This is a genomic window from Streptomyces sp. M92 (assembly GCF_028473745.1).
Lineage (GTDB): Bacteria > Actinomycetota > Actinomycetes > Streptomycetales > Streptomycetaceae > Streptomyces.
Genome location: NZ_CP101137.1, coordinates 2163841 through 2221511, shown reverse-complemented (window position 1 = coordinate 2221511; position 57671 = coordinate 2163841). Strand labels below are relative to the sequence as shown.

42 protein-coding genes (2 of these 42 only partly in view) are annotated in these 57671 nt (G+C 72.3%); 15 read left to right on the top strand and 27 right to left on the bottom strand.

All coding sequences use genetic code 11. The features are described 5' to 3' along the window. A protein-coding gene (locus M6G08_RS10070) for a threonine/serine exporter family protein (protein WP_272586830.1) crosses the window boundary here: on the top strand, nt 1–1351 show its 3' portion. The gene continues 356 nt to the left of window position 1, outside the view; the window shows 1351 of its 1707 coding nt (coding positions 357–1707); its start codon lies off the left edge, out of view; its stop codon occupies nt 1349–1351. A 119-nt stretch (nt 1352–1470) separates the two neighbouring features. Here the strand turns inward: M6G08_RS10070 and M6G08_RS10065 are convergent, their stop codons facing one another. The 10 genes from M6G08_RS10065 to M6G08_RS10020 all read right to left on the bottom strand — a co-directional run bounded on the left by M6G08_RS10065 (nt 1471) and on the right by M6G08_RS10020 (nt 11312). Next, the gene (locus M6G08_RS10065) at nt 1471–2313 is read right to left on the bottom strand and encodes a DedA family protein (protein WP_272586829.1); all 843 of its coding nucleotides are present in this window, start codon (nt 2311–2313) and stop codon (nt 1471–1473) included. A gap of 205 nt (nt 2314–2518) precedes the next feature. Beyond that, nucleotides 2519–3373, bottom strand: coding sequence for an HTTM domain-containing protein (locus M6G08_RS10060; protein ID WP_272586828.1), 855 nt, complete (start codon nt 3371–3373; stop codon nt 2519–2521). Nucleotides 3374–3520: 147 nt separating this feature from the next. Next, entirely contained in the window at nt 3521–3703 is a 183-nt protein-coding gene (locus M6G08_RS10055; RefSeq protein WP_107063874.1) for a linaridin family RiPP, read from the bottom strand. Between the two features lie 141 nt (nt 3704–3844). Then, the gene (locus tag M6G08_RS10050; protein WP_272586827.1) at nt 3845–4423 is read right to left on the bottom strand and encodes a hypothetical protein; all 579 of its coding nucleotides are present in this window, start codon (nt 4421–4423) and stop codon (nt 3845–3847) included. Next, nucleotides 4420–5331: an alpha/beta fold hydrolase gene (locus M6G08_RS10045; protein ID WP_272586826.1), complete on the bottom strand. Its 912-nt coding sequence runs from the start codon at nt 5329–5331 to the stop codon at nt 4420–4422. Before M6G08_RS10045 ends, M6G08_RS10050 begins: the two co-directional genes overlap by 4 nt. A gap of 187 nt (nt 5332–5518) precedes the next feature. Beyond that, complete coding sequence (locus M6G08_RS10040) at nt 5519–5866, bottom strand: helix-turn-helix domain-containing protein (RefSeq protein WP_272586825.1); 348 nt, start codon at nt 5864–5866, stop codon at nt 5519–5521. A 42-nt stretch (nt 5867–5908) separates the two neighbouring features. Continuing rightward, on the bottom strand, nt 5909–6667 hold the full coding sequence (locus M6G08_RS10035) for a class I SAM-dependent methyltransferase (RefSeq protein ID WP_272586824.1): 759 nt from the start codon (nt 6665–6667) through the stop codon (nt 5909–5911). Between the two features lie 295 nt (nt 6668–6962). Continuing rightward, entirely contained in the window at nt 6963–8447 is a 1485-nt protein-coding gene (locus M6G08_RS10030; RefSeq protein ID WP_272586823.1) for a phytoene desaturase family protein, read from the bottom strand. Then, on the bottom strand, nt 8444–10294 hold the full coding sequence (locus M6G08_RS10025) for an ABC transporter ATP-binding protein (protein WP_272586822.1): 1851 nt from the start codon (nt 10292–10294) through the stop codon (nt 8444–8446). The genes M6G08_RS10030 and M6G08_RS10025 overlap by 4 nt, the downstream gene beginning before the upstream one ends. Nucleotides 10295–10550: 256 nt before the next feature. Further along, nucleotides 10551–11312, bottom strand: coding sequence for a MerR family transcriptional regulator (locus M6G08_RS10020; RefSeq protein ID WP_272586821.1), 762 nt, complete (start codon nt 11310–11312; stop codon nt 10551–10553). A gap of 99 nt (nt 11313–11411) precedes the next feature. On the opposite strand from M6G08_RS10020, the gene gad reads away from it, so the two are divergent. Next, a complete protein-coding gene (gad, locus tag M6G08_RS10015; protein ID WP_272586820.1) occupies nt 11412–12839 on the top strand; it encodes a glutamate decarboxylase in 1428 nt (475 codons plus the stop codon). A gap of 66 nt (nt 12840–12905) precedes the next feature. Here gad and M6G08_RS10010 read toward each other — a convergent pair whose 3' ends face one another. From M6G08_RS10010 to M6G08_RS09990, 5 genes are all read right to left on the bottom strand, one after another. After that, on the bottom strand, nt 12906–13667 hold the full coding sequence (locus M6G08_RS10010) for an ABC transporter permease (protein WP_272586819.1): 762 nt from the start codon (nt 13665–13667) through the stop codon (nt 12906–12908). Next, on the bottom strand, nt 13664–14614 hold the full coding sequence (locus tag M6G08_RS10005; protein WP_272586818.1) for an efflux ABC transporter ATPase subunit, DrrA-related: 951 nt from the start codon (nt 14612–14614) through the stop codon (nt 13664–13666). Before M6G08_RS10005 ends, M6G08_RS10010 begins: the two co-directional genes overlap by 4 nt. Before the next feature lie 102 nt (nt 14615–14716). Beyond that, nucleotides 14717–15358 carry a PadR family transcriptional regulator gene (locus M6G08_RS10000; protein ID WP_272586817.1) on the bottom strand — a complete coding sequence of 214 codons (642 nt, stop codon included), beginning with the start codon at nt 15356–15358 and terminating at the stop codon, nt 14717–14719. A 31-nt stretch (nt 15359–15389) separates the two neighbouring features. Continuing rightward, nucleotides 15390–16850, bottom strand: coding sequence for an aldehyde dehydrogenase family protein (locus M6G08_RS09995; RefSeq protein WP_272586816.1), 1461 nt, complete (start codon nt 16848–16850; stop codon nt 15390–15392). A gap of 82 nt (nt 16851–16932) precedes the next feature. After that, the gene (locus M6G08_RS09990) at nt 16933–17769 is read right to left on the bottom strand and encodes a Sco1979 family transcriptional regulator (protein WP_524540352.1); all 837 of its coding nucleotides are present in this window, start codon (nt 17767–17769) and stop codon (nt 16933–16935) included. 365 nt (nt 17770–18134) lie between these two features. Between M6G08_RS09990 and M6G08_RS09985 the strand changes: the two genes are divergently transcribed. Next, nucleotides 18135–18614 carry an ATP-binding protein gene (locus M6G08_RS09985; protein ID WP_272586815.1) on the top strand — a complete coding sequence of 160 codons (480 nt, stop codon included), beginning with the start codon at nt 18135–18137 and terminating at the stop codon, nt 18612–18614. A 78-nt stretch (nt 18615–18692) separates the two neighbouring features. On the opposite strand, the gene M6G08_RS09980 is transcribed toward M6G08_RS09985, so the two are convergent. The 5 genes from M6G08_RS09980 to rpmG form a co-directional block, all read right to left on the bottom strand. Further along, complete coding sequence (locus M6G08_RS09980) at nt 18693–18971, bottom strand: DUF397 domain-containing protein (RefSeq protein WP_383139596.1); 279 nt, start codon at nt 18969–18971, stop codon at nt 18693–18695. Nucleotides 18972–19277: 306 nt separating this feature from the next. Then, nucleotides 19278–19511: a 30S ribosomal protein S18 gene (rpsR, locus tag M6G08_RS09975; protein ID WP_272586814.1), complete on the bottom strand. Its 234-nt coding sequence runs from the start codon at nt 19509–19511 to the stop codon at nt 19278–19280. A gap of 6 nt (nt 19512–19517) precedes the next feature. Then, nucleotides 19518–20705, bottom strand: a complete 1188-nt coding sequence (locus M6G08_RS09970) for a CobW family GTP-binding protein (protein WP_272586813.1) — start codon at nt 20703–20705, stop codon at nt 19518–19520. Then, nucleotides 20702–20956 carry a type B 50S ribosomal protein L31 gene (locus M6G08_RS09965; RefSeq protein ID WP_272586812.1) on the bottom strand — a complete coding sequence of 85 codons (255 nt, stop codon included), beginning with the start codon at nt 20954–20956 and terminating at the stop codon, nt 20702–20704. The genes M6G08_RS09970 and M6G08_RS09965 overlap by 4 nt, the downstream gene beginning before the upstream one ends. A 6-nt stretch (nt 20957–20962) precedes the next feature. Next, nucleotides 20963–21127 (bottom strand): 50S ribosomal protein L33, encoded by a 165-nt coding sequence (gene rpmG / locus M6G08_RS09960; protein ID WP_019329852.1) that lies wholly within the window; start codon nt 21125–21127, stop codon nt 20963–20965. Between the two features lie 73 nt (nt 21128–21200). Between rpmG and rpmB the strand changes: the two genes are divergently transcribed. The 3 genes from rpmB to M6G08_RS09945 all read left to right on the top strand — a co-directional run bounded on the left by rpmB (nt 21201) and on the right by M6G08_RS09945 (nt 22491). Continuing rightward, on the top strand, nt 21201–21437 hold the full coding sequence (gene rpmB / locus M6G08_RS09955; protein ID WP_073726658.1) for a 50S ribosomal protein L28: 237 nt from the start codon (nt 21201–21203) through the stop codon (nt 21435–21437). After that, nucleotides 21437–21742 carry a 30S ribosomal protein S14 gene (gene rpsN, locus M6G08_RS09950; RefSeq protein ID WP_272586811.1) on the top strand — a complete coding sequence of 102 codons (306 nt, stop codon included), beginning with the start codon at nt 21437–21439 and terminating at the stop codon, nt 21740–21742. Before rpmB ends, rpsN begins: the two co-directional genes overlap by 1 nt. A 284-nt stretch (nt 21743–22026) precedes the next feature. Continuing rightward, the gene (locus M6G08_RS09945; protein ID WP_272591298.1) at nt 22027–22491 is read left to right on the top strand and encodes a hypothetical protein; all 465 of its coding nucleotides are present in this window, start codon (nt 22027–22029) and stop codon (nt 22489–22491) included. Nucleotides 22492–22515: 24 nt separating this feature from the next. Here the strand turns inward: M6G08_RS09945 and M6G08_RS09940 are convergent, their stop codons facing one another. Beyond that, nucleotides 22516–23655, bottom strand: a complete 1140-nt coding sequence (locus tag M6G08_RS09940; protein WP_272586810.1) for a DUF2786 domain-containing protein — start codon at nt 23653–23655, stop codon at nt 22516–22518. A gap of 83 nt (nt 23656–23738) precedes the next feature. Here M6G08_RS09940 and M6G08_RS09935 point away from each other — a divergent pair, with 83 nt between their 5' ends. Both M6G08_RS09935 and M6G08_RS09930 read left to right on the top strand, forming a co-directional pair. Next, entirely contained in the window at nt 23739–24500 is a 762-nt protein-coding gene (locus M6G08_RS09935; RefSeq protein WP_272586809.1) for a Clp protease N-terminal domain-containing protein, read from the top strand. 61 nt (nt 24501–24561) lie between these two features. Continuing rightward, nucleotides 24562–26256, top strand: coding sequence for a bifunctional 3'-5' exonuclease/DNA polymerase (locus tag M6G08_RS09930; protein WP_272586808.1), 1695 nt, complete (start codon nt 24562–24564; stop codon nt 26254–26256). A gap of 26 nt (nt 26257–26282) precedes the next feature. Here the strand turns inward: M6G08_RS09930 and M6G08_RS09925 are convergent, their stop codons facing one another. After that, entirely contained in the window at nt 26283–27200 is a 918-nt protein-coding gene (locus M6G08_RS09925) for a glycosyltransferase family 2 protein (RefSeq protein WP_272586807.1), read from the bottom strand. Between the two features lie 579 nt (nt 27201–27779). Between M6G08_RS09925 and M6G08_RS09920 the strand changes: the two genes are divergently transcribed. Both M6G08_RS09920 and M6G08_RS09915 read left to right on the top strand, forming a co-directional pair. Then, nucleotides 27780–30827, top strand: a complete 3048-nt coding sequence (locus M6G08_RS09920; RefSeq protein WP_272586806.1) for an AfsR/SARP family transcriptional regulator — start codon at nt 27780–27782, stop codon at nt 30825–30827. Between the two features lie 56 nt (nt 30828–30883). After that, on the top strand, nt 30884–31933 hold the full coding sequence (locus tag M6G08_RS09915) for a DUF1015 family protein (protein ID WP_272586805.1): 1050 nt from the start codon (nt 30884–30886) through the stop codon (nt 31931–31933). Between the two features lie 58 nt (nt 31934–31991). Here the strand turns inward: M6G08_RS09915 and M6G08_RS09910 are convergent, their stop codons facing one another. From M6G08_RS09910 to M6G08_RS09890, 5 genes are all read right to left on the bottom strand, one after another. Next, nucleotides 31992–33806, bottom strand: coding sequence for a fatty acyl-AMP ligase (locus M6G08_RS09910; protein ID WP_272586804.1), 1815 nt, complete (start codon nt 33804–33806; stop codon nt 31992–31994). 71 nt (nt 33807–33877) lie between these two features. Continuing rightward, complete coding sequence (locus tag M6G08_RS09905; protein ID WP_272586803.1) at nt 33878–35269, bottom strand: condensation domain-containing protein; 1392 nt, start codon at nt 35267–35269, stop codon at nt 33878–33880. Further along, on the bottom strand, nt 35266–35556 hold the full coding sequence (locus tag M6G08_RS09900; RefSeq protein WP_272586802.1) for an acyl carrier protein: 291 nt from the start codon (nt 35554–35556) through the stop codon (nt 35266–35268). The genes M6G08_RS09905 and M6G08_RS09900 overlap by 4 nt, the downstream gene beginning before the upstream one ends. Before the next feature lie 77 nt (nt 35557–35633). Next, entirely contained in the window at nt 35634–37328 is a 1695-nt protein-coding gene (locus tag M6G08_RS09895; RefSeq protein ID WP_272586801.1) for an acyl-CoA dehydrogenase family protein, read from the bottom strand. Next, entirely contained in the window at nt 37325–39160 is a 1836-nt protein-coding gene (locus tag M6G08_RS09890) for an acyl-CoA dehydrogenase family protein (RefSeq protein WP_272586800.1), read from the bottom strand. The genes M6G08_RS09895 and M6G08_RS09890 overlap by 4 nt, the downstream gene beginning before the upstream one ends. 289 nt (nt 39161–39449) lie before the next feature. Between M6G08_RS09890 and sbnA the strand changes: the two genes are divergently transcribed. From sbnA to M6G08_RS09865, 5 genes are all read left to right on the top strand, one after another. Next, the gene (sbnA, locus tag M6G08_RS09885) at nt 39450–40433 is read left to right on the top strand and encodes a 2,3-diaminopropionate biosynthesis protein SbnA (protein WP_272586799.1); all 984 of its coding nucleotides are present in this window, start codon (nt 39450–39452) and stop codon (nt 40431–40433) included. 6 nt (nt 40434–40439) lie between these two features. Then, entirely contained in the window at nt 40440–41429 is a 990-nt protein-coding gene (sbnB, locus tag M6G08_RS09880; protein ID WP_272586798.1) for a 2,3-diaminopropionate biosynthesis protein SbnB, read from the top strand. A gap of 85 nt (nt 41430–41514) precedes the next feature. Then, the gene (locus tag M6G08_RS09875; protein WP_272586797.1) at nt 41515–41712 is read left to right on the top strand and encodes an MbtH family protein; all 198 of its coding nucleotides are present in this window, start codon (nt 41515–41517) and stop codon (nt 41710–41712) included. A gap of 90 nt (nt 41713–41802) precedes the next feature. Then, nucleotides 41803–46842 carry a non-ribosomal peptide synthetase gene (locus M6G08_RS09870; protein ID WP_272586796.1) on the top strand — a complete coding sequence of 1680 codons (5040 nt, stop codon included), beginning with the start codon at nt 41803–41805 and terminating at the stop codon, nt 46840–46842. Further along, nucleotides 46839–57671, top strand: partial view of a non-ribosomal peptide synthetase gene (locus M6G08_RS09865; RefSeq protein ID WP_272586795.1) — the 5' portion only. 87 nt of this gene lie beyond the right edge of the window; the window shows 10833 of its 10920 coding nt (coding positions 1–10833); the start codon lies at nt 46839–46841; the stop codon falls past the right edge of the window. Before M6G08_RS09870 ends, M6G08_RS09865 begins: the two co-directional genes overlap by 4 nt.

Below are 57671 nucleotides of genomic sequence, written 5' to 3'. Positions count from 1 at the left end.
GCGCATGCCGGTGGCCGAGCGGCCCGCGCCCGAGCCGTCGCAGAAGCACGACGACGAGACCGGCCCCGCCGTGCCGCGCGTGCTCGACCTGACGCTGCGCATCGGGGAGCTGCTGCTGGCGGGCGGTGAGGGCGCCGAGGACGTGGAGGCGGCGATGTTCGCCGTCTGCCGCTCCTACGGCCTGGACCGCTGCGAGCCGAACGTCACCTTCACCCTGCTGTCGATCTCCCACCAGCCGTCCCTGGTCGACGACCCGGTGACGGCGTCCCGGACGGTGCGCCGCCGGGGCACCGACTACACGCGGCTGGCGGCCGTGTTCCACCTGGTGGACGATCTCAGCGACCCGGACACGCAGATCTCCCTGGAGGAGGCCTACCGGCGCCTCGCGGAGATCCGCCGCAACCGTCACCCGTACCCCACCTGGGTGCTGACCGTGGCAAGTGGCCTGCTCGCGGGCGCGGCCTCGCTGCTGGTCGGTGGCGGGCTGACCGTGTTCTTCGCGGCGATGTTCGGCTCGATGCTCGGCGACCGGCTGGCGTGGTTGTGCGCCGGGCGCGGGCTGCCGGAGTTCTACCAGTTCGCGGTGGCCGCGATGCCGCCGGCCGCGATGGGCGTCGTGCTGACGGTGACGCACGTCGACGTGAAGGCGTCGGCGGTCATCACCGGTGGCCTGTTCGCACTGCTGCCCGGGCGGGCGCTGGTCGCGGGGGTGCAGGACGGCCTGACCGGCTTCTACATCACCGCCGCCGCACGTCTGCTCGAGGTCATGTACTTCTTCGTCAGCATCGTCGCCGGGGTGCTGGTGGTGCTGTACTTCGGCGTCCAGCTGGGCGCCGAGCTCAATCCGGACGCCAAGCTGGGCACCGGTGACGAACCGTTCGTGCAGATCTTCGCCTCGATGCTGCTGTCGCTGGCCTTCGCGATCCTGCTCCAGCAGGAACGGTCCACCGTGCTGGCGGTGACTCTGAACGGGGGCGTCGCCTGGTGCGTCTACGGCGCCATGCACTTCGCCGGCGGCATCTCGCCGGTGGCCTCCACGGCCGCCGCGGCAGGGCTCGTGGGCCTGTTCGGGCAACTGATGTCCCGGTACCGGTTCGCGTCGGCGCTGCCGTACACGACGGCCGCGATCGGCCCGCTGCTGCCCGGTTCGGCGACGTACTTCGGTCTGCTGGGGATCGCGCAGAGCGAGGTCGACTCGGGGTTGCTGTCGCTGTCCAACGCGGTGGCGCTGGCGATGGCCATCGCGATCGGCGTGAACCTGGGTGGGGAGATCTCGCGGCTGTTCCTGAAGGTGCCCGGCGCGGCGAGTGCGGCGGGACGCCGGGCGGCGAAGCGGACGCGGGGGTTCTAGCGCCGGGCGCCTACGAGCTCGGGTGGTGCTGCACGTCGGCGGCTGCCGGCTCGCTGGGGCCGGTCGCGCCCACGCGGCGGAGCCGCATGTCGATGCGGCCCCGCGCCCCTGGGCGGGGTTCAGCGACCCTGGTTGTAGGGGTACTGGCCGCCCTGCTGGTCGTACGGCTGCTGGGCGTACGGCTCCTGGTACTGCTGGGGCTGCTGCGGCTGCTGGTACGGGTCCACCCTGCGGAGCTGGGTCGTGGCGTCGTCCATCACCGGGTACGCGGGCTGGGGCTGCTGCCAGCCCTGGGGCGCCGCGGGCTGGGGCGCCGCGGGCTGGGGAGCCGCCACGGGCTGCTGCTGCTTCTTCTTGCGCTCGCGCAGGTACTCGATGGCGATCGGGACGACCGAAAGAACAACGATCAGGACGAGGATCGGCTCGACGTTGGTACGGATGAACTCGATCTGGCCGAGCCAGTAGCCCGCGAGGGTGACGCCCGAGCCCCAGGCGACGCCGCCGATGACGTTGTACGTGAGGAAGGTGCGGTACTGCATGCGGCCGGCGCCGGCCACGATGGGGGCGAAGGTGCGCACGATCGGCACGAAACGGGCCAGGACGATCGCCTTGGGGCCGTACTTCTCCATGAACTCGTGCGCCTTGTCCAGGTTCTCCTGTTTGAAGAGCTTGGAGTCGGGGCGGTTGAAGAGCTTGGGGCCGAGGAACTTCCCGATCATGTAGCCCACTTGGTCGCCGATGACGGCGGCCAGCACGATCAGGGTGCACACCAGCCACAGCGGCTGGCTGATGTACTCGCCCTGGGCGACGAAGAGCCCCGCCGTGAACAGCAGCGAGTCGCCGGGCAGGAACGCGAAGAGTCCGGACTCGGCGAAGACGATGAGCAGGATGCCCGGCAGAGCGAAGGTCTCGATCAGGTAGTCCGGGCTCAGCCACTCGGGGCCGAGCGCAAGCGTGGTCACGGGATTGTGGCTCCTGCTGCTGGGGGAGGCGGGCTGGGACTGGCTGCCCTAACGTATCAACGCAGCCGTCGGGTCCCGGGTTCCACCGGGCCCCGGAGCGTGCGCTGCCCCGGTCCGGAAGACCCGGTAACCGTGGACCCAGAAGAATACGGCGGCGCACCTCCCCCTGAGGCCCCTTGGTCCCGCCCGCTCGTCACCCCCGGTGTCACCCCTGGGCGGCCGGAGAGGCCGTGGCGTGTGCGGCGGCCAGTTCCGCGCCCTTCTCCTGCTGGGCGAAGACGTAGAGGAGCGCGGGGTGGGTGGCGCCGAAGGCCAGCACGAAGCGGTTGAGGCCCATGAACTGCCCGATGCCGAGGTGGAAGAGCGTCATCGAGCCGAGGAACGCCTTGGCCGCGGGCTTGGGCAGCACGAAGACCAGCGGGAAGGACACCTCCGCGGCGATCGTGCCCCAGGTCACCAGCTTTCCCACCACCGGGTACCGGTGTACGAGCCGGTAGACACGCTGGTCACCGTAGTTGTGCGTACGGATGACCCCATTGAACGCCTCACCGCTGAGCCACACCGGGGAGACGAGCTTGACCACGCCGGAGGCGACATAGGAGATGGTCGTCTCCAGGGCCAGCGCGCGCATGGCCACGTCACGGGCCTTCTCGCCGTCCATGAAGGTGCCGGTCGAGGCGAGGACGACGTTGATCACCTGCTGCAGCTGGTCCGCTCCGTCGCCCCCGTAGGGGGAGCGCAGCCGGCCGGCCGCGCCCGTCACCGCGAGCACGGCACTGCCCGCCGTCCGGACTCCTCGCCTGTGGCCCCAGACCAGGGTGGCGGCGGAGGCACCGGCCTGTATCCCGTACAGGGCCACCGCCGCCTTCTTGGACTCGAGGGCCCGCGTCAGCCGTGGAAAGCGCTTGGCGAACTTGGGGCGCGTGTTGCCCAGCTGGCCGCTCAGCATTTCGCCGTCTTCGAACTTACGTGACTGGCTCAGCATTTCCAGTGCGGAGACCAGCGTGCCCAGCGAAGCCACTCGGCGTGCCGTGACCTCGGGTGGAGCGCTGAGGAACATGGATGGGTGCTCCCGGTGATGTGATGCGTGCGAGTACGGTGGAAACGAAAGCGGCGGCACGGTATGCGTATCGGGCGTACCGTGCCGCCGCGTCTTTCATCCGGCCCGGCCGACGATGCCGGTCAGCACCGCCCGCCGGCCGATGGTTCAGCCCGCGAGGTCGTTCGTGATCTCGTTCAGCGCGTAGGCGGTGGCGGAGGTCACGGCGACGCCCTCGGGGGTCGCGAGGGTGGCCAGCGGGGTGAGCATGGTCGGCGTCGCGTCGTTGCCCATGCGGCCCGGGGTCACGTCGGTCAGCTCGGCGTTGGCGAAGTCAGCCACGACAGACATGGTGTTCCTCTTTCTCTGCGGTTTCTCAGGAATAAACTCGTAGCGAGTTCTCCAGCCGTTCGGCGGGAGGGCGCGGACTCACGCGGCACGTGGCGTGCCGAGTGAGCTCGCAGCTTCCAGTCGAGAGGGCTGTCCGAGTCGCTATGCGGCGAGAGACGGTGCCCCGGCAGGGGTGACGTCTCCCTCCAGCGGGAATTCCAGGGACACGAAGGCGGGTTCGATGTTCCGGTCTTCGGGGCTGGTGGGATACGAGTGCAGCAGCATGAACTGGCTGTGCGAGGCGCCCGGGGAGTGCGGCAGGTGCAGCTGGATGTAGCGGGCCAGCAGCCGGTAGCCGGACGCCGTCGTCACGGGGAGCACCGCCGATCCGAAGGCGACCGCCTGCGCGAGGGTGTGCTGGGTCGCGTCGAACAGGGCCTTCGGGCTCCGGTTGCGCGCGTTCCATGCCAGCGCGTACCACGGCCGGTCCTGGACGATGGGGACCTCCGTCCATGCACCGGGCTCGCCGTCCGTGATGTCGCGGTAGAGCAGGTGGGCGTCCTTGACGCCGGGGTTGGGTCCGAAGAAGCGCCAGTTCGGGGTCGGGATCCGTAGCTTCCCGCGACGCAGCAGTCCGTCGAAGCGCTGCTCGGGGATCTGTGCCACCGCGGTCGCGACCAGCCATGCGGCGAGCGACGTGGTGACGACGGCCGTCTTCACGCGTTCCGGGTTCACTTTCATGACCGCGCCAACTGCTCCTTCCGACCGGTGACGTCCCCGTCGGCCCGGTGCTCCGTGGTGGACGGCTGCCACGCCGGTCCGAGCGGGCCGGCCGGTGGTTCACCAGCGATCAGTCCCGCCACCTCTTCGGCGTGCTTGGGCACGGCGAGGAGGGATTCGTGGTCGGAGCCGAGGACGAAGTGATGGCGGGCCCGCTGGGAGATGACCGCCAGCCTGGCCTGTACACCGGCGTGCAGCGTGTTGTCGCCGATGTTGTTCTCCGCCGTGATCACGGTCAACGGGCAGTCCAGCTCGGACAGTTCCGGATAGGTCTGGGCGTCCCGGTACTCCCGGTGGGCCGTGGCCCAGGTACCGGGGGTCGCCAGGAACGCCCGGTAGCTCCGGTTGATCTCCGGGCGATACTGCTGGTGCGCGTTCATGGCGGGGCGGAAGACCGACAGGCCGGTGGCGGCGAAGACCTGCTCCATCACCATCCGCTGGTGGGACCAGCGGTCGACGTCGGTCCGGCGGGCGTGGCGCAGGCTGACCACCTCGGTGGCGTCGATCATGACCACGTGGGACACGCCCTCCACCGCGTCCGGGTACATCGACGCGTAGGCAGCAACGAAGTACCCGCCCAGGGAGTGCCCCGCCAGGACCACGGGAAGTTGGGGCAGGTAGGTGTCGCGCAGTTCCTGGAGGAGTTCGAAGCGCGGCTCCAGGCCGTACCTGGTGTCCGGCGTGCTGAGCCCGTAGCCGGGGCGGTTGAAACGCACGTACCCCATGTCGGCGGGGAGCGCGTCGCACACCCAGTCCCAGTACTCCTGGGGTGCGCCCATTCCGTTGTCGAGCAGAACGGCCCGCCGCGCCTGCGGAGGAATGTGCACCTCGACCTCGACGAGGCTTCCGTCCGGCCGCTCGTGGAGCATGCAACGCCGCGCACGTTCACGTGTACCGGTGAACCGCGTTATCGCACCGGCCAGAAGGCTGGTGCCGGCCAATCCGGCCATGCCGGCGGCAAACTGGCGTTCCAAAGACGCCACATTCCCTCCCCCGTGATGTGAAGTGACTATCTGCCCGGAAGGCTAACACCCGCTTCCGTCATCAATTAATGAGTTAGTTGACCAGGCGCCCGGGACGCGTTCTTCCCCGAGGCTGCGGCGGCCGTACGACCGGACCGCGGCCGTACTTTCGCAGCTCCATGTACAGCTCGCCTATCGTCGCCTTCAGCATGGCATTTTCTTTGGTCAGCTCAGCCATCCGGGACTCCCCTACGGCGCTTCTTCCGCTTTCACCGGCCAATCCGTTACGCCCTCCCTCAATAAACTGCCTGCGCCAATTCGACACCGATTGTTCGGATACCCCGGCTTCCCGTGCGGCTTCGGCCGCTGTCAGTTCGCCGCTCATCACCCTGAGCACCAGGCCGAGTTTCTTGTCTGTCGGAAGTACTGGCGGACGCCCCATGTGAAACCCCTCATAGCCGACCGTTTGCCGTGTGTACCGTGTTCAGGGCTTGACGTAGCTGCACATGAACAGTGGTGCGGTCTCGCTGTAGGGCGTGCCGTCCCACCGCGACATCCGGGCCTCGGGCTCCAGTCCGGCCGCGCGGGCGTAGCCGTCGACGTCGTCCGGTGTGGTCAGACGGGTGAGTTCGCTGCCCACCCGGGTGGTCCCGTCGCTCTGGTAGAGGATGTGCGAGCACTGCCACAGGCCACCGTCGAGCAGGGTGGAGTGCGTCTGCACCCCCGTGCCCGGCTCCGGGTAGGGAACGAAGTAGGTGGTGCGGGCCCGGCCATCGTGCAGGTCCACGATCGCCGGCTTGTTGTGCGTCTCGATCACCAGCCGGCCACCGGGAACCAGCAGGTCGGCCGCGCGCCGCACGGCTCGCTGCTGATCATCGGGTGTCGTCAGGCACGAGAGGGTCGCGCACACGCAGTACACCAGCCCGTACCGGGCCGGTGAGGTGTAGGTGCGGATGTCCCCGTGCACCGGGGCGACGTCCCCGCCCTCCTTCAGCTTGACGCGCAGCGCGTCGAGCATCTCCGGGGAACTGTCCACGCCGGTCACCCGGCCGACGTCGCGGGAGAGCGGGATGGCGATCCGCCCGGTTCCCACACCGAGTTCAAGGGTCCCGGACGCGGGATCGGGGTGGCGGTCCCGCAGCCCCTTCACGGCTTCGCGGGTAACTCTTCCATCCGGGATCAACCGGTCGTACCAGCCCTCGAACTGTCGGCCGTACCCTATATCTTCAACTCCGTTTTCCATTGTTCCCCCTCATCCTGTCCCCACTGCCTAACCGGTGAGATCGCCATGAAGCCGGGGGTTGGAACCGGGCGGAACGAGGTACCTCGGCTGGATCGGTCACGATATCCGCAACCGGCCGTACGACTGGTCGAACATCGTACGGTAACGCCTCAACGAAAGCCTGTGGGGAGACTTCGTTGCCTCACCGTACCAAACGCGATCTTGCCTGTTCCATGGAAAACCGTCGTGGTTTTCGCCACCCGTCGGCGAGCCGACGGGAGTTGTCTCAGCATCAGCCCCACGGCGCTTCCCGCAACTACACGGGAGGAGCGAATGCGAGTGACGCCGGGCCGGGTCCCAAGTCGGGTTCGTCACGTATCCCGAAACAGTGCCGGAGTGCGGAGAGCGCCGCCAGGTAACCCGACATTCCGTGCACGCTGGGCCCCGGCGGAGTGGCAGAGGAACACAGGAAGACTCCGGGCAGCGGAGTGCGGTAGGGATCGAGACGCGGCACCGGTCTCGCGAGGCTCTGCCGAAGCGTCATGGCGCCGGAGCCTATGTCCCCGCCCACGTAATTGGGGTTGTACGCCTCGTAGGCGGCGGCGGGCACGGAACGGTGGGCGACCACGGTGTCGCCGAACCCGGGTGCGTAGCGCTCGATGCCGGCCCGCACAAGGTCGTAGGGATCGGTGGGGTCGCCGTTCGGGACGTGCGCGTACGCCCACAGCGGGCGTTTGCCGGGCAGGGCCCGCCCGGGATCGACCACTGCCGGGTCCACCACCAGGATGAACGGCTTCCCGGTCCGCACTCCGCGGGCGTTCGCCGTCTCCTGCCGCACCATCTCGGCGTACGTGCCGCCCAGGTGTACCGTGCCGGCGCGGCCCACCGCGGGGTCGGCCCAGGGGACCGGTTCGGACACCAGGAAGTCGACCTTGGCGGCGCCCGGACCGTAGCGGAACCGCCCCAGGGCGCGCCGGTAGGCGCTCGGCAGCCGGTCGCCCGCCAGGGCCAGCAGCCCCTTGGGGCTGGTGTCGAGCAGCACGGCGCGGGCGCCGCGCAGTTCTGCCAGGTCCATCACGTGGTGTCCGGTGTGCAGGACACCGCCGTGCGCCGTGATGTCCTCGGCCATCGCCTGGGCGATCCGGCCGCTGCCGCCGCGGGGCAACGGCCACCCCGTGCCGTGCGCGAGGTGGCCCAGCAGCATGGCCACCGCCGACGACGCGAGGCTCGGCAGCCTGCCGACCGCGTGCGTGGCGACGCCCGCGAGCAGGGCCGGCGCCTCCTCCCCCCGGAAGCTCCGCACGCCCAGTCCGCTGCCGTGTACCGCCACCCGGCTCGCCAGCAGCAGGGCCGCGGCGGGGTCCCGGGGCAGCCTGCGCTGTCCGGAGAGGACGAGATCGACGACCGCTTCACTGCGCTCGAGCAGCGGGCTCATCAACCGGTGCCAGGCCGGACCGTCGGCACCCAGACGCGCGCAGGTCTCGGCGAGCGAGCGGTAGGCGAGGGCGGCCCGGCCACCGTCCAGCGGGTGGGCGTAGCCGATCTCCGGCTGCAGAAGCTCGACCCCGCGGGCCGCCAGGCCGAACGCGCGGAAGAACGGCGACGCGGCGGCCATGGGGTGGACGGCGGAGCAGAGGTCGTGCACGACACCGGAGTCGAAGAGGGAGGCCGTGCGCAGCCCTCCGCCGATGGTGTCGGCCGCCTCGTGAAGCTCCACGCGCAGTCCGGCACGGGCGAGGACCACGCCGGCCGCGAGGCCGTTGGGTCCGGTACCCACGATGGCGACGTCCGTTGTGCTCACCGGTACTCCTCATGTGTGACGGGCCGGAGCCGAATCCTGTGCTCGGCCGACCGGGGGCCGGCGTCCAGCTGGGCCCCGGCCAGGCGGCGGTAGAGCTCGTCGTGTTCCATCAGTTCGTGGTGCGCTCCGGTGGCCCGGACCCGGCCCTCTTCCAGCACCACGATGCCGTCGGCGTCGATCACCGTGGAGAACCGATGGGCGATGGCGATGACCGCGCAGCGCCGGGAGACCCCGCGCAACACGGCACGGAAATCCCGTTCCGAGTCGGAGTCGAGGTGGGACGTGGCTTCGTCGAGCAGCATGACCGCGGGCCGTTGCAGCAGTGTGCGGGCGATGCTCAGACGCTGGCGCTGACCGCCGGACAGCCCGCTGCCCTGGTCGCCGAGTTCGGTGTCGAGGCCGCGCGGGAGCCGGGCGATCACCGGGGTGAGGCCGGCCAGCTCCACCGCCTCCCGGATGGCGGCGTCGTCGGCGTGGGGGCTGGCGTAGGTCAGGTTGTCCCTGATGGTTCCGCGCATGGCCGCGCTGTCCTGCTGCACGTAGCCCACCAGCGTGCGGACCGTGTCGAGGGGCAGCGTCTCGATGTCCTGCCCGCCGAGCCGGACGCGGCCGCCGTCCGCCGTGTGGAAGCGTTCGATGAGCTGGAACAGGGTGGTCTTGCCCGCCCCCGACGGCCCGACCACCACCGTCAGCCCTCGCGCCGGCACGCTGAAGGAGACGCCCTTGAGTACCTGCGTCCGCTCCGCGTCGTTTCCGCGGCGGTAGGAGAAGCGGACGTCGCGGAACTCGACCGCCGGTTCGTTCGGGGGCAGCCGCACAGGGGGAGGGGAGGGCACCCTGCCCCCGGACGGCCCGGCGTCCTCCTGGGGCAGACGGGCGAGTTCGTCCACCCGCTGGACGGCGGCCCGTCCCTGGACGAACTGGCCCACCCCCATGAAGAACATCACCAGCGGCGACACCAGTTGGAACAAGTACATGATGAACGTGGTCAGGCCGGCCATGTCCATCTCGCCACGGGCCACCCGCGACATCCCCACCCCCACGACCACGGCCAGCGCGCCCTGCGTGCCGACATTCATGGACGGCATCAGCAGGGCGTTGTAGGCGCTGACGCGTACACCCGAGCGGCGCGTCCGCTCCGCCAGCTCTCCGATGCGGTCGGCTTCGCGGCTCTCGGCCCGGGATGCCTTCACCGTGGGCAGTGCGGCGAGCACCCGCTGAACGTCACTGGCGAAGGCGCCGGTGTCGTCGCGGTTCTCCAGGGCCACCCCGCGCAGTCTGCGGGCGAGCACGACGGAGACGACGCTGGCGGCTCCCAGGCAGCTGAGGGTGATGACCATCAGCCAGAAATCGATGAGGAACATCAGCACGACGCCGCCGACGACCGTGGCACCGCTGACGATCAGCTGGGCGAGGCTTTGCGACAGGGCGATCCGCACCAGCGAGGTGTCGGTGACCGTGCGAGTGAGGATGTCCCCTTGGGACTGCCTTGCGAATGCGGTGAGATCGGCCCGCAGCAGCCGTCCGACGAGGATGCGGCGGACATCGAGGACGATGTTCTCCCCGGCCCGCCCGATGGTGTAGGCCTGGAGCGCGGAGAAGAGCGCGCCGGCGCAGAACAGCCCGACGAGCGTGACGACGGGGCCGGTCATCGGGGTGCCCCGGCCCGCCGCCTGGATCAGTTCGCCGATGGCCCAGGGCTGGGCGAGCGAGGCGCCCACGCCCAGCAGGCCGAGCAGTACGCCGGTGAACAGCAGGCGGGAGTGCTGCCTGCTGACGCGCGCGACCGATCCGGCGCCTTTCGCGGCCCCGGCTCCCGGGCTCGTCTGCTCCCTGTGGCCCAGCACCAGCGCTCCCCCCGCTTTTCCGACGGTCACGGTGAACGTGGCGGTACCGGGTGGTCAGCCCTGCCGCACGAGCCCGTCGTCAAGGCGACCGAACGTAACACGCGGGACAGGCCTCAAGTTATGGGTAAATTGACCGGTCGGCCTTCGATTGCGCGACTGCTGGAAGCCGAGGACCGCACAAGGGAAAGTAACGACCCTGTGCCGACGTGGGCATCGGGACGGCGGCCCACCTCCTCGGCCGCCGTCCCGGTGGGCGTCACGCCCGGTGCCGGGCGGCGTTCGCGAGGATCGCGTCGCGCATGTAGGCGGCGAGGCCGGGCCTCGCGGCGTCGATGTTTCGCGTGAAACGTTCGTCCGAGACGTACATCTCGCCCAGGCAGGTGTGCATCTCGTGCCCGCAGTCGTAGTGGTTGCGGGTGATCCCCTGCCGGTGGTCCTCGGCGGCGTCCATGGCCGCCTCGGAGTCGGCGGGCTCACCGGCCTCCATCAGGGCGACGAAGCGCCGGGTGAGCTCGTCGGCCTCGTTCTGGATGCGCTGCCAGTCCTCCTTGGTGTAGGAGGCGGTCTTCTGCCGCGACTGGCGGTAGGCGTCGGTGTCGCCCCAGCGTTCCTGGACCTCCTCCTGGTACTGGTCGGGGTCGAAGTCGCCGAAGACCTCGAACTTCTCCTCGGGCGTGAGGTTGATGCCCATGCTGCGTGCCTCCATGGCGTGCTCCACGGCCGCCGCCATCTTCTCCAGCCTCTCGATCCGGGCGGTCAGCAGCTCGTGCTGGCGGCGCAGGTGCGCACGCGGGTCCGCGTCCGGGTCGTCGAGCAGGACGGCGACCTCGTCGAGGGGGAAGCCCAGCTCCCGGTAGAACAGGATCTGCTGCAGCCGGTCGAGGTCGGCGTCGTTGTAGCGCCGGTGGCCCGCGCGGCTGCGCTCGCTGGGTACGAGCAGACCGATGTCGTCGTAGTGGTGCAGGGTGCGCACCGTCACTCCGGCGAAGCCGGCCACCTGTCCCACGGAGTAGCTCACTTCCGCTCCCTTCTCTGGCGCCCTCCACGCTGCCGCCTCACGCGACGTGAGGTGCAAGCCCGGGTGCGCGGCCCGGGTCCCGGACCTACCGTCGGTCACATGCCACTGCATCACGGGCCCCACCCGCCGCAGGACGCAGAGCGCGCCCGGCGCCGGCTCGCCGTGAACCCGTTCCACGGCCAGGCGAACCCCCTCGGCGGCATGACCGAGGCCCCGCCCACGCACCGCCTCCCCGACTCCCCGCTGCCGCCGCAGACCGCGTACCGCCTGGTCCACGACGAGCTGATGCTCGACGGCAACGCCCGGCTGAACCTGGCCACCTTCGTCACCACCTGGATGGAGCCCCAGGCCGGGGTGCTGATGGCCGAGTGCCGCGACAAGAACATGATCGACAAGGACGAGTACCCGCGCACCGCCGAGCTGGAGCGGCGCTGCGTGGCGATGCTCGCCGACCTGTGGCACGCGCCGGACCCGACTGCGGCCGTGGGCTGCTCGACGACCGGGTCGAGCGAGGCGTGCATGCTGGCCGGGATGGCGCTGAAGCGGCGCTGGGCGCTGCGCAACGCCGACCGGTACCCCTCCAAGGACGCCCGGCCCAATCTCGTGATGGGTGTGAACGTCCAGGTCTGCTGGGAGAAGTTCTGCACCTTCTGGGAGGTGGAGGCCCGGCAGGTCCCGTTGGAGGGCGACCGCTTCCACCTCGACCCGCGGGCCGCCGCCGAGCTGTGCGACGAGAACACCATCGGGGTCGTCGGCATCCTCGGCTCCACCTTCGACGGGTCCTACGAGCCGGTCGCCGACCTGTGCGCCGCCCTGGACGCCCTCCAGGAGCGGACCGGGCTCGACGTCCCGGTCCACGTCGACGGCGCCTCCGGTGGCATGGTCGCGCCCTTCCTGGACGAGGACCTGGTGTGGGACTTCCGGCTGCCGAGGGTCGCGTCGATCAACACCTCGGGGCACAAGTACGGGCTGGTCTACCCGGGCGTGGGCTGGGCGCTGTGGCGGGAGGCGGACGCGCTGCCCGAGGAGCTGGTCTTCCGGGTCAACTACCTGGGCGGCGACATGCCGACCTTCGCGCTGAACTTCTCCCGGCCCGGCGCGCAGGTGGTCGCGCAGTACTACACGTTCCTGCGGCTGGGGCGGGAGGGCTACCGGGCGGTGCAGCAGGCGTCGCGGGACATCGCGCGGGGGCTCGCCGACCGGGTGGCGGCGCTCGGCGACTTCCGGCTGCTGACGCGCGGCGACCAGCTGCCGGTCTTCGCCTTCACCACGGCCGGTGACGTGACGGCGTACGACGTGTTCGACGTCTCCCGGCGGCTGCGGGAAGGCGGCTGGCTGGTGCCCGCGTACACCTTCCCGCCACACCGCGAGGACCTGTCCGTGCTGCGCGTGGTGTGCCGCAACGGCTTCTCGGCCGACATGGCGGACCTCCTGGTGGAGGAGCTGGAACGGCTGCTGCCGGAGCTGCGCCGGCAGCCGCACCCGCTGACCCGGGACAGGGGTGCGGCCACCGGTTTCCACCACTGAGACCGGTGGTCCCGCCACTGAGACCGGTGGTCCCGCCACTGAGACCGGTGGTCGCCGAAGCCGCGGCTACCGGCTCAGACGGGCGAAGCGGCGTACCGCCAGCGGGAAGAACACCGCCAGGATGGCCAGCGGCCACACGACCGCCGCCCACACGTGGCCGCTCTCGCCGCCGGGGCTGCCGAACAGGTCGCGTACGGCGGTCGCGGTCTGGGACATCGGGTTCCACTGGACGAACGTGCCCAGCCAGCCCGGCATGGCGTCCGGGGTGGCGAAGGCGTTGGAGAGGAAGCCGACCGGCCAGACCAGGATCTGCACCGCCTGCACCATCTCCGGCTTCCCCGCGACGAGGGCCAGGTGGATGCCGACCCAGAGCATCGCGAACCGGAAGAGCAGCAGCAGGCCCACCGCGCCCAGGAAGGCGCCTGCGCTGCCGTGCGCCCGCCAGCCGAGCGCGTACCCGACGGCGAGCAGCACCGCGAGGCCGGCCACCGACTGGAGCATGTCGGCGGCCGAGCGGCCCACCAGCACCGCGCCGTTGGTCATGGGCAGGGAGCGGAACCGGTCGACGACGCCCTTGTCGAGGTCCCGGGTGACGGCGATCATCGTGCCCTCCAGGCCGAAGGCCATGGTGAGCGCGAGCATCCCGGGGACGAGGTAGTCGACGTACTCGCCGCTCACGCCGCGGCCGCCGCCGACCAGGTAGCCGAACATCAGCAGCAGCATGACCGGGAAGACCAGGTTGACGACGACCGGGACCGGCTGCCGCGCCCAGCGGGCCAGCTCCCGGCGGGTCATGGTCCAGGAGTCGGTCAGGGCGAAGGTGGTCACGCGGCCTCCTTGATGCGGTCGGGACGGTCGGTGAGGTGCAGGAAGACCTCGTCCAGGGTCGGGCGGCGCAGGGCCACGTCCTCGGCCTCCAGACCGGCCTCCTGCAGCGCCCGTACGACGCCTGCGAGGGCCGTCATCCGGTCGGTGACGGGTGCGCTGATCAGTCGGCGGTCGGCGTCCACGCGGGCGTCGGTGAGCGGCAGCAGGGCGAGGGCGGCGCCGAGCTGCCCGGCGTCGCGCAGGACGATGTCGACGCGGTCGCCGCCGACGACGGCCTTGAGTTCGTCGGCCGTGCCGTCGGCGACGACCCGGCCGGCGTCGACGACCGAGATCCGGTCGGCGAGCTGGTCGGCCTCCTCCAGGTACTGGGTGGTGAGCAGGACCGTCGTACCGCCGCCGACCAGGGAGCGGACGGAGTCCCACACCTCCGCCCGGCCGCGCGGGTCGAGGCCGGTGGTCGGTTCGTCCAGGAAGAGCACCTCCGGGTCGGTGATGAGGGACGCGGCCAGATCCAGGCGGCGCCGCATGCCGCCGCTGTAGGCGCTGACCGGTTTGCGTCCGGTCTCGGTGAGGTCGAAACGGGCCAGGAGTTCGTCGGCACGCGCGCGTGCCCGGCGGGCGCCCAGGTGGTGCAGGCGGCCGAACAGCTCCAGGTTCTGCCGGCCGCCGAGCTCCTCGTCGAGCGCGGCGTGCTGACCCAGCAGGCCGATGCGCAGGCGCACGGCGTACGCCCGGGTGACGACGTCGTGGCCGGCCACCTCGACGCGTCCCGCGTCCGGGCGGAGCAGGGTGGACAGGATGCGGACCAGGGTGGTCTTGCCCGCGCCGTTCGGGCCCAGGATCCCGTGCACCGTGCCCCGCGCGACCGTGAGGTCGAGACCGTCCAGCGCGTGCTTGACGCCGTACTTCTTGCGTGCCCCTTCGACGGTGATCGCCGCGTCGGTCACTTACTCTCCTCGAAGCTCGGTTAGTCAAACTTGACTACTTGCTCGCGGAGAGCGTATGCCCGTCGAGGCGCTTAGTCAAACTTGATTAGTCAAGATGATCCGTCAACCCCGGTCTCCGGGGTGCGGCTCCCCCGCCCCGTACGGGTTCTCCTCGCCCTCGCCCAGGACCCCGACGAACGGCTCGCCCTCTCCGGCGAAGGTGTACGCACCGCCCCGGATGCGCTCGATCAGCGCGCGGGTCCACTCGGCGCCGGTGTCGGCGGAGTGCACCCAGAAGTTCATGATCTCGCCGATGTGGCCCAGCTGTGCGGGGCCGTCCTCGGGCGTGTAGTACTCGGTGACGGACCGGCGCCACTTCTGGATGGCGCGGATCCGCTCCTCGAGGAGGCCGAGCACCTCCTCGCGCCCGAGGTCGACCATGAGACCGAGCCCGGCGGAGAGCACGTCGGGCTTCTGGTCGTAGGCGGTGAGGGACTCCCTGAGCAGGGTGAAGTACTCCTCCGTGCCCTGCTCGGTGATCTCGTACTCGGTGCGCGGCGGGCCGCCGGCGGTCGACGGGGCGATCTCGTGCGCGTGCAGCAGGCCCTGCTTGGCCATCTGCTTCAGCGCGTGGTAGATCGAGCCGGGCTTGGCGTTGGACCACTCGTGCGCGCCCCAGTACTCCAGGTCGTTGCGCACCTGGTAGCCGTGGGCCCGACCGTGCTGGCGGACCGCGCCGAGCACCAGGAGACGGATCACTGACATGGGTCCAGACTAGGCCGACCCGGGACCCGGACTAGAACGGGAACCCGCTGCGCCCGTGCTGCACCGAGATCCACTTCTGAGTGGTGAAGGCGTCCAGCATGGTGTCGCCGTTGAGGCGGCCGATGCCGGAGTGCTTCTCGCCGCCGAACGGCACGATCGGCTCGTCGTGCACGGTGCCGTCGTTCACGTGGAACATGCCGGTGTCGATCCGCTTGGCGAAGTTGACGCCGCGCTCGACGTTCCCCGTGTGCACGGCGCCGCTCAGGCCGTAAGGGGTGTCGTTGACCAGGCGTACGGCCTCCTCCTCGCCGTCGAAGGGGACGAGGAAGGCGACCGGCCCGAAGACCTCCTGCCGCAGCAGGGCGGAGCCGGCGGGCAGGCCGGTCAGGACCGACGGCTCGACCAGGTTGTCCGTGACCGTGCCGCGCACCAGGGCGGTGGCGCCCTCGGCCAGCGCCTGCTCGACGACGGCCGTCAGGGCGTCCGCCTGCGAGGAGTTGATCACCGGCCCGATGACCGTCGACGGGTCGCGGGGGTCGCCCGCCTTGAGACCGGCGACCTTGGCGACGAACTTCTCGGTGAACTCGTCGGCGACCGCGCGGTCGACCAGGACGCGGTTGGCGGCCATGCAGACCTGGCCCTGGTGGACGAACCGGCTGAAGACGGCCGCGTCGACCGCGTAGTCGACGTCCGCGTCGTCGAGGACCACCAGCGCGCTGTTGCCGCCCAGTTCGAGCACCGAGCGCTTGAAGTTCGCGGCGCAGACGGTGGCCACGTGGCGGCCGACCTTGTCCGAGCCGGTGAAGGAGATCACCTTGGGGACGGGGTGCTCCAGGAAGGCGTCGCCGATCTCCGCGATGTCGGTGACGACCACGTTCAGCAGGCCGCCCGGCAGGCCGGCGTCCTCGAAGAGCTTCGCGACCAGGGTGCCGCCCACGACCGGCGTGTTCTGGTGCGGCTTGAGGACGACGCCGTTGCCGAGGGCGAGGGCGGGGGCGACCGACTTGAGGGAGAGCAGGAAGGGGAAGTTGAAGGGGCTGATGACGCCCACGACACCGACCGGCACCCGGTAGACACGGTTCTCCTTGCCGTCGACCGGCGACGGGATGATCCGTCCCTCGGGCGCCAGCGACAGGTGCACCGCCTCGCGCAGGAACTCCTTGGCCAGGTGCAGCTCGAAGGCGGCCTTCAGGCGGGTGCCGCCGAGCTCGGCGACGATCGCGTCGCTGATCTCGCCCTCGCGCTCCTCGACCAGGCGCAGCACCTTCTCGAACACCGCGCGGCGGGCGTACGGGTTGGTCGCCGCCCACTGCTTCTGCGCGCGCTCGGCGGCCCGGTAGGCGGCGTCGACCTCGTCGACGGTGGCTATCGTGACCGAGGCCAGCTTCTCGTTGTCGTACGGGTTGAAGTCGATGATGTCCCAGGAGCCGGTGCCCGGGCGCCACTCGCCGTCGATGTACTGCTGGGCGAGGTCGGTGAAGTACGACGACATGTGATCCCTCAATCCCCATAGCTGCCGCCGGCCGTCACGTCCGTGAGCCGACGGCCTGATTGGGCGTCATCGTACTTACGTTTCAGGAGAGTTGGAGAAGCCCTCGGAGAAGGTCCCGGCTCTCGTCCGGCCCCGGGCTGTCCTGCTGGAGTTCCTTCAGCGCGGTCTCGTACTGGGTGACGTCCTCGCCCTTGTCGAGGTACAGGGCGCTGGTCAGCTGCTCCAGGTACACGACGTCCGAGAGGTCGGACTCGGGGAAGCTGAGGATCGTGAACGCGCCACTCTCACCGGAGTGCCCGCCGAAGCCGAACGGCATGACCTGGAGCCGGATGTTGGGCCGCTCCGACATCTCGATGAGGTGCTGGAGCTGGCCGCGCATCACCGCGCGGTCGCCGTACGGGCGGCGCAGCGCGGCCTCGTCCAGGACGATGTGGAACTCGGGCGCGTTCTCGGCGACGAGGTGCTTCTGCCGCTCCAGGCGCAGCGTCACCCGCCGCTCGACGTCCTCCTCGCCGGCGCCCTTCATGCCGCGCCGGACGACCGCGCGGGCGTACTCCTCGGTCTGGAGCAGGCCGTGCACGAACTGCACCTCGTAGACCCGGATCAGCGAGGCGGCGCCCTCCAGGCCCACGTAGGTGGGGAACCAGCTGGGCAGCACGTCGGAGTAACTGTGCCACCAGCCCGCGACATTGGCCTCCTTGGCGAGGGAGAGCAGGGAGTCGCGCTCCTGCTCGTCCGTGATGCCGTACAGCGTCAGCAGGTCCTCGACGTCCCTCGTCTTGAAGCTCACCCGGCCCAGCTCCATCCGGCTGATCTTCGATTCGGAGGCGCGGATCGAGTAGCCCGCCGCCTCCCGCGTGATCCCCCGCGTCTCACGCAGTCGCCTGAGTTGTGATCCGAGCAGCATGCGCCGCACCACCGATCCGGGCTCTCCCGCGCTCACGTTCGCCAGCCTCCCCAACCGTCTTCAGGGGCCGAAGTCTGCCACTAAAACACTCCGAGCAGTACTCGTCCGGTTACGGAAACGGAATCGAGCCAAAGGAAACGCACAGGATCATGCACCGAACGGCCTGGAACCAGCCGCGGACGGAGGTGAAGAGCGGGCGAAGATGACGGAAAAATTGACCAACAAGCGGTACGGGCAGGTCCATTTCGGTCACGTGCACGTGCATCTGCCCTTGCATCTGCGGTACGCATCCGAAACCATGGTCCCGCACCACCGCGCCGCATCGCCTCGGACCGCGAATTTCGGGAGTGCCTCGCATGGGGACGAATGGATCGACCATGCTCGAGCCGTTACGGCAGGGCCTTCCACCACTCGACCCCGCGGCCGTCTCCAACGCCGCCTCCTGTGCCCTGCCACCGAGATTCGAAGCGGTGCGCGAGGCCCGGGGGTTCACCCGCAGGACGCTCGACGGCTGGGGCATGGGCGACCGTTTCGACGACGTCTGCCTCGTGGTCTCCGAACTCGTCACCAACGCCCTGCGCCACGCGCTGCCCGCCGACACACCGCGCACCGCCGAGCAGAACGGTCCCGTCCGGCTGCATCTGATGCGCTGGCCCGAGCGGCTGGTGTGCGCGGTGCGCGACCCCAGTCACGACAGCCCGGTGGCCCGCGAGACGGACGACTTCTCGGCGGAGTCGGGCCGGGGACTGTTCCTGGTCGACTCCTTCAGCGACGGCTGGGGCTGGCACCCGCTCGCCGGGACGCTCGACGGGAAGGTGGTCTGGGCGCTGTTCCGGCTCCCGCAGCCCGGCGTGTGACCCGCCGCCGGGGGGCCTGTGGCGCCCGCGGTGCCTGCTGTGTCCGCGGCGCCTTTCCGCGCCGCGGCCGCACACGTGTCAGCTCGTGACCAGGTGGTCGAACTCGCCGTCCTTGACGCCCAGCAGCATGGCCTCGATCTCTGCGCGCGTGTAGACGAGCGCCGGCCCGTCGGGGAAGCGGGAGTTGCGCACCGCCACCGCGCCGTCGGGCAGCCGCGCGAACTCCACGCACGACCCCTGCGAGTTGCTGTGCCGGCTCTTCTGCCAGGCCACGTCGTGCAACTGCGCGGCGGCCATGCCGTTGTACACGCCGGACGCGTCGTCAGCGGCGTACACGTCGTACCCGTCGTGGTCCACAGGTCGCTCCCCGGTGGTGCACTGGCTGATGTGGCCATTGATGCAGTGGTCAACTGATCCGGATCATAGCTCCGTTCACGTGCAGATGCATGAGCAAATGCACGTGCACGCGGGGTGTTCCCTCAGTTACAGCTTTGACGACCGCTTTACCGAGTCCTGCACTCTTTGACGCCCGCTCCGAAGAACTCGTTCCCCCGTATGCCCCCGAATTCGGAGAACATGCAACAACATGCACCAACACCCGGGGGCCCGCTCGGTCGAGCGGGCCCCCGGGTCGCGGCGCCGGTGGACGGCCGGCGGCGCGGGTCAGCGCACGGAGTACGGCAGCAGCGCCATCTCCCGCGCGTTCTTGATCGCCCTGGCCAGCTGCCGCTGCTGCTGGGACGTCACCCGGGTGACGCGGCGGCTGCGGATCTTGCCGCGGTCGGAGATGAACTTCCGCAGCAGATCGGTGTCCTTGTAGTCGATGTACGTCACTCCCGCCTGGTCCAGCGGATTGGGCCGCTGCTTGGCGGGCTTGCGGTCGCTCTTGCGGGGCATGGGGTCTCAGACCTCCAGGAGGGTGTCGAAGGCGGACGGCAGGCGCTCCCAGGCGGCCTGCCCGGCGGCGTACTCGGCGTCGGTCAGCAGGCACGACTCCAGGAGCCGTTCGAGGCCGTCGCGGTCGAGGCCGGGGGACGTGAAGACCAGGTGCTGGCAGCGGTCGCCGTGCTCCGGGTGCCAGTCCAGCGCGGCGGCGGCGCGGCGCACGGGCGGGACCATCTCCCACGCGGCGTCGGGCAGCGAGGCGAGCCAGGGCCCCGCGCTCTCCACGCACAACGCCCCGCCCGCGGCGTCCCAGTGCAGCAGCGTGTCCGCCTTGTCGGCGAGCCAGAACCGGCCCCGGCTGCGGGCCGCGGCACAGGTCAGGTCCTCCAGCGCCGCGTAGAGCCGCTCCGGGTGGAAGGGCCGGCGGCGGTGCCACACCAGGGTGGAGACACCGTGCGCGTCGGCCTCGGCGGGCAGCAGGGCGCAGGCCGGGTGCTGGGCGGCGGCCGCGGCCTCGACGTCGAACCCGGCCCGCGCGGCACGGGCCAGCGGGGCGCAGGGGCCGTTCCGGTCTCCGTGGCCGCCGGCCGGGTCACCCTGCCCGATCGGGACCCGGCGGGCCGTCGGGTGGAGCTGGGCCAGCAGCTCGCGGTCCTCGTCGTCGGCCTGAGGGGAGTCGGCGAGGGCGAGGACGGGGGCGTACTCCAGCTGGCGCGCGAAGGTGTCGGCGACGGTGCGCTGGTCGGTGGCCGCGGCGGCGAGACCGCCCTCGGCGAGGTCGTCGCCGTTGCCGAGGTACGGCAGCACGAGTGCCGGGTCGACGGCGGTGATCACGCCGGTGACGGTGAAGCCGCCGGCCGTCACCACCTCGGCCATCGCCTTGGGCTCCACGGAGTCCCACAGCTCGACGACCGCCAGCGGGGTGCCTCCGGCGTGCGCGAGCCGTGCCAGCTCGGGGACGAGGTCCTCGCGCAGGGCGCAGCAGGCGCAGTCGTTGACGAGCGGCGCCTCACCGGCGGAGCGGATGCCGGTGGCGTCCCGCACGGTCCGTACGACCGTGCCCGCGGTAGCCGTGGCGAGGTCGTGGTGGAGTACGACGCTGCCGGGCACGTCGGCCAGGAGCCGGGCCACGGCCGCCTTGCGGGCGTCGGCGTGCAGTCCGCCGACGATCACCACGGGCAGGGCCGGGCGCTCCGGCCCGCTCACGCCCCGCCCCGCTTCCCGTACCGGCGCTCGAAGCGCTCGACGCGGCCGGCGGTGTCCAGGACGCGGGCGGTGCCGGTGTAGAAGGGGTGGCTGACGTCCGAGATCTCGACGTCGACGACCGGATACGTGTGGCCGTCCTCCCACTCGATGGTGCGCTCGCTCGTCATGGTCGAGCGGGTGAGGAAGGCGTAGTCGGCGGCGCGGTCGCGGAAGACGACCGGGCGGTACTCGGGGTGGATTCCCTTGCGCACGGCGGGTCAGCGCTCCTCTCGGAAGTCGACGTGGCGGCCGGCCACCGGGTCGTACTTGCGCAGGACCAGGCGGTCGGGGTCGTTGCGCCGGTTCTTGCGGGTGACGTAGGTGAAGCCGGTCCCGGCGGTGGACCGGAGTTTGATGACCGGGCGGAGTTCGTTGCGTGCCATGGCTGCTATCTTACTGAAAATGAATTCCATTAACAGCTAGGGGTCGTCCGACCCGAAGGAGAGGTACGTCACCGTGTCCGCCCACTGCATGCTCACCGGGGCCCGGCCCGGCTTCGGCAACCGGATCTCGCACTCCCACCGGCGGACCTCCCGCCGCTTCGACCCCAACGTCCAGACCAGGCGCTACTGGCTGCCGAGCGAGAACCGGCACGTCCGGCTGAAGCTGAGCGCGAAGGGGATCAAGACCGTCGACGCGATCGGCGTCGAGGCGGCGGTGGCGCGCATCCGTGCCCGGGGAGTGAGGATCTGATGGCGAAGAAGAGCAAGATCGCGAAGAACGAGCAGCGGCAGCGGACCGTCGCGCGGTACGCCGCGCGCCGGGCCGAACTGAAGGAGATCGTCCGCCGGCCGTCCTCCACGGAGGCCGAACGGCTCGCCGCCCAGCGGGAACTGCGCCGGCAGCCCCGCGACGCGAGCGCCACGCGGGTGCGCAACCGCGACCAGGTCGACGGGCGCCCGCGCGGTTATCTGCGCACCTTCGGACTGTCCAGGGTGAACCTGCGTGAGCAGGCACACGCCGGGCATCTTCCCGGGGTGCGCAAGGCCTCCTGGTAGCTTGCGGCTGTCTTGGGGCCGAACGGCCGTCCGGCAACAGCTTGGAGCTTCCGGTGACACGGGTGACGGTGGACAGCACGGCGAGCACGGCGAACGCGACTGGCACGGCGAACGCGACTGGCACGGCGAACGCGACTGGCACGGCTAGGAGTACGGCTGCGGGTACTGCTGTGAGTACTGCTGTGACTGCGCCCGGAAGCACCGGGGGCCCGCGCGGGCGGTCGGCCCGGTCGATCCGGTCGGCCCGGCGGTCCGTGCGGGCCGCGGCCGTGGCCGTCGGGCTGATGGGCGCCCTGGCGCTGACCGCGTGCACCGACAGCGGCGACTCCGACGACGGCGGCTCGGGCGGGGACAAGTCCTCGGCGGTGCCCAGCGCCTCCGCGAGCGCGAGCTCGCAGACCGGCGGCGGCACGGGCGGGTCACCCTCCGCGGCCGGGCAGTTGGAGGGCAGCTGGCTCGCCACCGCCGACGGCCAGGCGGTCGCACTGATGGTCACCGGCGACGAGGCCGCCCTCTTCGCCACCGGCGGGACCGTGTGCAGCGGCACCGCCGGTGAGGAGTCCGGCACCCGGACCATCCGCCTGAAGTGCACCGCCGGCAGCGACGACCGGGCGAGGGGCACGGTCGAGTCGGTCGACGACACCTCACTGAAGGTGACGTGGGAAGGCGGCGTCGGCGAGGAGACGTACACCAGGTCCGAGGGCGGCTCGCTGCCGCCCGGCCTGCCGACCGAGGGCCTCGGTTCCTGAGCCGGGCCGCCACCGCGCGGTGCACTACCGCAGCGGCCGTCGGCGCTCGACCCGCGCGTCGTCGGCGGCGCGGGTGCCCTCCGTCCAGCCCGCCGCGTCGGAGACACCGCGCAGGCGGGTCGTGGTCGTCTCCGGGAACAGGCGCTCCAGCCGGTCGGTGACCGCGACCTCGCGGGAGGCCAGGACCGGCAGGAGGTCCACGCCCGCCGCCGCACCGCCCTCGGCGGTGGCCGCTTCGGCCGCCGCCCGGAGCCGGGTGCCCGCGCGGTGTGCGTACGCGGCGAGGAACGACTGCCGGAAGGTCTTGGTCCGCTTGCGCCCGCCGGCACGCTGCGCGGCCTCCGCCTTCGCCATCGCGGCCTCGGCCTGCACCAGCAGCGAGGTGTAGAGGAGTTCGACCGACTCCAGGTCACCCTCGAAGCCGACGACCGTGGAGAAACCGAGGGCCTCGTTCCACACCGCGCGGCAGTGGTTCGCGTCGGCCACCGCGTCCAGCAGCACCGCCTTGGCCTGTTCGTACGGCGGCTCCACCCCGATCCGGCAGGCTCCCGGCGCGTCGGGCGCGGGGGCGCCGGCCGCCAGCAGCGCCTCGTCGACGCTGTGCCGGGCCATCAGCTCCTGCGCCTTGGCGCTCAGCGCCTCCGCCTCCTCCGGGTACCCGGTCGCCTCCGCCTTGGCGAGCAGTGCGCGGATACGCGCGAGGGCGCGGGACTCCGGCCGGGCCTCGCCGCGCGGCGCGCCCGGCGCCCGCGGCGCCTCCAGCGGTTCCAGCACGGGCAGCCGCAGCAGCAGGCGGTACAGCTCCAGTACGGCGGTGGCGTGCGAGAAGCGGTCGGTGCGGGGCGGCGCCTGGTCCGGTACGGCGTCGAGCTGGGCGGTCCAGCGGGGCCCGCGCGGGCGGTCGTGCGGCGCCTGGGCACGGATCAGCGCCGCCACCAGCCGCACGTGCGTGTCGTCCAGCTCGCGCCGCACGATCCGTACGAGGTCGGCGGGCTGCCAGCCGCGCCGCCAGGCGGTCGCCACGAACTCCTCGCCCCGCCGGGCCAGTTCCGCGTCCGCCGCCGGGTCGGCGGCCAGCAGTGAGGCGGCGCCGTCGAGAGCGGCGTCGCCGGTGTCGTACAGGGCGGTCTCGAAGGCACGGTCGACGGTGCGGGGCGTACTCACCCGGCGATGGTGCCACGACCACCGGGAACCCGGGCTGTCAACTGCCAGTTGACAGCGAGTGGGGGGCAACCTACGGTTGACACATGACGACGAACCCGAGCATCACGTCATCCGTACGCCTCGACGAACTCATCACGGCGATCAAGAAGGTGCACGCGGAGCCCCTCGAACAGCTCCAGGACGCCGTCATCGCCGGCGAACACCTCGGTGAGGTGGCCGACCACCTCATCGGCCACTTCGTGGACCAGGCCCGGCGTTCGGGCGCGTCCTGGACGGACATCGGCAAGAGCATGGGCGTCACCCGGCAGGCCGCGCAGAAGCGGTTCGTGCCCAAGGAGTCCGCCGACCTCGACGCGAACCAGGGCTTCAGCCGCTACACGCCCCGTGCCCGCAACGCCGTGATGGCCGCCCACAACGCGGCCAAGACCGCCGGCAACACCGAGGGCCTGCCCGAGCACCTGGTCCTCGGCCTGCTCACGGAGAACGAGAGCCTCTCCGCCAAGGCGATCGCCGCACAGGGCGTGGCGCCGGACGCGGTGCGGGAGGCGGCGACCGCGGCGCTCCCGCCCGCCGCGGCGGAGGTCCCGGAGCTGGTGCCCTACGGCCCCGCCGCCAAGAAGGTCCTCGAGCTCACCTTCCGCGAGGCCCTGCGCCTCGGCCACAACTACATCGGCACCGAGCACATCCTGCTCGCCCTGCTGGAGCACGAGAACGGCGAGGGCGTGCTCAGCGGGCTCGGGCTCGGCAAGGAGGCCACCGAGCGGTACGTCACCGAGGCGCTGGCCCAGTTCATCGAGGTGGCCCGGGAGTCGGAGGGGACGGAGGCCGACCGCCAGGAGGGCTGAGCCGACGCCCCGGTGGTCACGGCGGGGGGCCGTTGTCAGTCCCTGCTGCGACACTCGCGACATGGCCGACCGGTGGGCGCTCGCCGTGGCCGAGGACGGTGGCGTGGAGGTCGCCCCCCTCGGCCCCGGCGGGCTGCCCGCGGGACCGGTGCGGCGGGAGCCCGGCCCGGCCGAGGCGGTCCGCGCCCGGCCGGACGTCTCGCGCTGGGTGTGGCGGTCCACCTCCGAGATCCACCCGCGCCTGCTCGCCGAGGGAGTCCGGGTCGAGCGCTGCTACGACGTGGAGGCCGCCGAGACCCTCCTGCTGGGCCACGAGGGGCACTACGGGCAGCCCCGCTCGGCCGCCGCCGCCCTGGCCCGGCTGCGCGGTGGCCCCGTACCGCCCGATCCGCCGCAGCGCTCCGCCGAGCCCGGCGCGCAGTCCTCGCTCTTCGAGCCCCAGGGCGTCCACCTCCGCCTGGACGACCTGCTCGCCGTCTACGCCGAGCAGCAGCGCCGGCACGACCGGTCCGCGCACCCCGGCCGGCTGCGGCTGCTGACGGCCGCCGAGTCGGCGGGGATGCTGGTGGCCGCCGAGATGAACCGCGCGGGGCTGCCCTGGCGGGCCGACGTGCACCGCGAGGTCCTGCACGACCTGCTCGGCGAGCGGTACGCGGGCGGGGGCGAGCCACGCCGCCTGGCGGAGCTGGCCGAGGAGGTGTCCGCCGCCTTCGGCCGCCGGGTGCGGCCCGACCTGCCCGCGGACGTGGTCAAGGCGTTCGCGCAGGCCGGTATCAAGGTCGGCTCCACCCGCCGGTGGGAGATCGAGTCCGTCGACCACCCGGCCGTCAAGCCGTTGATCGAGTACAAGAAGCTGTACCGGATCTGGGTCGCCCACGGCTGGTCCTGGCTCCAGGACTGGGTGCGCGAGGGGCGCTTCCGGCCCGAGTTCCTGGCCGGCGGCACCGTCACCGGCCGCTGGGTGACCAACGGCGGGGGCGGGCTCCAGATCCCCAAGGTGATCCGGCGGGCCGTCGTCGCCGACCCGGGCTGGGTCCTGGTCGTCGCCGACGCCGACCAGATGGAGCCGCGGGTGCTGGCGGCGATCTCCAGGGACCCCGGCCTGATGGAGGTGGCCGGCCGGGAGACCGACCTGTACCAGTCCGTCTCCGACCGCGCCTTCTCCGGCGACCGTGACCGGGCCAAGCTCGCCGTGCTCGGCGCGGTCTACGGCCAGACCTCCGGCGACGGCCTGAGGAACCTCGCCGCGCTCAGACGCCGCTTCCCCCGCGCGGTGGCGTACGTCGACGACGCGGCCCGTGCGGGGGAGGAGGGGCGGCTCGTGCGGACCTGGCTGGGGCGCACCTGCCCGCCGGCCGCCGGTTCCTCCGACGACGCGTCCGAGGAGGCCGGCATCCCGCAGGAGGAGCGGCCGCCGGACGTCCCCGGCCCGCAGGAGTGGGTGCCCGGCTATGCCTCCACCAACGCCCGCGCCCGGGGCCGCTTCGCCCGCAACTTCGTGGTCCAGGGCTCCGCCGCCGACTGGGCCCTGCTGCTGCTCGCCGCACTGCGGCAGGCCTGCGCGGACATGGCGGCGGAGCTGGTCTTCTTCCAGCACGACGAGGTGATCGTGCACTGTCCGAGGCAGGAGGCCGACGCCGTCGTCGCGGCGATACGGGAGTCGGCGGAGCTGGCGGGGCGGCTGACGTTCGGCCCGACGCCGGTGCGGTTTCCGTTCACCACGGCGGTGGTGGAGTGCTACGCGGACGCGAAGTGAGCGGCGCGCGGGCACCCGGCCCGCCGTCAGATGACGGGCGGCCGCCCCAGCCGGGTGAGCCGTCCCACGGTCCGCCACCGCATCGGCCGCCGCTCCCCCGCGGGCCTGCGCATGCCTTCCACGAACCCGCCGAACCAGGCCCGCAGCCCGCCGAGCGACCGGTTGCGCGCCACCGTGAGCAGCACCCACACGCCGAGGTGGACGGGGATGAGCGGCAGCGGCAGCCGGCGCCGGGCCAGCCAGACGCGGTTGCGGGCGTTGACCCGGAAGTAGACGGCGTGCCGCGCGGGCGAGGTCTTCGGGTGCTGGAGCAGCAGCTCGGGCGCGTAGAGGATGCGCCAGCCGGCGTCGGCGGCACGCCAGGCGAGGTCGGTCTCCTCGTGCGCGAAGAAGAACTCGGCGGGCCAGTCACCGACCTCGTCGAGCATCGCCGACCGCAGCGCGTGCCCGCCGCCCAGGAAGCCGGTGACGTACCCGCCCCGCATGGGGTCGCAGGCGCCGACCCGGGGGACGTGCCGCCGCTGTGTCTCGCCGTGCTCGTCGGCGATCCGGAAGCCCACGATGCCGAGCCGCTCGTCGGACGCGAACAGCTCCCCGACCCGACGCAGCACATCGGCGTCCACGAGGAGCCCGTCGTCGTCCAGTTCCACGACCACGTCGGTGTCACCGAACTCCCGCAGCCGCGCGAGCGCCACGTTCCGTCCGCCGGGACAGCCGAGGTTCTCCTCGACCTCGATCGCCGTGACCTCCCCGGGCAGCGACAGCCGTGCGGCGAACTCGGGCAGCGGGCAGCCGTTGCCGACGATCACGATCCGGGCGGGCGGCACGTCCTGCTCGGCCACGGACTCCAGCAGGGCGTCGACCTCGGCGGGCCGGTTCCCCATGGTGACCACGGCGACGGCGATCCTCGGCACCCCGGCGTCCCGGCCCGTGTCCTCGCCCATGCCCACACCTCGTTCCGGCCGACAGCGTGTGCGCGATGCTAACCGTTCACGACCGCGATTCACGGCGTACGCCCGTGGGTGGCTCCGCGGTTCGCCGCACTGGCGGCGGTCACCGGCACACGGAGCAGAGACGAAAAACCCCGGCCGGAAGCGATTCCGACTCGGGGTTTCGATGGAGTCGCCTTCGGAATTCGAACCCGGGATCTACGCATTACGAGACCATGAGCGATCATGCTGCGTGGTGCTTTGTTGCGCTGCCTCATGACGTTCTTCCTGATCAGAGCATGTGCAGCAGCTTGGCCTGTGCCACCCCGTGCTGCACCGTCCAAAGGCGTCCGTCCACCGACTGTCCACCGGCGGTGCTCCACTGTCGGACCTCTACAAGCCGTCGCCAGCGCTCTACATGCGAACCATGGCGGATGCAGCAATGTGAACCCTTCGTGAAAACACGCAGCCTCTCTGTGTTGACTTCGTGTTTCAATCGTTGATCGATTGAATCGAGCATCGTGTCCGGCGGCACTCCTCGAACGCGGGGGGGGGATCCGCAGAGCACGGTACGGCGGGGGATCTGGGGGATGTATGACGGAGCGAATACGGTTCAGCCTGCTCGGACCGCTGGAGATCAAGGTGGACGGGCGCCCTGTGCGGGTGAGCAGCGGCCGGCAGCGGGCGGTGCTGACGATGCTGCTGATCTCTCCGGACCGGGTCGTTTCCGTGGACGCCCTCACCGAGACGGTATGGCAGGGGACGCCGCCCGCCACCGCTCGTAACCAGATCGCCATCTGTGTCACCTCACTGCGCAAGACGTTCCGGGCGGCGGGGGCGGACGACGGGCTCATCGAGACGCGCCACCCCGGGTACATCCTGTCCTCGCGGAACTGCCGGATCGACCTGAAGAAGCTCGGCGAACTCATCGGGCGGGCCCGCCTCGCGGCCGCGCACGACGACCGGGCACCGGAGGCCACCGAACTGTTCGAGCAGGCCCTCGGGCTGTGGCGGGGGCAGGCCCTGGACGGCCTCGGCGGCGGCCGGATCGACGACACGGTCACCGAACTGAACGAGCTCTGGCTCGACGTGAACGAGGAGTTCGCCGCCCTCCAACTCCGGCTCGGCTGGCACCGGCCCGTCATCGCGCGGTTGACACCCCTGGTCAGGGAGCACCCGCTGCGCGAGCAGGCCCGCGCTCACCTCATGCAGGCGCACCACCTGGCAGGGCGGCGCGCCGAGGCACTGCAGCTCTACCGGCTTGGCCGCGAGGCGCTCGTGGAGGAACTGGGAGTGGAACCGGGTCCCGCGCTGCGGGAGATGCACCGCCAGGTGTTGCAGGAGGAGGACGGACCCGGCGCCGCTCCGCGCGGTAAGGCCCCGGCGGCACCAGCGGCTCCGGCGGTGGCCGCGCTGACGGCGGGGGCGTCGGTACCGGCCCAGCTTCCGCTGCCGGCGGCCGCCTTCACCGGCCGCGAGCCCGAACTGGCGACGCTGGACGAGCTGCTGCCGGGCCAGGACGACGGGGTGCTTGCCGTCGCCGTCGTCTCCGGGGTCAGCGGGGTCGGCAAGAGCGCCCTGGCCGTGCACTGGGCGAACGGGGCGGCCCGGCACTTCCCCGACGGGCAGCTCTTCATCGATGTCCACGGCTACCGCGAGGACGACCAGCCCCTGTCGCCGATGACGGTGCTCGACCAGGCGCTCCGCGCGCTCGGGGTGTCCAGCGCGCAGATACCCGCGGGGCTGCCGGAGCGCTCGGCGCTGTACCGGTCCGTGCTGAGCGGCAGGCGGCTGCTGATCATCCTGGACGACGTGCGGTCCTCCACCCAGATCAGACCGCTGCTGCCCGGGCGCGGCCAGTGCGTCGTCCTGGTGACCAGCCGCGACCAGCTGGACGAACTGGCCGGGGACTACGCCGCCGTGCACATCCCGCTGAAGGTGATGACACCCGACGAGGCCGACCGGATGCTGGCGGCGGTGATCGGGACCGAGCGGGTGGCCACGGACCCCGTGTCGGCAGCCCGGCTGGTCGAGCTGTGCGGACGGCTCCCGCTGGCGCTGCGGATCGCGGCGGGGCGGCTCGCCACCCGGCCGCACTGGTCACTGCACCAACTCACGTCCCGTCTGGAGGACCGGTTCAGCAGGCTCGACGTGCTGAGCCCGAACGACGGCGGGGTACGGGCCGGATTCCAGCTCAGCTACCGCGAGCTGTCCCCGGAAGCGGCGCAGCTCTACCGGCGGCTGGGTCTCCTGCCGGTGACCACGTTCACCGGCTGGATGGGAGCGGCGGTGCTCGACGTGGGCGTGCACCGGGCCGAGGACCTGATCGAGCAACTGGTCGACGCGCAGCTGCTCGAGGTGTCGACGCCTGAGGCCGGCACCCTGCAGAGCCGCTTCCGCATCCAGGAACTGCTCCGGCTGTTCGCATGGGAGCGGGCCTGCGTCGAGGACGGCGAGCAGGAGCGGGAGGCTGCCGTGGCACGCGCGTTCGGCACGCTGCTCACCCTGGCCGACGAGGCCCACCGGAGGCTGTACGGCAAGGGCACGCTCATGCCGCACCGGGCGCGGCACGCGGTCGCACTGCCCGGGACCACGGTGGCCCGGCTGCTCGCCGACCCGATCGAGTGGTTCGAGTCGGAGCGCACCACCGTCCTCGGCCTGACCGGGCATGCGGCCCAGAACCCGGCGCTCGGACACGCCTGGGAGCTGATCGCGCGGACGGTCCCGCTGTTCGAGACGCGCAACTACCTGGACGACTGGGAGCAAGCGGCCCGGGTGTCCCTGGAAGCGGCGCGGGCCGCCGGGGACGGCCTGGGCGCGGCGGTGATGCTGCGTTCGCTCGGCACGCTCGCCATCACCCGCCGCCGGTACGGCGATGCGCAGGAGCTGCTTTCGCAGGCGATGGAGCTGCTCGACGGGCGGTCGGCGGACGGCAGCGGGGAGCGGGCGCTCGTGCTGCGCAACCTCGCCCTGTGCGACCGCTTCAAGGGGGATCTGGACAGGGCGGCCCACTTCTGCCGGTCCGCGCTCGACCACTTCGAGCACGGCGACGATCTCGCGGAACGCTCGCACGCGCTCGGGCTGCTGGCGCAGATCGAGTTGGAACGGGGCGATACGGAAGCGGGCATCGCGCTCGCCCGGGAGGCGATCAGGTCGGGCGAGGCGGCCGGGTCCGTGCGGGGCAAGGCCCAGAACATCTACCGGCTCGCGGAGGCATATCTGCGGGCGGGAGAGGTGCGGTCGGCCGAGGATGCGTGCCGGGAGGTCGTCTCCCTCACCCGGGTGCAGGGTGACAGGCTCGGTGAGGCGTACGCGCTGCGCGCCCTCGGCGAGACCCAGTGGCGCCAGGACCGGCCGCACGAGGCGGAGGCGACTCTGAAGGAGGCACTGGCCGTGGCGGAGGAGGTCGCGGACCGGTTCCTCCAGGCCCGTACAGAGGTGGACCTCGCGTGCGCGGAGGCCACCCGGCGGGGCGCGGGGGCCGTGAGTCGGCTCCGCCGGGCGCGGGAGGTCTTCCGCGGGATGGACGCCGGGAGCTGGGAGCGCCGGGTGGGCCGCGCGCTGGACAGGGTGGTGGCCGGCGAGCGGGAGGGGGTCGTCGTGAAGGCCACGGTGCTCGCCCGGGAGCTCGCCGCGCGGTAGCAGGGGCGGGGCGCGGGGGAAATCGGAGTGAAAGGCGGGCTTCCTATGTTCGGGGGATGAGACGCCTTGGGGTAGACGTGGTGCCGTTCCGCGGGGTGCGGGTCGGCGCGGGAGGAGTCCTCGCCTTCGACAAGTGGCCCGCACTGTACGGGTACGAGTGGGGCGGCGGCCGGCGCGGGATCATCGGTGCGGTGCGGCTGACCGGTGCGGTGGTGCCGCACGAGGATGTGGCGGCGGAGGCCGTGGAGGAGCGGGTGGCTTTTCTGCGGGCGGGGCGCGCACAGCTGGAACCGGTGCTGCTCGGGTACCGGGGCGGCGACGGCGGGGCCGCCGGGGTGCTGGAGCGGACCGCGCGCGAGGAGACCGCGCTGCTGGACGCGTGGGACCCGGACGGCGTACGGCACCGGCTGTGGGCGATCACCGGCCGCGCCGACCAGGGGGTGGTACGTGCTGACCTCGGTGTCCGGCAGGCGCTGATCGCGGACGGGCACCACCGCTGGGCGACCTACCGCGAGCTGCGGGAGGTGGACGCGGCGGCCGGGGAGTTCGGGCTGGCACTGCTCGTGGACACCGGCCGCCATCCGTTCGCCATGGGCCCCATCCACCGGGTGCTGCCCGGGCTGCCGCTCCGCGACGCGCTGGCGGCGGTCGGGGGCCTCTTCCGCGTACGGCGGCTGCCCGGTGGCTGCGTGGAGGCGCTCGAAACGCTGGACGGACGGGCGGCGGGCCTGGAGGTGCGGGGCAACGCCTACGTGGTCACGGACGGGCGGGCCTTCCACCTGCTGGACGCGCCCGCCCCGGAGCTGACCGGGCACACAGTGCGTCACGACCGGCCCGCGCGCTGGCGGGAGCTGGACGCCACGGTGCTGCGTGACACGCTGCTCGGCCACTTGTGGAAGGTGCCCACGCACGACGCGCGGCAGGTCGGGCACGCGCACGACGCGGACGAGGCGGTGCGGCGAGCGGACGGCGGGACGGCGGTCCTGATGCGTCCGGTCGGTGAGGACGTGGTGCGCGAGCTGGCGCAGGCCGGTGTCACGCTGCCCTGGAAATCGACGTCCTTCGAGCCCAAGCCGCTGCGCGGGCTGGTCTTCCGGATGCTGTGAGCGAGGTGGGGACGGCAGGGGTGGGGCGGCCCGGAGGACGGGGCCGCCCCGCCTTCGCTCAGGCCGGTACCGGCACGGACCGCGTGGCCGTGGCGACAGCTCGGGCCAGGGCGTCGTTCGTGGCCAGGTGGCGAGCGCTCAGGCCGCCCGCCATAAACTGTTCGCGCATCGCGGCACGCTGGATCTTCCCGCTGGTCGTCCGCAGTACGGCGCCGCGCCGGACCAGGGCGACCGCACCGGGCCGGACGCTGAACGCGCGGGTGATGTCGGCCCTGATCCGCTCCGCGAGCGGCCCGAGCGCGTCGGACCGTACCCCGCCGCGCACCTCGTGCACCACGACGAGCTGTTCGTCCACCTCGCCGTCGTCGGTCGTCGCCGGTACGAGGAACGCGGCGCCGAACAGGCCCACCAGGTCCTCGTGGCCCGCACGCATGAAGTGCTCGATGTCCTGCGGGTAGATGTTGCGGCCGCGCAGGATGATCAGCTCCTTGATGCGGCCGGTGACGTACAGGTCGCCGTCGTGGACCGTGCCCAGGTCGCCGGTCCTTACGTATCCGCCGTCGCCCTGGGCGGTGCGCGCGCCGAAGGTCGCGGCGGTGGCCTCGGGGCGGTCCCAGTAGCCGCGGGCGACGCTCGGACCGCGCAGCCACAGCTCACCGACCCGGCCCGCCGGCAGCGCCGCCAGGGTGGCGGGGTCCACGACCGCGATGTCGTAGTCGAGGGCGGCACCGCAGCTCACCACCGGGCGGCCCGGCCGGTCCGCGTCTACCGGGGTGAACGCATGCTCCTCCAGGGCCGCTTCGTCGACCCGGGTGACGGTCAGCTCGCGCGGCCCGGTGCCGGAGACGAACACGGTCGCCTCGGCCATGCCGTAGCAGGGGAGCATCGCGTCGGCGCGGAAGCCGGCGGGCGCGAACCGCTCGCTGAACGCGGTCAGGGTGGATGCCTGGATCGGCTCCGAGCCGTTGGCCGCGTACCGCCAGCGGGAGAGGTCGAGTGTGGCGAGCTGCTCGTCGGTGATCTGGCGGGCACACAGCTCGTACGCGAAGTTGGGCCCCGCCGACCAGGTGATGCCGTAGTCGTCGATGACCTTCAGCCACCAGTACGGGCGCTTGAGGAAACTCGTCGGGCTCATCAGGACGCAGGAGCCGCCGAGCAGCAGCGGCGGCAGCAGGATGCCGAGCAGACCCATGTCGTGGTACTGCGGTATCCACGAGCCGAAGCGGGTGGTGCGGTCGAGGCCGAACGCCCGGCTGAGACCGTCCGAGTTGTGCAGCAGGTTCCCCTGGGTCACCATCACGCCCTTGGGGTCCGAGGTGGAGCCCGAGGTGAACTGGAGAAGGGCCAGGTCGTCGTGGGTGATCGCGTCGGGCATCACCCAGGCGTCCGCGTGCGCTTCGGTCAGCTCGGGGCCGTCGGTGACCAGGCAGGCGGGGGCGGTGTCCGAGGCGGCCGCCCAGTCGAGGACGGACGGCGCGACCGCCTCGCTGGTGAGCACCACGGAGACGGTGGCGCTGCGCGCGATGGAGTCGACGCGGCGCCGCTGGTGGGCGTAGGCGCCCGGCAGCGACGAGGGGACGGCGACCACACCCGCGTACAGGCAGCCCACGAAGGCGGCGGCGAACTGGAGGCTCTCGGGGTAGAGGAGCAGAACGCGGTCGCCCGGTGTGCACAGCTCCTGGAGCCGGCCGGCGATCTTCCGTGCCTCGTGGTCGAGCCGTTCGTAGGACCATCGCTCGTGGCTCTCCGGGCCCGGGGACGCGGGGTCGCGGACGAAGACGACGGCGGTCTCGCCGGGTGCGGCGGATGCGTTCTCGCGGATGCGGGCCGTGGCGCTCGACGCGGACGGCAGGGCGCTGGGCTGCCAGGACATGTTTCCCCCAGGGGGTCGGCTGGATCGGGCGGAGCGGGCTGGGCGGGGTGTACGGGGCCGTGGCGGCGGGGTCACCAGTCGTCGTCCGCGCCGAGGGCTAGCAGCGAGTCCAGCTCGCCCGCCCGCACCAGGGCGGGGCCGGTGACCGGGTCCTCGGGGCCGTCGACGGCGGCGGTGAGCAGCTGGACGTAGTGGTCGAGCAGCCGGCGCACCGTGCTCTCGTCGAACAGGTCGGTGGCGTAGCGGAAGACGGCCGTCAGGGACGTCGAGCTCTGCCGCATCTCCACCGAGATGTCGAACTGGCCCTCCAGCATGGGGACGTCGACGAAGGCGACGTCGAGACCCGCGTACCGGGTGGTGGTGCCGGTGGCGGCGGCCTCGGTAACGCGTTGCAGGAGCGGTTCCAGCCGGGTGGGCGCGACCATCGTGAACGCCATCCGCACCGGCGGGTTCCGGGTGCTGTACGGGTCCTCGCCCGCCAGCAGGGCGTAGGGGAAGGCGACGTTGCGCATCGCCGTCATCACCTGGCGCTGGGCCGCCCCCGCGGCCTGGGCGAACGTCGTCTCAGGTGTGAAGTGCGCCGGAACCACCAGGGTGTTGACGAGATAGCCGACGACCTGGCGCATACCGGGGCCGCTGCGGGTGGTGGTCGGGGTGCCGATGAGGAAGTCGCGCCGGCCGCCGTAGCGGTGCACCAGGCTCTGGAAGACGCCGAGCAGCAGCGCGAAGCCGGTGACCTTGGTCCGCCGGGCCGTCTCCCGCAGGCGCGGCACCAGCTCGTCGGGCAGCCGCAGTTCGCAGGTGGCACCGTGCAGGACACCCGCCTCGGCGGCGGCGCGGGGGCGGTCGGTGGGCAGCTCGCCGGCCGGCGCCCCGGCGCAGAAGTCCGCCCAGAAGGCGGCGAGTTCCGCGCGCCGGGGGCTGCTCAGGACACGCTGCTCCTCGGCCACGTAATCGTCGAAGGTGCTCCTCAGCGGGGGTGGCGGCTGGTCCGCGTACAGGTCCAGGAGGTCCTGGAGGAGCAGCCACTGGGAGGTCGCGTCGGAGACGATGTGATGGGTGCACACCGCGAGGACGGCGTCCGTCGGAGAGCGGCGTACGAGGAGGGCGCGGGAGGTGCCCTCGGCCGTCAGGTCGAAGGGCAGCCTGCCGAACTCGGCGACGAGCTCGGTGAGGTGGCCGTCGTCGGCGGACTCGGGTACGTCCATGACCTCCAGGGGGAGCAGGGCGGGGGGACCGGGCACGCGCTCGGGGCCGCCGGGGCCCTCCGTGAAGGTGGAGCACAGGACGTCGTGGCGTTCGGCCAGGGCGTACAGGGCGTGCCGCAGGCGGCTCTCGTCCAGGGCGCCGCGCACGCGCAGGGCGGCCTGGACGTTGTAGGCGGGGCTTTCCGGGGCCATCCGGTACAGGAACCAGAGGGCCTCCTGGCCCACGGACAGCGGTCTGCCGGGGGCCGTGGTCATCGCGGGTCGGCGATCTGCGCGTGGATGTGGGTGGTGAGGGCGTCCACGGTGGGGTGGTCCCAGGCGAGGGTGGCCTCCACGACGATGCCGAACTGCTCCTCGACGTCCCCGCAGAGGGTGAGGGCGTAGACCGAGTCGAGACCGATCTCCACGAGGAGGGCGTCGGAGGCGATGTCCTGCGGCGTCACGTCGAGGAAGTAGGCCACCCGCTCGGTGAGCCACTCACGGACCTCCTCCGGCGTCCGGACGGTGGTCGTGGTGGTCGTGGTGGCCTGGTCGGTGCTCATGGGTGCTCCTTGGCGGGTGGAAAGGTGGTGTGAGGCTGCGGGATGCGGGCCGCCGGCGGTACGTCGGCGGGCGCGGGTCAGGTGCGGGTGAGCGACAACGGGCTGTCGCTGCCCGTGAGGGAGTCGAAGAGGACGGCCTCGGTCTCCGGCGGGAGGGCCGCGGCGTGCCCCAGGCGGGCCGCCAGGCGGGTCAGGGCGGCGGTCAGCCAGTGCGGCGACGTGAGGAACGGGTCCGCCGCGTGCTGGTTGTGGAACCAGATCCCGAGGCAGGCCGAAGCGGCCGCCAGATGGGCGTAGCGGTCGGCGAGGACGTACCCCGCCCGGCCCGCCATCACCGAGGTGTCCGTGGGCCGCAGGGCGAGACAGCGCTCCCGCAGGTCCGCCAGGTCGGCGCGGAACAGGGCGACCAGGCGGGCGGCGGCGTCCGGCAGGAGCTCCGCCACGCCCGGGTGGCCCAGCGTCGCGGTCAGCCGGTCGGCACCGCGCGCGGTCAGTTCGAGGGCCTGGTAGTCGATGTCGCCCAGCGGCGCGTCCAGCCGGAACAGGCCCGCCGGCGGGTGCTCGGCGAGCCCCCAGCTCGTGGCGGCCATCCGGGGCAGCTGGGGCAGCATCGTCGCCAGGCAGACGGAGGCGTTGGCGTGCGCGAAGGTGATCGCGGGCAGATCGCGGGCGAACTTCTGGAAGACCGCGTAACCGCCGTCACGAAGGAAGGAGTTGGCGCTGAGAATCGCCCCCAGGTCACGGCTCGCCCGGTGCAGGAGCTTGGGGGCCAGGTATTTGTTGGCCGCCGTGAGGACGCTCGTCTGGTCGGGCAGGACGTGCAGCGCGCGGCAGGAGACCGTGGTGAGGGCGTCGGCGGCCAGCAGATCGGCGTACGCGGCGACCAGGGTGGCCCGCGCGTGCGGCAGGTCGGCGACCCGGCGCCCGTACAGCCGGCGCTCCAGGGTGAAGCGGGTCACCGTACGCAGGATCGTGTCGAAGGCGCCGGCCATCATGCCGGGGGCGACGGCGCGGGTGGTCTGGAAGGCGCGCAGGACGGTCTCCATGGCGCCGCCCACCGGTCCGATGTGGGCGTCGGCGGGGACCGGGAACGCGGTGAACTCGGCGCCGCCGATGAGGCAGCCGCGCAGGCCCGCCGTGGGGAAGCGCTCGTCGCGCCGCACCCGGTCGGCGTGGCCTTCGGTGAAGTCCACGAAGACGTGCGAGTGGCTGCGGTTGCCGGGGCCCTCGCCGGTGCGGGCGAGCAGCACGACGGCGTCGGCGCGCCCGATGTTGTTGACGACCTGCTTGCGCCCGTCCAGCAGCAGCCGGCCGCCGTCGGGGGTGGCGGTGAGGTCGGTGCGGGTGAAGTCGTTGCCGTGCGGGAGCTCGTTGTATCCGGCCGCCGTCCGGCCGCCGGCGAGCAGGATGTCGGCCATCCGGCGCTGCTGCGCCGGGCTGCCGGAGGTCCACATGGCGGAGCCGGAGATGTAGTTGGTGAAACCGTAGCCGAGGGCCAGCGTGGGGTCGCGGCGGGAGACCGCGCGCATCACGTGCATGAGGCGCTCGATGTCGGTGAGCCGGCCGCCCAGGCGGGCCGGTACGAACTCGGCGTTCAGCCCCCATTCGTCGAGGGCTCGTTCGCCCTCGGGCAGCAGCTCGGCGCGCTCGTCGGCGGCCAGGACCGCGTGCAGGCCGAGCGGGTTGGCCGAGTCGTGCGGATCACCGAGGACGGCTTCCAGGTCGGCCGTCGAGGGGCGGCCGGTGGTGGGGGCGGGGGCGGTCGGGGTCACGACGTCTCCTGGAGCTGCGGTACGGCGGCGGACCGGACGGGCCGCCCGGCGTCGTCCGGGGAGGGGGCGAGGGGGAAGGGCAGCAGCGAGAACATGTGTCCGCCTGCGTGCTGGTCGAGGAGGTGGGGCAGCAGGTCGTCCAGGACGGCCTCCTCGTCCCCGGTCCCCTCAGCGGGCAGCCGGCCCGGCGCCAGCCGGGCCGCGAGCCGGGCGAGACACGCCTCCAGCCAGAGGCCGTCGCGCCAGGCGCCCCCGGTGCGGGCGGCCCGGTTGCGCAGGAAGATCTGTACGCAGGCCGCCGCGGCCGCGCACAGCGTGTACCGGTGGGCCAGGTCGAAGGCGTCGGCGGGCACGTCGCGGGGTGTGGGCCGGTGGGCCGCCATCCGCTCGTGGGTCTCGTCGGCGACTTCGCGCAGGTGCGCCGCGCGGTCGGCCAGGGACGCGGGCACCGCGCCGGCGTCGGCCAGCGCGCGCAGCGCGTCGGCTCCGGCGGGCAGCGACGCGGTGACGCTGTTGCCGCCCCGGGAGGTCAGTTCGAGCCGTACGGGATCGAACTCCGGTACCGGCAGGCCGAGGTCGGCGGCCGTGGCGAGCGCGTCGGCCTCGGTGCGCCCGGCCCGGTAGCCGCGGGCGAGTGAACCGAACTGGTTGATCAGGGCGTTGAGGTTGACCAGCGAGTTGCCGTCGAAGATGCCGACGATGCGGTGGTCACGCTCCAGCTTGGCGAACGCGCCGTGCGCGAAGTCCTCGCTGAGGAAGGACCGCGCGCCGAGGAACTGCCCCATGTCGGTGATCAGTTGGTCGACGGTCGTGGGCACCAGGTACTTGAGCGTGGGGGACGCGACGCTCATCTCCTCGGTGAGCGTGTGCACCCCGCGCGCCGCGAGGAGGGTGACGGCCTCCGCCGTGAGCAGGTCCGCGTACGCCTCGGTCAGGGAGCGGCGGGCCTGCGGGAGATCGATGAGGCGCTTGCCGTACAGCTGGTGCTCCAGGCCGAAACCGGTGGCGATGCGCAGCGCGTGGTCGCCCGCCCCGAGGGACAGCGAGGCGCACAGGGTGCGGGTGATCTGGAGGGCCCGCAGCACCGTCTCGATCCCGCTGCCCTCCGCACCGAGCAGGACGGAGGCGGGCACCCGCGCGTCGGTGAAGGAGATGCCGCTGATGTCGGCGCCGCGGATGCCGTGGGTGCGGGCGGCGGGCAGCGGGGTGTGGGTGCCGTCGGCGAGCGTCGACCGGTCGACGAGCAGCAGGCTGTAGCCCCGGGTGCCGCCCTCGGGTGCGGTGCGGGCGAGTACGCAGATCAGGTCGCAGCGGGTGGCGTTGTTGATCAGCCACTTCTCGCCGTCGAGCCGGTAGCCGCCGTCCGGGGTGCGGGTCGCGGTCAGGGTGCCGGAGAGCAGGTCGCTGCCGTGCTCGCGCTCGGTCAGGCCCCAGGAGACGACCGCGCCGGCCGCGACCCGCTCGCCCAGGGCACGGGCCTGCTCGGCCGAGCCCGCGACCCAGGTGCTGACCGCGCCGAGATAGGTCTTGGTGTGCGCGATGGCGACGGTCAGGTCCCGCCGCGCCACCACCCGGACCAGGTGCAGCAGGTCCTCGTAGCTGTGCAGGGCGCCGCCGTGGCGGGCCGGCACGTAGTGCGCGGGCAGGCCCGCCGCGTCGAGGAGGCGCACCTGGTCGGCCGGGAAGTCCTCGGCCGCGTCCAGCTCGCGCAGCCGGCCCGGGAAGAAGGGCAGATCGGCGCGGGCGGGGTCGCCCAGCTCCCGGTCGAGAGCGCCGGCCAGCGCGTACGGCGGGTAGTCCGGTGCGGGCCGCGGTCCCTTCCGCGTCACCACGTCCTGGCTCTCCCCCTGCCCGATGCGTCCCTCCGCATCCGCACTCCCCCCGGAAACGACGGTCCTCCCGGAATCCACGACCTCACCTGAATCCACTGCCCCCACCTGAATCTGCGAACGGTTCACGGCTGTTTCTGATGACCTCAGTCTTGGCCAACAAGGGGCCCCTGTGGCGGTCCCGAGCTGTCAGGACCTTGCGGTGACACTTCCCTGCCATGGCCAAACCCGTTCCCAGGCGAAGTCGCGCTCTACTGTCCTCAGTGCACGCCCAACAGGTGAGGGGGAATCCATGCCGAGCGCATCGCATTCGGGGATTCTGGGGACGATCGGCAAGACACCTCTGGTGAAGCTGGACCGCATGTTTGCTGGCGGGAGCGCTCATGTCTACGCCAAGATCGAGCGGTTCAATCCAGGGGGCAGCATCAAGGACCGGAGCGGCCTGAACATGCTCCTCGAAGCGCTGCGCAACGGCGACATAGAGCCGGGACGTTCGGTGATCGTGGAGTCGAGTTCGGGAAATCTCGCAGTAGGGCTCGCACAAATATGCAGGTATTTCAACCTGCGCTTCCTGTGCGTGGTGGACGCCAAGACCACGGAACAGAACCTGGCCATTCTCCGGGCCTACGGAGCCGAAGTGGAGGTCGTCGACGAACGCGATGAGGAGACAGGCGAGTTCCTGCCCAACAGATTGCGCCGTGTGCGCGAACTCATGGCACGGATTCCGCACGCTTATTCGCCCAACCAGTACGCGAACCTGTTCAACCCGAAGGCGCACGAGAACACGATGCACGAGATCGTCGAGGCCCTCGACGGCCGCGTCGACTATCTCTTCGCCTCGGTGAGCACCTTCGGCACGCTGCGCGGCTGCGCGGACTACCTGCGCAAGGCGGGCCTCGCAACCAAGGTGGTCGCGGTCGACGCCGAAGGCAGCGCGATCTTCGACCGGTCGCCCACCCGCCGCCTCATCCCCGGCCACGGGGCATCGGTGCGGCCGGCCCTGATGGACCCGGCGGCGGCGCACGAGGTGATCCACGTCTGTGATCTCGACTGCGTGGTGTTCTGCCGGCGGCTGGTCGGGCGCGAGGCGATCCTGGCCGGCGGGTCGTCCGGCGCGGTGCTCGCCGCCGTGGACAAGTTCCTGCCGCGGATCGAGCCGGGATCGGTGTGCGCCGCCATCTTCCCCGACGGCGGGGACCGCTATCTCAAGACCATCTACTCCGACGACTGGGTGCGGGACCACTTCGGTGAAGTCTCGCACCTGTGGAAAGGCTGACCCCCCATGCTCGTAATCCGGCAAGCGGATGTGGAGAAGCTCCTCAGCAACAAGGAGCGGGAACACATCGATGCCGTCAGGGCGACCTATCTGCTCCACGAGCAGGGCGCCACCGTCATTCCGCGCTCCGTCTTCCTGCGGTTTCCCGACCAGCCGTCCGACCGCATCATCGGGCTTCCGGCCTTCCGGGGCGGGGAACACCCCGCGGCAGGGATGAAGTGGATATCCTCCTTCCCCGGCAACGTACAGTCGGGTATTCCCCGGGCGAGCGCCGCCATGCTGCTCAACTCCCTGCGCACCGGCCATCCGGAGGCGCTGCTCGAAGGATCCCTGATATCCGCCGCGCGCACGGCCGCTTCCGCCGCGCTCGCCGCCGAGATGCTCACCCGGGAGAGCCGGCCCACCGGAATCACCCTGGTCGGCTGCGGCGTCATCAACCTGGAGATCCTGCGCTATGTGAACGCGGCGATCGACACCCTGGAAGAAGTGACGATCTACGACAGTTCCGCGGCTCGCGCCGGGGAATTCGCGCGCCGCTGTGCGGAATTGCTTCCGCAGGCCCGCGTCGCCGTCGTGGATTCCCTCGACGTGGCGCTCGCCGCCCAGCGGCTGGTGTCGTTCGCCACCTCCGCCGGCGTCCCGCACACCGATCTGACCGCGGTGGCGGCCGGTTCGGTCGTCCTGCACGTCTCGCTGCGCGACATCGCCCCCGAGACCCTGCTGCACACGCACAACATCGTCGACGACGCCGATCACGTCTGCCGTGAGCTCACCTCGCTGCACCTGGCCGAACGCATGAGCGGCCACCGCCGCTTCATCGACGCCTCGATCGGTCAGCTCATCGCCGGGACCCGCGCCTTCACGCCGGACCCGGACAAGGTGACCGTCTTCTCCCCGTTCGGCCTCGGCGTCCTCGACCTCGCCCTCGCCGTCGAGGTGCACACCGCGGCCCGTGAGCTCGGCCTCGGCGTCGACATCACCGACTTCCTCGCCTGAGCGCGCCCGCAGCCACCGCGGGCGCGACCACGGCGCCCCGGGCGCCGGACACCACCCACCACCCCTTTTCCGAAGGAGAACCACCATGTCCAGCGAGCAGACCTCCTACCGCGTCGTCCTCAACGACGAGGAGCAGTACTCGATCTGGTGGACGGACCGCGCCCTGCCCGCCGGCTGGCAGGCCGAGGGCACCGAGGGAACCCGCGAGGAGTGCCTCGCGCGGATCGCCCAGGTGTGGACCGACATGCGTCCGCTGAGCCTGCGCGAACGCCTCGCCGCCTGATCACCGTCCCGCGAGGGCCCCGCTCAGGGCCCGTTCCCTCCATCCCATGCCTAGTTCACACCTGGCGCCAGGTCATTTAAGGAGTACCTGTTGAACGCCGCACAGTTGCCGAGGACGTCCCTGAGCGGAACCGTGTCCACCGCGCAGCCGGAGTCGCTGCCCGCGCTCTTCGCCGCGCAGGCCGCCCGCACCCCTGACGCGATCGCCGTCGTCGAAGGAGGTGGCCACACGGTCGACTACCGCACGCTGGACGCCGCCGCCGAGCAGGTCGCGCGCTTCCTGCGGGCGGCGGGCGCCGGCCCCGGGACACTGGTCGGCGTATGCCTGGACCGGGGCAGCGATCTCGTCGCCACCCTCCTGGGCGTGGGACGGGCCGGGGCCGCCTATCTGCCTCTGGACCCCTCCCACCCCCAGGACCGGCTGACCGCGCTGCTCACCGGCGGCGGTGCCGCCCTCGTCGTCGCCGAGCCGCGGCTCGCCGCTCGCATCGCCCCGCCGGGGGTACGCGCCCTCACCCCCGCCGACATCGACGCCACCGGCCTGTCCGACGCGCCGTTCGCGGCGCCCGACCCCGCAGCCGTCGCCTGCACGATCTTCACCTCCGGCTCGACCGGACAGCCCAAGGGCGTCCAGGTCACCCATGCCGGTCTCGCGGGCCGGATCGCCTGGTCCGTGCGCAAGCACGGACTGGACGCCGATGACCGCTGGCTGTTCAAGACATCCCCCGGCTTCGACGCGGCGGGCCTGGAGGTCCACGCGCCGCTGGTCAGCGGCGGCCGGGTGGTCTGCGCCCCCGAAGGCGCCGAGCGCGATCCGCGCGCCCTGCTGGGCGCTGTGGCCGACGCCGGAGTCACCGTCCTCCAGGCCGTGCCGTCCGTCCTGCGGCTGCTCGCCGAGGAGTCCGGCTGGGCCGGCTGCGACCGGCTGCGGCTGCTGTTCAGCGCCGGCGAGCCGCTCCACGCCGAGCTGGTCTCGCGGCTGCGGCAGGTGGCCCCCGGCCCGGTCGAGGTGTGGAACACCTACGGGCCCACCGAGTGCTCCATCGACATCACCGCCCACCCCGCCGACCCCGCCCAGGAGTCCGGCCCCGTCCCGATCGGCCGCCCCCTCAAGGGCATGCGTGTCCTGGTCATGGGCGCCGACGGCACTCCCGCCCCCAAGGGCGTCGCCGGTGAGCTGTACGCGGGCGGCACGGGCCTGGCCCAGGGGTACGCGGGCCGCCCCGACCTGACCGCCGAGCGCTTCGTGCCCGACGCGTACGGGCCGCCCGGCAGCCGGCTCTACCGCACCGGTGACCTCGTGCGCTGGAACACCGACGGCGTCCTGGAGTACCTGGGACGCCTCGACGACCAGCTGAAGGTCAACGGCGTACGTATCGAGCCCGGTGAGGTCGAGGCCGCGCTCACCGCCCACCCCGAGGTGACCGGCGCCGTCGTCGTCGCCTTCACCGCCGCGGACGGGGGCCGACGGATCGGAGCGGCCGTCACCGCGCGGACCCGGACCGGCTCCGCCGACCTCCGCCGTCACCTGCGCACCCGGCTGCCCGACAGCCACGTACCGTCGCTCTTCCTGCCGCTGGACGCGCTGCCCCTCACCGCGAACGGCAAGGCCGACCGCAAGGCCGTCACCGCCCTCCTGGACGAGACGACGGCCCTCGGACAGGACGCGTACGTCGCCCCGCGCACCCCTGCCGAGCAGCAGGTCGCCGATGTCTGGGCGGCCCTGCTCGGGTGCGAGAGGGTCGGCGCGACCGACGACTTCTTCGCGCTGGGCGGCACCTCCCTCCAGCTGACCCGGCTGGCCGCCCGGCTGCGCGCGGCGGGCGTCACGATCTCCATGCGCGGCCTGTTCAGCTCCACCACCGTGGAGGCGCAGGCCCGCCTGATCGACGCGCCGGCCGCCGACACCGACGCCATGACCGCCGTCCCGCGCACCGGTGAACTCCCCCTCTCCTCCGGCCAGCGCCGGCTGTGGGTCCTGGACCGGATGAACCCGGGCAGCCGTGAGTGGGTCGCCCCGCTGATCGTGCGCCTGCCGGGCGGGACCCCGGTCGCCGCCGTCCAGGCGGCCCTGGACGAGCTGTCCGCCCGCCACGAGATCCTGCGCACCCGCTACGAGGAGAGGGACGGCGAGCCCCGGCAGGTGATCGGCGCCCCCGTCCCGGTGGAGCTGCGGGTGGCCGACACCGGCCGCGAGGAGCTGGCCGGCCGCTTCGAGGAGCAGTTCGCGCGCGGCTTCGACCTGGCGGCCGGGCCGCTGTGGCGGGCGCTGCTGGCCCGTGTCCCCGGTGAGGACCACGTCCTGCTCGTCACCCTGCACCACATCGCCTGCGACGGCTGGTCCACCGTCGTCCTGGAGCGCGAGCTGCGCGAGCTGTGCGCGGCCTCCGTCGAGCGCCGCGCGCCCCGGCTGGCCGCGCCCGGCCTCCAGTACGCCGACTACGCCGCCTGGCAGAGCAAGCGGCTCACCGACGCGTTCCTGGCCGGGGAGCTGGCGCACTGGCGCGCCGCACTCGACGGCGTCGAGCCCGTGGAGCTGCCGGCGGACAGGCCCCGGCCCGCCGAGCGGGACTCGCGCGGCGCGGTCGTGCCGATCCGCGTGGAGCCGGAGCTGTTCGCCCGGGTGGAGGAGCTGGGCCGCGCCCACGCCGCGACCCCGTTCATGACCCTGCTGACGGTCTTCGCCACCGTGGTGGCCCGCTACAGCGGCCGGTGGGACATCCCGGTCGGCACACCGGTGGCGGGACGCGGCCGGCCGGAGGTGGCCGGCACCGTGGGGTTCTTCCTCAACTCCCTCGTGGTGCGCTGCGCACTGGAGGGCGACCCGACCTTCGAGGAGGCGCTGGGCCGGGTGCGGGCCGCGTCCATGGCGGCCTTCTCCCACCAGGACCTGCCCTTCGACCGGCTCGTGGAGGAGCTGGCGCCGGAGCGTGACCTGTCGCGCACCCCGCTCTACCAGGTCGCCTTCGACATGCACAGCGAAGGCGTCACCAGCGTCGCCACCGGCACCGCCGACCTCGCGGCCTTCGCCGAGGCGTGGACGGTCGCCAAGACGGACCTGTCGGTCTTCGTGGGGCGCTCCGCCGACGGCGCCCTGGAGGGGGTCCTGGAGTACGCGACCGCCCTCTTCGACGAGGCCACGGTCCTCCGCTTCAAGGACCACTTCGTCCGGGTCATGGAGGAGGTCACGGCCCGGCCCGGGGTGCGGCTGTCGGAGGTGGCGCTGCTGCGCCCCGAGGAGCGCACCCTCGTGCTGGACGTGTGGAACGCGACCGGGGCCCATCTCGGTGACACGAGCGTCGTCCGGCGCTTTGAGGAGCAGGCCCGGGCCACGCCCGAGGCGCCCGCGGTGTCCTTCGGCGACGCGTCGGTGACGTACAAGCAACTCGACCTGCGGGCCGACCAGCTCGCGCACCACCTGCGGGCGCTGGGGGTGCGCCCGCACACCCCGGTCGGCGTCCTGCTGGACCGGGGGCCCAATCTCCTCGCGGCGTTCCTCGGGGTGTGGAAGGCCGGCGCGTCCTACGTGCCGATCGACCCGTCCTATCCCGCCGAGCGGATCACCTCGATGCTGGAGACGGCCGGCGCCGCCTTCGCGGTGACACAGGAGACGTACGCGGAACGCTTCAGCGGCTTCACGACCGTGCTCGTCGACCGGGACCGGGCCGCGATCGACGCCCGTCCCAGGACGGCGCCGGAGCGGGCCGAGGACCCGCAGGCGCTCGCCTACACCATCTTCACCTCGGGCTCGACCGGCCGCCCCAAGGGCGTCGAGGTCACCCACCAAGGGCTGGCCAACCATGTCGCCTGGGCAGCACGGGACCTGGCGTCCCAGGGGCAGGGCGGCGCACCGCTGTTCTCCTCGGTCGCCTTCGACCTCGTCGTCCCCAACCTCTGGGCCCCCCTCGTCACCGGCCAGAAGGTCCACACCGTCGCCCAGGACACCGACATGGCCGACCTCGGAAAGGAACTCGCCGGGTCGCGGCCCTACAGCTTCATCAAACTGACCCCCGGCCATCTCGACCTGCTGGCCGAGCAGCTGACCGCCGAACAGGCCGCCGCACTCGCCCCGGTGCTCGTCGTCGCCGGCGAGGCCTTCACCCGCACCACCCTGGAACGCTGGCGAGCCCTCGCCCCCAACACCCGGATCATCAACGAGTACGGACCCACCGAAGCGTCCGTGGGCACCTGCGTCTACCCGGTCCCGGCCGACGAGGCGGCCGAGGTGCTGCCCATCGGCACCCCTCTGCCCAACATGACGATGTACGTCCTCGACGCGGCACTCGAGCCCACCCCGGTCGGTGTCCCGGGCGAGCTGTACGTCGGTGGCACCGGGGTCGCCCGCGGCTACGCCGGCCGACCCGACCTGACCGCCGACCGCTTCGTACCCGACCCCTACGGGACACCCGGCGACCGCCTCTACCGCACCGGCGACCTCGCCCGCACCCGCCCCGACGGCACCGTCGAATTCCTCGGCCGCCTCGACGACCAGGTCAAGATCCGCGGCTACCGCATCGAACCCGGCGAAATCCAGAGCACCCTCACCGACCACCCCGCCGTCCGCGACGCGGTCGTCGTGGCCCGCCCCACCGCCACCGGCGAGACCCACCTCGTCGCGTACTACGTGGCGCACCAGGAACTCGACCCGGCCGACCTCGGGAAGCACGCCGCCACCCGGCTGCCCGACTACATGCTCCCCGCCGCCTACATCCCCCTCGACACCATCCCCCTCAACGCCAACGGCAAGACCGACAAACGCGCCCTCCCCGACCCCGACGACACCGCGGACGCCGCGGCGGGCATCGCGCCCCGCACCGTCACCGAGGAGCGGATCGCCGACATCTGGAGCGAACTCCTCGGCACCCGGGTGGGCGTGGAGGACAGCTTCTTCCAGAGCGGCGGGAACTCGATCCTCGCCATCCGCCTCATCTCGCGGATCCAGGAGGAGTTCGACATCGACTTCAAGGTGCGCACCGTCTTCGAGGGCCCGACCGTGGCCCGGCTCGCCGCCGCCGTGGAGGCCGCGGTCACCGCCGAGATCGACGCGGAGCTGGCCGCGTACTCCCCAGCCGCACACCCGCACGCAACCCCGACGAACGGCCAGGCACTGGCGAAGGAGTCCACGGTATGAGCACGGACGCGATCATCCCCGCCGGCCTCGGCACCGACGAGCCTGGAGCGGGCCCGGAGGTCCAGGCCGCCGAGCGGGCCCGCCAGGAGCTGATCCGGCGGCGCCTGGCCGGCCGGGGCCCCGGCCGCAGACCGGCGATACCGCGGGCCGACCGGACGGCCCCCCTGCGGCTCTCCTACGGCCAGGAGCAGATGTGGTTCCTCAGCCGCCTCGACCCGGACAGCACCCAGTACCTCGTCCCGTTCGTCGTCACCCTGACCGGGCCCCTGGACGCCGGCCTGCTCGGCACCGCCTGGCAGCGCCTCACCGACCGCCACGAGATCCTGCGCACCCGCTACACCCTGGCCGGGGGCAGCCCGGTCCAGGTCGTCTCCGACGCCGAGCGGGTCACCCTGCCCGTCGTCGACCTGACCGGCACCGCCCCCGGTGCGCGGACGGCCGCCGTCCAGGAGGTCATCGACCGCGAGCTGTTCCTCCCCTTCGACCTGGAGCGCGACCTGCCCGTCCGGGGCCGGCTGCTGCGCCTCGCCGACGACGAACACGTCCTGGCCCTGGTCTTCCACCACATCGCCTGCGACGCCTGGTCCACCGAGGTCGTGGCCCGCGAACTGAGCGCCCTCTACACGGCCCTCGCCGAGGGTACGGAGGCGGCCCTTCCACCGGTCCCCGTGCAGTACGCCGACTTCGCCGCCTGGCAGCGCGCCGAGATGTCCGGTGCGACGCTGGAGCGCCACCTCGACTACTGGAAGAGCCAGCTCGTCGGGCTCACCCCCGTCGAGCTGCCCACCGACCGCCCCCGCAAGGCCGTCCGTGACGCGTCCGGCGCCACCGTGGCCTTCTCCCTGCCCGGCGAACTCGCCACCCGGCTGCGGGCGTTCGCCGAGGACCAGGACGCCACGCTCTTCATGGTGGTCCTGGCCGCCTACCACGGCCTGCTCGCCCGGTACACGGGCACCGCCGACATCGCCGTCGGCACCGTCGTCTCCGGGCGCGGCCGCCCCGAGCTCCAGGGCATGGTCGGCTACGGCATCAACAGCCTGGTCCTGCGCGGCCACTGGGAGGACGAGCCGACCTTCCGCGAACTGGTGGCCCGCACCAAGGACACCGTGCTGGGCGCCTTCGACCACCAGGGCGTGCCCTTCGCCCAGCTCATCGACGCCGTCCAGCCCGAACGCGACCTCGCCCGCAACCCGCTGTTCGACGTGGCGCTGACCATGCACGGCGAGCGCACCGGCGCCTTCGCCCTGCCCGGCATCGCCGCCGAACCCTTCCAGGGCGAGGGCGACGCCGCCAAGTACGACCTCGACCTCCAGTTCCGCGAGGGCGCCGACGGGTCCCTGCACGGGCACCTGGAGTACGCCGTCGAACTCTTCGACCGCACCACCGCCGAGCGGCTCACCGGCCACCTGGTGCGGCTGCTGGAGGCGGCCGTCACCACCCCGGACCGCGAGGTCGGCGCCCTCGGCCTGCTCGGCGCGGACGAGCACGCCCTGCTCACCGCGGGCGCCGCCGTCACCGGCGAGGTCACCGGCACCGTGCACGGCGCCTTCGAGGCGCAGGTCCGGCGGACCCCGGACGCCGTCGCCGTCACCTTCGAGGCCGAGGAGCTGACGTACGCGCAGCTCAACGAACGGGCCAACCGCATCGCCCACCGGCTGCGGGCGGCCGGCGTCGGCCCGGAGACCCTCGTGGGCGTCTGCCTGGAGCGCTCGGCCGACCTGGTCCCCGCGCTGCTCGGCGTCCTCAAGGCGGGCGGCGCCTATCTGCCGCTCGACCCGGCGGCGCCGGCCGACCGGCTCGGCTTCATGATCGCCGATGCCGCCGTCCCGGTCGTCGTCACGCAGAGCGCGCACGCGGGGCTCCTGGCCCCGCTGCACTCCGGCACGACCCTGGTCCTGGACGCGGACGGGACGCGGGAGACGGCCCCGGCCCACGACCCGGAGCCCGTCGCGGGCGCCGACCACCTCGTCTACGTCATCTACACCTCGGGCTCCACCGGCCGCCCCAAGGGCGTCTGCCTCACGCACGCCAACGTGCTGCGCCTGTTCGACGTCACCGGCCGGCGCACCGGCTTCCACGCCGACGACGTGTGGACGCTGTTCCACTCCTACGCCTTCGACTTCTCCGTCTGGGAGATGTTCGGCGCGCTGCTGCACGGCGGGCGCCTGGTCGTCGTGCCGAAGGAGGTGACCCGCGACCCGTCCGCCTTCCTCGACCTGCTCGTCGACCAGCGGGTCAGCGTCCTCAACCAGACGCCGTCCGCGTTCCGCGCCCTGGTCGCCGCCGCCCGCGAGGGCGACCCGCGCGTGGACCGGCTGGCGCTGCGCACCGTGGTCTTCGGCGGGGAGAAGCTGGAGGTCGCCGACCTGCGGCCGTGGGCCGACCGGCTCGGCCTCGCCCGGCCGACGCTCGTCAACATGTACGGGATCACCGAGACCACCGTGCACGTCACCCACCACGAGCTGACGGCGACCGACCTGGGCGCGGGCGTCAGCCCCGTCGGCGTCGCCCTCGACGACCTGGCCGTCCACCTCCTCGACGGACGCGGCAACCCGGTCCCCGTCGGCGTCTTCGGCGAGATCCACGTCGCCGGGCGCGGTGTGGCGCGCGGCTACCTGGGCCGGCCCGAACTGACCGCCGAGCGCTTCGTGCCCGACCCCTTCGGGGAGCCCGGCAGCCGGCTGTACCGCAGCGGCGACGTGGCCCGCCGGCTCGCCGACGGCAGCCTGGAGTTCCTCGGCCGCAACGACGAACAGGTCAAGATCCGCGGCTTCCGCATCGAGCTGGGCGAGATCAACGCCGTGCTCGGTGCGCGGGAGAGCGTCCGTGACGCCGTGGTCCTGGCCCGTGAGGTCACCCCCGGCGACCGCCAGCTCGTGGCCTACGTGGTGCCCGCACCCGGCACGGAGTTCGACGCCGCCGCCCTGCGCACCGCGCTCGGCCGCGACCTGCCCGAGTACATGGTCCCGGCCTACTTCGTCGCCCTCGACCGGCTGCCGCTGACCGTGAACGGCAAGCTCGACGACAAGGCGCTGCCCGCGCCGCAGCCCGGCGCCGTGCGCGCCGCCGGCCAGACGTACACCGCGCCGCGCACCGGCCTGGAGCGCCGGGTGGCCGCGATCTGGGGCGAGGTTCTCCAAGTACCGTCCGTCGGCGTCCACGACAGCTTCTTCGATCTGGGCGGGCATTCGCTGCGCGCCATCAACCTCGCCGGGCACCTGCGCGAGGCCGGTCTCGACGTGTCCGTGCGCGATCTCTTCGAGCACCGCACGGTGGCCCGGCTGGCGGAGCGGCTCGTCGAACGCGCGCCGGTGGTCCGTACGGCCGGCGTCCAGCCGTTCGAGCTGGTCACGGCAGCCGACCGGGAGCGGATGCCGGCGGGGCTGGCCGACGCGTACCCGATGTCGCAGGTACAGATCGGCATGGTCGTCGAGATGCTCAGCGACGCCCGCCACCCGTACCACAACTCCACCTCGTTTCGGGTCCGGGACGACCGGCCCTTCTCGATCGAGGCGCTGCGTGCGTCGGTCCGGGCCGCTGTGGCGCGCCACGAGGTTCTGCGTACCTCCTTCGACCTCAACTCCTACGACGTGCCTATGCAGTTGGTGCACCGTGACGTCGAGCCGCCGGTCGCGGGCAACGACCTCGGTGGCTTGGACGCCGCCGGCGTCGAGAGCGCGCTGCGGGAGTTCACCGCCCGCGAGCGGGCCGCGCTCATCCCGCTGGACGCGGCCCCGCAGCTGCGGCTGACCGGGCACGCCTGCGACGACGGCAGCTGGTGGCTGACGATCACCGAGTGCCACGCCATCCTCGACGGCTGGAGCCACCACTCCCTCCTGATGGAGCTCGTCGAGGGGTACGACCGGGCGCGCGGTGGCGCCGCGATCACGCGTCCCGAGGCACCCGGCGTCCGGTTCGCGGACTTCGTCGCGGCCGAGCTGTCCTCGCTCGAGGAGGGCGCGGACCGCGCGTACTGGACGGACATCGTCGAGCGCTACGAGCCGTTCGCCTTCCCCGAGGCCTGGGCGGGCGACGGGGAGGCGGGTGACCCGCACCGCGTCAAGGTTCCCGTGCACGACCTGGAGGACCGGCTGCGGGCACTGGCCTCGGCGGCCGGGGCGTCCTTCAAGAGCGTGCTGCACGCCGCGTACCTCAGGACGATGAGCGCGGTCACCGGCCAGGAGCGGTTCTTCACCGGCCTGGTCTGCAACGCGCGCCCCGAGGCGCTGGGCGCCGACGGCGTCTACGGCATGCACCTCAACACCCTGCCGTTCGCCTTCGACGGCGTCTCGGGCACCTGGACCGACCTGGTGGCGCGGGTCTTCGGCCGCGAGGTGGAGCTGTGGCCGCACCGCGGCTATCCGATGCCCGACATCCAGCGTGCCGCGCTTGACGCCGGCCGGCTGGTCTCGGTCCGCTTCAGCTACCACGACTTCGACCAGGTCGACCGCGAACAGGTCGACTACCTGGCGAGCATCGACGACAGCCCCACCGAGTTCCCGCTCGGCGTCTCCGCCCGCTTGGGCCACCTCTTCCTCACCGGCGGACGCAAGCACCTGACCGAGCAAGCCCTGGGACACCTCGCGGGCATCCTGCGGCAGGTGCTGGAGGCCATGGCCGCCGACCCGCTCGGTGACGCCGCCGCCGCCTGCCTGCCGACGGCCGACCGGGACCGCCTGCTGGCCGAAGGCAACGGTGAGCGGGCCGATTTCGGCACCGCCACCGTACCGTCCCGGTTCGAGGAGCAGGCCCGTCGCACCCCGGGTGCGCAGGCCGTCTCGCTGGCCGGCACGTCTCTGACGTACGCGGAGCTGGACGCGCGCGCCAACCGGATCGCGCACCACCTGCGGGCGCTGGGGGTGCGTCCGCGCACCCCGGTCGGCGTCCTGCTGGACCGGGGGCCCAATCTCCTCGCGGCGTTCCTCGGGGTGTGGAAGGCCGGCGCGTCCTACGTGCCGATCGACCCGTCCTATCCCGCCGAGCGGATCGCCTCGATGCTGGAGACGGCCGGCGCCGCCTTCGCGGTGACACAGGAGACGTACGCGGAACGCTTCAGCGGCTTCACGACGGTACGGGTGGACGATGCAGCGATCGACGCGCAGCCGGCCACCGCCCCCGAGCGGGCCGAGGACCCGCAGGCGCTCGCCTACACCATCTTCACCTCGGGCTCGACCGGCCGCCCCAAGGGCGTCGAGGTCACCCACCAAGGGCTGGCCAACCATGTCGCCTGGGCAGCACGGGACCTGGCGTCCCAGGGGCAGGGCGGCGCACCGCTGTTCTCCTCGGTCGCCTTCGACCTCGTCGTCCCCAACCTCTGGGCCCCCCTCGTCACCGGCCAGAAGGTCCACACCGTCGCCCAGGACACCGACATGGCCGACCTCTGCCGTGAGGTCGCGGCGGCGGGACCGTACAGCTTCATCAAACTGACCCCCGGCCATCTCGACCTGCTGGCCGAGCAGCTGACCGCCGAACAAGCCGCCGCACTCGCCCCGGTGCTCGTCGTCGCCGGCGAGGCCTTCACCCGCACCACCCTGGAACGCTGGCGAGCCCTCGCCCCCAACACCCGGATCATCAACGAGTACGGACCCACCGAGGCATCCGTGGGCACCTGCGTCTACCCGGTCCCGGCCGACGAGGCGGCCGAGGTGCTGCCCATCGGGCGCGCCCTGCCGAACATGACGATGTACGTCCTCGACGCGGCACTCGAGCCCACCCCGGTCGGCGTCCCGGGCGAGCTGTACGTCGGTGGCACCGGGGTCGCCCGCGGCTACGCCGGCCGACCCGACCTGACCGCCGACCGCTTCGTACCCGACCCCTACGGGACACCCGGCGACCGCCTCTACCGCACCGGCGACCTCGCCCGCACCCGCCCCGACGGCACCGTCGAATTCCTCGGCCGCCTCGACGACCAGGTCAAGATCCGCGGCTACCGCATCGAACCCGGCGAAATCCAGAGCATCCTCACCGACCACCCCGCCGTCCGCGACGCGGTCGTCGTGGCCCGCCCCACCGCCACCGGCGAGACCCACCTCGTCGCGTACTACGTGAGCACCGAAGAGAACTCCGTCGATGCGGCCGACCTCGGGAAGCACGCCGCCACCCGGCTGCCCGACTACATGCTCCCCGCCGCCTACATCCCCCTCGACACCATCCCCCTCAACGCCAACGGCAAGACCGACAAGCGCGCCCTCCCCGACCCCGACGACACCGCGGACGGCACCGGCACCCCCTACGTCGCCCCGCGCACCGGAACCGAGGCGCGCGTCGCGGACATCTGGGCGCAGGTCCTCCAGCTGGAGCGGGTCGGCGTCGAGGACGGGTTCTTCGACCTCGGCGGCCACTCCATCCGCGCCGTCTCCCTGGTCGGCGCCCTGCGCGCCGCCGGGTTCGACGTCGGGGTGCGCGAGGTCTTCGAACACCGCACGGTCGCCGAGCTGAGCGAGTTCCTGACCGGGCGCCCCGCGCCGGCCGAGACGGCACCGCCCGTCGAGCCGTTCGCACTCCTCGGTCCGGACGACCGGGCGAGGCTCCCCGAGGGAACCGTCGACGCCTACCCGATGTCGCAGGTTCAGCTCGGCATGATCGTGGAGATGCTCGCCGACGAGGAGAAGCGCGCCTACCTCAACGTGGCGTCCTTCCGCATCACCGACGGCGTCCCCTTCGAGGTCGCCGCGTTCCGCCAGGCCCTCAACATCGTCACCCGGCGCCACGAGATGCTGCGCACCTCCTTCGACCTCGACGGCTACAGCACGCCCCTCCAGATCGTCGCCCCCACCGCCCACGTGCCGCTGGTGGTCGAGGACCTGAGGCTCGCGGGCGACCGGGAGGAGCGGACGCGCGCCATCCTCACCGAGGAGCGCACGGTCCTCTTCGACCTGGCGAAGGCACCGCTGCTGCGGATGACCGCACAGCTGGAGGACGACCACGCCTGGCGGCTCGTCGTCACCGTCTGCCACGCCATCACCGAGGGCTGGAGCCACCGGGCCATGCTCATGGAGCTCCTGGAGACCTACCGCGTCCTGCGGGACGGCGGCGAGCCGGCACCGTACACCGCCCCGCCGGTGCGCTACGCGGACTTCATCGCCGCCGAACTGGCCTCCTTGGACTCCGAGGACGACCGCGCCTACTGGAAGGACGTGGTGAGCGGCCACGCCCCGTTCGCGCTGCCCGCTCCGTGGGCCGGGGACCCCCTGGCCCCGCGCGAGAAGTACCGGGTGGCGGTCGAGCTCTTCGACCTTCAGCCGAGGCTGCGCGCGCTCGCCACGCAAGCCCAGGTGTCGCTGAAGAGCGTCCTGCTCGCCGCTCACCTGAAGGTCCTCTCCCTGCTCACCGAGGAACCCGCCTTCCACAGCGGTCTGGTGTGCAGCGCGCGCCCCGAGTCGCCGGGCGCCGAGCGGGTGTACGGCATGTACCTCAACACGCTGCCGTTCGCCTTCGCCGGAGCCCGGGGCACCTGGACCGATCTCGTACGGGAGGTGTTCGCCGCCGAAGGGCGCGTCTGGGACCGCCGACGCTTCCCGATGCCGGTCATCCAGCGCGACGCCGGGACCGGCCGGCTCCTCGACGTCCGCTTCAGCTACCAGGACTTCGACCACGTCGACACCGAACTGGTCGACCCCGAGGCCAGCAGCGGCGAAGGCGGCACCGAGTTCGCCCTCGCGGTCTCCGCTGTCTCCGGGCACCTGCTGCTGACCACCCACACCCACGCCCTGGCCCGGGAGCACGCCGACCGGCTGACCGGCCTGTACCGGCAGGTCCTCGAGGCGATGGCCACCGACCCGGACGGCAGCGCGGAGTACGCCCCGCTGCCGGCGGGCGAGGCGGAGTGGCTGGGGGCGCTCAACGAGACCGCCGAGGACTACCCGGCGCTCTCCGTCCTGGAGCGCTTCGAGCGGCAGGCCCGGGCCACCCCCGGGGCGGTCGCCGTCACCTTCCGGGGCGAGGAGGTCACCTACCGGGAGCTGGACGAGGCGGCCAACGCGATCGGCCACCGCCTGCTCGCCGAGAACGCCGGCCAGGAGTCCGCCGTCGCCGTGCTCCTCGACCGCTCCCCCCGGCTCATCGCGACGCTGCTCGGGGTGTGGAAGGCGGGCGCGGCGTACGTGCCGGTCGATCCGTCCTACCCGGCCGAGCGCATCGCCTCGATGCTGGAGACGGCCGGCGCGGCGCACGCGGTCACCCAACCCGAGTACGCGGCGCGCTTCGGCGGCCTCACCCCGCTCCTGGTCGGCGAGGCCCTCGCCACGCGGGAGCAGGCGCCCGCCCGGACCGACGACCCCGGCCGGCTCGCGTACGTCATCTTCACCTCTGGCTCGACGGGCCGGCCCAAGGGCGTCCAGATCCCGCACCGGGGCCTGGCCAACCACGTGGCCTGGGCGGCGGTGGAGCTGGCCGCGCGCGGCACCGGCGGCGCACCGCTGTTCTCGTCCGTCGCCTTCGACCTGGTCGTGCCCAACCTGTGGGGTCCGCTGGTCACCGGGCAGGCCGTGCACGTCGTACCGCAGGACACCGCGCCGGGCGACCTCGCGGAAGCGCTCATGGACCGGGCCCCGTACAGCTTCGTGAAGCTGACCCCGGGCCACCTCGACATTCTCTCCGAGCAGCTCGCGACCGACGAGGTGGACCGGCTCGCCCAGGTCTTCGTCGTCGCGGGCGAGGCGCTGCCCGCCACCACCGGCAACCAGGCCCTCGAACTCCTGGGTGCGGGACGCATGATCAATGAGTACGGGCCCACCGAGGCGTCCGTCGGCTCGACCGTCCACCCGGTGACCGAGCCGGTCACCCTCGATGTGGTGCCGATCGGCACGCCCCTGCCGAACATGACCACCCACGTCCTGGACGGGGCCATGCGCCGGGTGCCCGTGGGCGTGGTCGGCGAGCTGTACGTCGGCGGCACCGGGGTGGCACGCGGCTACGCGGGCCGTCCCGACCTGACCGCGGAGCGCTTCGTGCCCGACCCGTACGGGCCCGCCGGCGGGCGGCTGTACCGCACGGGCGACCGGGTGCGGATGCTCGCCGGCGGCGCGGTCGAGTTCCTCGGCCGCCTGGACGACCAGGTCAAGATCCGCGGCTACCGCGTCGAGCTCGGCGAGGTGCAGGCCGTCGTGGCCGCCCACCCCGCCGTGCGGGACGCCGTGGTCACGGTCCACGAACCCACCCCCGGCGACAAGCGCCTCGTCGCCTACTGCGTGCCGCACGAAGGACAGCGGCTCCCTGACGCCTCGGCCCTCGCCGAGGAATGCGGCCTGCGGCTCCCCGAGTACATGGTCCCCTCGGCGTTCGTCGCCCTTCAGACCATGCCGCTCAACGCCAACGGCAAGGTCGACCGGCGGGCGCTGCCCGCCCCCGACCGCTCCGCCCTGCGCGGCGACGACCACCCCTACGTCGCCCCGCGCACCCCCACCGAACAGCTCCTCGCCACGATCTGGCAGGACGTGCTCGGCGTCGGAACCGTCGGCATCCACGACCGGTTCCTCGACCTCGGCGGCCACTCCATCCTGATGATCCAGGTACTGGCCGCCGCCCGGCGAGCGGGCCTCACCGTCTCCGTCTGGCGCATGTACCAGCACGGGACCCTCGCCGACCTGGCCGCGGCCATCGACGAGGACGCACACGAGGCGGAGGCGGAGGCGGCCCCCGTGGCCCCCGCTCCCCCCGCCCGCGTGGAGGTCTCCGCCGACCTGCTGGCCTCGCTGCTCGACCGGGCCAGCGGCGGAGACAGCGCCAAGCTGGCCGAGGGGCCGCTCGCGGAGGTGGCCGCCCTGATCGGGCGGCCGGCCGCGCCGGCGTTCCCCCTCGACGAGCTGACGGCTCTCATGGCCGAGCACCAGGTGCCCGGTGTGAGCGTCGCCGTTCTCGGCGCCGACGGCTCGACCGAGCTGCACGGCGTCGGCCACCTGCGGGCAGGGGGCGGCGCACCGGTGACCCCGCGGACGCTGTTCCAGGTCGGCTCGATCAGTAAGCACGTCACGGCGTTCGCCACCCTGCGACTCGTGGCCCAGGGGCTCATCGGCCTCGACGACCCGATCGACCGACACCTCACCTCGTGGCAACTCGCCGACCTGCCCGAGGCGCCCGGACCGGTCACGGTCCGCCAGCTCCTCGGGCACACGGCGGGCTTCGCACGCCACCGCAGCGTCGGGTTCCGGCCCGGCGATCGGGTGCCCACGCTGCGGGAACTGCTCGACGGAACCGGGCCGGTGTCCACGCCCCGGGTCAGCCGGCAGCTCATACCCGGTGAGGTATTCCGCAAGAGCAGCACGCACTACTGGGTGCTGCAGCAGCTCCTGGAGGACGCCACCGGCGAATCCTTCCAGGAGCTGATGGACCGGCTCGTGCTGAGGCCCATGGACCTCACGGGCAGCAGCTTCGACCAGTCCTTCCCGCGCACCGCCGGACGCCCGGTGGCGCTCGGCCACCACGTGAAGGGCAAGCACCTGGACGGCGGCTGGCGCGAACGCGCCCACCTCGCCGCCGCCGGGCTGTGGACGACCGCCGAGGACCTCGGCAAGGTCGCCCGCCACTTCCGGGCCGCGCTCCTCGGCCTGGACGGCGCCCTGATCCCCCGGGACATCGCCGCCGAGCTGCTCCACACCCATCCGGGCAGCTTCTACGGACTCGGCACGATCGTCGACGACACCGGTGACGACGCCGAGTTCGGGCACGGCGGCGAACCGGCCGGGTATTGGAACCTCTCGCTCACCCATCTCAAGAGCGGTGTGGGGCTGGTCGCCCTCACCAACTCCGACAGCGGAAAGGACATCGTCAAGTTCCTCACGGCGTCCCTCAGCAAGCGTGAGCACGCCTTCGGCCAAGGCGAGTTGATGGCC

Bases quoted from the DNA above. Each gene is read 5' to 3' on its own strand.
- M6G08_RS10060 (WP_272586828.1), bottom strand. From the start codon at position 3,373: ATGTTCCTCAGCGCTCCACCCGAGGTCACGGCACGCCGAGTGGCTTCG.
- M6G08_RS10055 (WP_107063874.1), bottom strand. From the start codon at position 3,703: ATGTCTGTCGTGGCTGACTTCGCCAACGCCGAGCTGACCGACGTGACC.
- M6G08_RS10050 (WP_272586827.1), bottom strand. From the start codon at position 4,423: ATGAAAGTGAACCCGGAACGCGTGAAGACGGCCGTCGTCACCACGTCG.
- M6G08_RS10045 (WP_272586826.1), bottom strand. From the start codon at position 5,331: ATGCTCCACGAGCGGCCGGACGGAAGCCTCGTCGAGGTCGAGGTGCAC.
- M6G08_RS10040 (WP_272586825.1), bottom strand. From the start codon at position 5,866: ATGGGGCGTCCGCCAGTACTTCCGACAGACAAGAAACTCGGCCTGGTG.
- M6G08_RS10035 (WP_272586824.1), bottom strand. From the start codon at position 6,667: ATGGAAAACGGAGTTGAAGATATAGGGTACGGCCGACAGTTCGAGGGC.
- gad (WP_272586820.1), top strand. From the start codon at position 11,412: ATGCCACTGCATCACGGGCCCCACCCGCCGCAGGACGCAGAGCGCGCC.
- M6G08_RS10000 (WP_272586817.1), bottom strand. From the start codon at position 15,358: ATGTCAGTGATCCGTCTCCTGGTGCTCGGCGCGGTCCGCCAGCACGGT.
- M6G08_RS09995 (WP_272586816.1), bottom strand. From the start codon at position 16,850: ATGTCGTCGTACTTCACCGACCTCGCCCAGCAGTACATCGACGGCGAG.
- M6G08_RS09985 (WP_272586815.1), top strand. From the start codon at position 18,135: ATGCTCGAGCCGTTACGGCAGGGCCTTCCACCACTCGACCCCGCGGCC.
- rpsR (WP_272586814.1), bottom strand. From the start codon at position 19,511: ATGCCCCGCAAGAGCGACCGCAAGCCCGCCAAGCAGCGGCCCAATCCG.
- rpmG (WP_019329852.1), bottom strand. From the start codon at position 21,127: ATGGCACGCAACGAACTCCGCCCGGTCATCAAACTCCGGTCCACCGCC.
- rpsN (WP_272586811.1), top strand. From the start codon at position 21,437: ATGGCGAAGAAGAGCAAGATCGCGAAGAACGAGCAGCGGCAGCGGACC.
- M6G08_RS09945 (WP_272591298.1), top strand. From the start codon at position 22,027: ATGGGCGCCCTGGCGCTGACCGCGTGCACCGACAGCGGCGACTCCGAC.
- M6G08_RS09935 (WP_272586809.1), top strand. From the start codon at position 23,739: ATGACGACGAACCCGAGCATCACGTCATCCGTACGCCTCGACGAACTC.
- M6G08_RS09930 (WP_272586808.1), top strand. From the start codon at position 24,562: ATGGCCGACCGGTGGGCGCTCGCCGTGGCCGAGGACGGTGGCGTGGAG.
- M6G08_RS09925 (WP_272586807.1), bottom strand. From the start codon at position 27,200: ATGGGCGAGGACACGGGCCGGGACGCCGGGGTGCCGAGGATCGCCGTC.
- M6G08_RS09920 (WP_272586806.1), top strand. From the start codon at position 27,780: ATGACGGAGCGAATACGGTTCAGCCTGCTCGGACCGCTGGAGATCAAG.
- M6G08_RS09915 (WP_272586805.1), top strand. From the start codon at position 30,884: ATGAGACGCCTTGGGGTAGACGTGGTGCCGTTCCGCGGGGTGCGGGTC.
- M6G08_RS09910 (WP_272586804.1), bottom strand. From the start codon at position 33,806: ATGTCCTGGCAGCCCAGCGCCCTGCCGTCCGCGTCGAGCGCCACGGCC.
- M6G08_RS09905 (WP_272586803.1), bottom strand. From the start codon at position 35,269: ATGACCACGGCCCCCGGCAGACCGCTGTCCGTGGGCCAGGAGGCCCTC.
- M6G08_RS09900 (WP_272586802.1), bottom strand. From the start codon at position 35,556: ATGAGCACCGACCAGGCCACCACGACCACCACGACCACCGTCCGGACG.
- sbnA (WP_272586799.1), top strand. From the start codon at position 39,450: ATGCCGAGCGCATCGCATTCGGGGATTCTGGGGACGATCGGCAAGACA.
- sbnB (WP_272586798.1), top strand. From the start codon at position 40,440: ATGCTCGTAATCCGGCAAGCGGATGTGGAGAAGCTCCTCAGCAACAAG.
- M6G08_RS09875 (WP_272586797.1), top strand. From the start codon at position 41,515: ATGTCCAGCGAGCAGACCTCCTACCGCGTCGTCCTCAACGACGAGGAG.